This is a genomic window from Nitrosopumilus cobalaminigenes, from assembly GCF_013407145.1.
Classification (GTDB): Archaea; Thermoproteota; Nitrososphaeria; order Nitrososphaerales; family Nitrosopumilaceae; genus Nitrosopumilus; species Nitrosopumilus cobalaminigenes.
Window position 1 is genome coordinate 1,469,536 of sequence record NZ_CP026993.1, and the last position, 53,327, is coordinate 1,522,862.

Sequence of the window (53,327 nt, forward strand, 5' to 3'; positions counted from 1 at the left end):
GAGATTTTAGATGCTTTTTTGAAATTCTCTAAGCAAGAAAAAGATGAGGCATTGAAATTTCTAAATAGAATTATTCCAGATGAGCAATAATATCGCCAAACATTAAAATCGGTTACTCATCATGTTTTTTTAATGGGTAAGAATGTCTACGCATCTGTAAAATCATACAGTCAAAGAGGAAAATTGCTTAAAAAGGCTGATTTGCAGACTTTGGCAGAATCAAGAGATCTTGAAGAATTAATGACCCGAATCAAAAATACAATTTATGGAGATGCAATTTCTGATGTCCAAAAACCATATACTTCTCAAAGTATTGAATCTGGTTTAAGAGGTCATTTAGCAGGAGTGCATTATTCAATTGCAAAAACTGCAGGAGATTCAGATATTCTAGACGCATATTATATGAAATTCATCATTTCAAATTTAAAACAAATTCTCAAAGGCAAAGTATTAGGTAAATCTCAAGAAGAGATTGAAACTCACATTAATCTACGTGCAGAAGAATTAATCAAACAAAGAGATGTAATTATCAAAGCATTAGTTTCAAAAGACTTGGAGGAAACAGTTGCAAGCCTAAACTCAGTTCAATTTGGTGATGAAATTTCAAAAGCAGCTTCTTTGTATAATGAAACTAAAAATATTCAAATTTTTGATACATATTTTGATAAAATTTTGTATCAACAATTAGGACGTGCTTTAAAAAATACTAGAGATAGAGAAGTGATAAAAATAGTTGGAATGGATGTTGACTTTTACAATCTTCTCAGTGTAATTAGAGGAAAGTTTTGGGGATTAGATGATTCACAGATTGAAGACTTGATAGTTTCACAAACTCCATCAGTTCCAAAAGAATTACTTCAAAGAATGATGGCAGCAGCAACAATTAGAGATGCATTTGCTGAATTGTCAAATACAAAATACAAGAATTTAATTCCTGATGTTGAAAATGAATTAGACGCTGTAGCTCAATTTGAAAGATCATTTGAGATGGAACTTTACAATTCATCAGCAAGATCATTTACCAAAATGTTTAGTTTCGCTACAATCATAGGAATTACAAAATTGACATCTTTTGAGGTAAGAAATTTGGCAGCTATTGCTTATGCAGTTGAGCAAAAAATTGGCACAGATATCACCATGGCAAAACTAATTGTGAAAGAATAGTTTTCAAAATGATCAAATTTCCAAAGAAAAAACAGAATATTTCTACAGAGACATTAATCAATACTATCTGGGTTAGCACGTTTTTAGCAATGATTTTTTCAATACCTCCACTAGCCATATTTTTAGGAATATATTTTGGAACAGGGAATCTTGCTGTAGGCGCAGTGCTAGGATTTTCCATGCATTTTGTCATTTTAGCATTTTCAGGTAAAATTTCAAAATATTTGACTCAAATTATGAGCTAAACTATAAGTGATCATAGTAATGAAATGATTTATCATGATGGGAGATAGAGATTTTCGAGGTATTGTTGAAAATGCATTAAACTCTATTGGAAAAGAGTTAGAAATCGACATTGATTCAGCAAACATTCAAACTATACATCTTCATGAAGCAGTTCAATGCCTAAGACGTTCATACTATAATAGAATCGATCCTAAAGAGGTTCAAAGAAGAGGGTTCAATGAGCTTCTTTCAGGATTACTTAGGAAATTACAATATGGAAGCGACCCAAAAGAATTCGATATTGAAGATATCAAGTTGAAAGGTCAAGTTGACATGCTTATTGATGATTCAATTTTCATATTCAGAGGAGCAACAAATGAGTTAGAAAATCCTCTAGCAAATGATGTTCTTTATCTTAATGCTTGTATGTGGATTTATGACAAGCCAGATGGAATTATTGTTTACATTACTGGAGATAGAAAAGAAACAACATTTTCAATCTCACGAAACAAGAAAATGTTTGAAGAAGTAATAAGACGAGTTCGAGTTCTAAATGATCTTCTAAAAGAGAAAAAAACACCTATCTTAGAACCATCAATTGAATGTACAGATTGTCAATACTATGAAAGATGTTTCATGAAAAAGAAGAATACTAAACAATTAGACCTAGCAGAGATGCTAGGATTTGGCGACAAGAAAGATTAGTGAAAAATTAGAAAAATATTGTAAAGGAAAAATTCCTTTGGTTAATCTAGTGGTTCTGGATGTCCTTTACCACGAAGAGCGAAACACACTACTGCGAGTGCAATTGCGACTCCTGCTGCTGCGCCAAATGCGGCCATACCTGCTTCTGCCATTTGATAAAAAACAATGAAACGGGCTTTTATAACTTTGCCAATATATTTCCTCTAAAAACATAATATCATAATTTTAAGATTTTGTGATACTATAGAGATTATTTTGTGAATTCAAAATGAAGCTCATTCTCTTGACCACTAGTCATTGAGCTTAGGTTGTAAAAGACATCACCAGATACCCTCCATGTTGGATTATCATTTTCAAAGGCTTCCCAAAGATCGGCAGTATTTCCAGTATTTTTTATTGTTTTAGAATCTTTTAGAATAATTGAATTTTCACCAAGTAAAGTATAGTAGTTTGATCCAAATTCTACCATTCCTGTAGGTCTACTACCAATTTCACCACCGGTAATTTGTTCGGTTTCAGAATAACCTGTTTCAAATAATTGATAATCCATAGTTTGTACAATCATGGCACGTGGATTTGGGTTTGATAGTTTGAATGCTATTTCAATGGTAACAGATCGTTCAGATATTTTTGCAATTGAAATATCTTCTAATTCAATTTGAAGAGGTTTTGCTTGTGGTATACTAGTTTCTGAATTACCTGCTTGATCAGTGATTTGAATTGTAGGTCCTGTTAATAGAATTCCTCCTAAAATAACAGCAAGAGCGGCAACTGCAGCACCAACAAAAATTTTAGGATTCATGAATTTTGCATTTCCTCTTGATGTCTTAAATGTTGAGATAGTTATTATACCATTCCAGAGGGAGGAAAATTATGCAGTATTTTCAAGCAGTTCAGCAAGGAAAACAAAGAGCCAGTAAATCACAGATGAAAATGTTTGATGTAGCTGGATTTGGAATGCTTACTTTGACTACAAAGAAAATTGATGGAAAATTTCATCCTGTAGGAGAAGAAGAATTTACCGCAGTAATTGAATCTCCAGATGGACATGTAGCAGTTATTGTAGATAAAGATGGTTTTACAAAGGCTCAATCCAAGGCTGTAGAAAAAGAAGAGGCCTTATCAATATACAAAAAACTTAGAGATACAGGAATTTTAGAATATCCTGAAAAACAGATTCAAATTTGGTCTGAGACTAGACCAACAATTCAAAACGACAGTTTAGAATAATTATTTTGAAGGAAGAATAATCTCAGTGCCTACATCGCCACCTTTGATTGCTTTTTCAATGATTTTTGGATCGGCCTTTAGAATTCTTGTTTTTATTTTTGAACGCTCAATAATTTTTAGAGCTACAATATCCATCAAATCATAACCACCTGCTACAGAATCTTCATGTACTAGCATATTTTTCAAATTTTTCATCTCAATTCGTTTGAATTTTTTTGCTTTTTTGAATTTGTTAGGATCCATATCATAAACACCAGCAACATCTGTAGCATTAAGAAATTGCTCAGCTTTTACTTTTTCTGCAATTAGTGCTGCAGTTCCGTTAGTACTTTGTCCGGGGTGAAGACCGCCAGCAACTACGATTAATCCATCATCAACTGCATGTTTAACTTCCTGTAAAGTGGTTGGTGGATGAGAATATGCTTTATTTTTTAGAGCATATATCAACAGTTTTGCATTTAGTCTTGAAATTTCAATTCCAAGTTCATCAAGGGTTGATTCATCAGCTCCAGAAGTTCTTGCATGAGAAATATAATGTCGGGCGATGGTTCCACCTCCAGCAATCACTATTGGTTGACAAAACTTGCTAATTTTTACTAGAAATGCAGCATATTTTTTTAGTTCTTTGACATTATCCATGCCAAAAACACGTCCAGATAATTTGATTACAATTCGTTTTTTCATTTTAAATCACCAATGATTGATTTTGCGGCAATTTCAACTTTTTTTCTGTTCTTTTGGTGAGTATAGATTCTAAGTATATTCATGAACCCAGAAATAGCCGAAACTACTGGGATTTGAGAAATTGGCATCTCTTTTGCTGATGATTTTCCACCCTCATTAGAAATCAATACTATTGATTTTGACTCATTTTTTGAGGGAGCTAGTGGGATTGATGGGGTAACAGAACTATCAATGAATATTTCATTTTCATCAACTTTTGATTTTTTGGATAGTTCAATTCTAAGTTCATCAGTTCGGGTTTTTTTCAAATTAGAAGGACTGGTAAGAATTCTCTCAAAGACGCATTTTAGCAATTTTCTATTTTGATAGTCTTCAGCAAATTGTCTTGCACGTTTTAATTTTGATGATTTTGATGTGAGTAAAGATGCTAGGACGTATTCATCAGTTAGTTTAACAAATTCATCTAGATTAAAAGATGTAAAACCAAACTCATCATCAGATAGTCTTAATGCTTCAATTAACATCACTTCAGCTGCACGGACAGTTTTATGAAAATACACTGCTTTGAACATCTGATATCTAGAATGCATCATAGATTCAAAGGAATACAAAGCTGAACGTTCCAAGGCAAGTTTTTTCTTATGTACATCAAGTGACTGTGTTATCCTTTTGTGATCAACTTTTGCATGTTCAGCTCCTGTAAAATAACCATCTCTAAGCAAATAGTCCATCATATCTGCACTCAGGGCACCTGAAACAATTTCATTTAGGTATTGGAATTTTGATTCTCCAAAAGCTATTTGTGTAATTAATTTTTTGTTGAATCCAGTTTTTGATAATATGTCACCAATTTCAGATTTCAAAATTATTTTTTTACCATAATCTTCATGTGATATTTTTTTTTCTTGTATTACTTCTTCAAACAAATGAGAGAATGGTCCATGACCAATATCATGTAACAAACTAGCAATTCGTAAAATTTGTACATCATCAGAATCGAGATATCCTTTTTCATTTAATGAAAAGCCAGCTTGGCTAGCAATGTGCATTACTCCAAGAGAGTGCTCAAATCTACTATGTTGAGCAGAAGGATATGTCAAGTGAGCCCCAGAAAGTTGTTTTATCCTCCTTAATCTTTGAAAAAGAGGACTGTCAATTATTGGAAGTTCATAATCATATACACGAATAAAATCATGAATTGGATCAATAATATCTAGATAATTTTTTTTCATAAGCCAAGTTTTTTTGAAAATGTCTTTAAAATTTCTTCATGGATTTCATCTTTAGGTTTTGAGGCATCAATAATTTTCCAATGTTTTTTCTTTGCTGTAGTTCGATAGATTTTGGATATTTTTCTTAAAAATTCTTCATTCTTTTCAAACTTGTCTCTATGGGTTTTTTGTCTACGAAATGATTCTTTTTGAGTAACGTCAAGTAATATTACAAGATCAGATTTTGGTAAACCTTGATCCAAATTCTCAAGCCATTTTTGTTTCAAGCCATTTGCTAATCCATAAATCAGATTTGAATGATAATACCTGTTCATAATCAAAACAGAATTTTTTTCTTCAGCTGCCACAATTTCATTTAGTTTTTCCCATCTATTAGCAGCTAAAAGACAATGAATTACTTGTGGAGGGAATTTACGTTTTCCATCCAAATATTTCCTAATTTCTTTACCAATGGGGGTTTCATAGTCGGGAAAATGAAATAATTTGGTCTTAATTTTTCGTTTTTTCAAGGCTTTCTCCAACATTGTAGATTGCGTAAACTTGCCTGCTTGATCTCCACCTTCAATTACAATAATCATAAGTTATCAAAACAGAGAAATTAATTGATTAAAAATCTATCAAGGTTTATAACCAAAAATTGAGCATATAACACAAAATGGGTCTTGTTAAAGAAGTAATCAAAGAGATTGGAAACAAATCAAGAGAATTCTATGAGTTTGTTTTGCCTCCAATGGACATGTATCTCAATGATGAAAATTTGAAAATTGTAATTGACATGCCTGGATTTACAAAAAAAGAAATTGAATTGTCTTTATGTGGAGATATTCTTTCTATCAATGCTAAAAAAACAATTGATGAGAAAGAATCTGAAACATTAATTTCAAATCAAAGACCAAATGTAATTGATAAAAAAATTAGACTTCCAATTGAAGTAAAGGAAGGAGAAGAAAAAATAGAATCAGCAAAATATGAAGAAGGTGTTCTTACATTAATTATTCCTGTTTCAAAAAAGGGCAAAGATATTTCTATAGAATAATTTAATATTTTCTAAAAAATCCTGATGCTGCCATAATCAAACCAGAACTAATCATTCCAACTAAGCCAAGTATCTCACTTGATTGATACAAAAATACAGATCCAATGAAAGTTGCAGATGCAAATATACTTCCACTGATCAAAATCATTGGTCTTCCTTTTTTCATGTAAACTTGAACTTCATCCATGAGTTTTTTCATTTCAGGCCCCATTTGCAATGCTGAATCAATTGATTTTGAGAAATTATCAAATGAAATCTTTAGTTCTTCAACATATGCTCTCGGGATAAGATTTTCTTCTTGGAGAATATTTTTTAAAACTTTAACAAATTTGAAATCAACATCATGTGTTTTGTATATTCCTTCAATAATTGAAGCCATTCTCATATACAAAGCTAAATTTTTTGGTAATACAAATGGAAACTTACTCATGGTTTGATTTGCAAGTTCCATTAAACTTTGAACTTCCATTTCATCAGGTTTGTTTCCATGCATTGCACGAATAGAAAGTTCAATTCCTTTTTCTATAACTTCTCTGTTGTACCCAGGAGTTAACATTGAAAGATCATTCATTGCATTAACAACTCTTGGAGGATTTCGTTCAACTAATGCAAGATAAAGTCGAATTAGTTTGAATCGAGTCTCATTATTGATTCGTCCAACCATTCCATAGTCATACAAAATGAGTTTTCCATCATCTGTAACTGAAATATTTCCAGGGTGTGGATCTGCATGAAAAACTGAATGCTTGAGAAGCATTGTAAAGAAAACTTTGTGAACATCAATGACTAATTGTTCTCTATCAATTCCTTTTTCATCTAATTCCTGAACATTTGTTACCTTAATTCCAGGCAAATACTCCATAGTGAGAACATTTTTTGACGACAAATCATCATAAACTGTCGGAACTACAACTTTGGATGAATTTTCCATATCTTTTTTGATTGTTTTAAGATTCTTTGATTCGTTGGTATAATCCATTTCTTCATGAATTGTCTCAATAAATTGAGAAAGCATAGCTTTTGCAGAATATCGCAAATTTGGATCAACAAATCGTAATGCAAATGGAAGAACTTTTTTCAAAACTTTGAGATCTTCTGCAACAACTTTTTCAATTCCTGGACGTTTTACTTTTACAACTATTTGCTGGCCAGAAACAGTACCTCGATAAACTTGACCTAGTGAAGCACCAGATATAGAATTTGGATCTATCTCATCAAATCTTTCATCAATTGGTCCAAGTTCTTTTTCAATTATTGGTTTAACCTGATCAAAAGGAGCAGAAGGAACACTATCTTGAAGTTTTGAAAGCTCTTCCAAATATGGTTGAGGCAAAATATCTGCTCTTGAAGAAAGCCATTGACCTAATTTTATGTATACAGGGCCTAGTGAAATAAAAGTATCAAGAACTTTTCTTGCATTTTTTCGAAATTGTTGAGAATCAATTTGGTTTTTATCTTGATTAATCCATTTCTTTCTGTCTTTTCGTAATGCAAGAATAGATGGTAGTAGTTTAAAGAGCACTTGAATTGTTCTAACAGTAGACATTATTTTACTCCAAAATTGTTTTAATTTTTTTCGTTGCCAAATATCCCATATATCCAGAAATTATTGAAGAAAATAAACCAGAAGTAACAGATAATTTTTTTGAATTATTGTTAAAAACTTTTTTCGCAATTTGTGAACCTCCAAAAATAGCACATGTAATTCCAATCAAAACTTCAGGTGCATCATAAACTAAATGTCCTATCGGATCTTTTCTTGGATCAATTTTGTCATTATGAACTAAAAATTTATCATGATATTCTCTAATGTGTAAATTTCCATAACGATATTGTTTCTCAGCACCGTTTTTTTGTCCAAGGAATGTTTCTTCTGCTTCTTCAAGCATGAATTCTCTTAATTCCTTTGGGACTTCAATTTCATCCCCAGGCATAATCGCAAGATCTAGTAATTGCTTATAATCTTACGGTATAGAATATGAATAGCCTAAGACCAAAAACGGATTGTATTTTGGTGACGACTAGATAAAATATTTCAAAATAGTATTTAGATCTCACTGATAATTTCTACGAGTATGTTTTATTCAAATAAAATTGAGAGTATTCAAATAGATAGGATGAAGGCTTTTTTCACAAATGACCTTACACCATCTATTGCATTTTAAAATTAAGAGGATTTCAATTGATTTTTTGTAAACATTACAAAACTAATTGAGAATGCTACCAACATCAATATTCCAGTAACATATGCATAGTTAAAGCCAACACCAGGATGAGTATCTTGATGATAGTAATTAATCAAAAATGTCACTGCCAGTAAAATTGCTCCAATAATTGTTAATTTTTGATGTATTTCCAACATTGGTTAAATTAGGAATAACTATATGAATTTAGAAAATTATTATGTTTACAAAAGTGGTGTCGTAATAAAACCCACTATACTACCAGCTAGAAATAGAAACAAGCCCTTTGCCATACCCAATATTACTTACCTAAGATATGATATAATTATGATCTAAATTTCCCATTAATGGAAATTAGTTATATCTATGGATTAGATTCCATTTGAGACAATTTTATAATTACTTGTTCCAATTCTGCCTTGTTTTCTTCAATTACTCGTTTAATCACTTTGATCTCTTCATTAATTTGATCAAGATGAATATCATCAGAATTTTTGATTTGGTTTTCTAAATCTTCTAAAACATCTTGGTTATGCTGATTAATTTTTTCTAATTCATTTTTGTATTTTTCTAATTTATCATATTGACTAGAGATTTCAGGAACATCAAGATACTCAGGTGTAGATAGATAGCCTAAAGCAATCACGATGCTGCCAATTGCCAAGACTGCAATGAGAATGATGAATGTTAATCTCAATTTAATATCCTTATTTCTCCATTTTAGATTTAAAATTATGTCCTCAACTAGTTTGGATTGAAGCCTTTTTACGCCTACGAATGATGTAAAATGCAGCTGCCAATACCAAAATGATTGGAATAATTATCATTGTTGGGTCAGTACCATTCTCATCTCCATTTGATGGTTCAGTTACAGTAATTGTTTGATCATGAGTTAAAAAGATCTCATCTCTAGTACTATCTTTGTATCGTACAGTTATAGTGATATCATGTTCGCCATACTTTGGTTCGCCATCAAATTCAATTGGAACATTAAATGGTACTGGTGCATCTATTTCAATTTCATCAATAAACTGAGTGGCAGATTTAATATTCGAGTCACCTTTAGATTCAATAGAAACAAATCCAAACAAACCATCTTCGTTTCCTTCATTAATTATTTCTCCAATAACCATTTGTGTTCCAGACAATTCAATTACATCTACATTGAAAATTGTTAAATCAATTAATCCCTTAATGTAAAAATCTACAATTTTTGAAATTTCGTGTAAATCTCCATGTGCATTATAATATTGAATTGATAGTGGAATTCTTAATGTGTCACCTTTTAGTGACTCAGGAACATATACAGTTGCAGTAAGATATCTTGCTGATTTTGCATCAATGTTTCCAACATCCCAACTAGATTCTAAAATTACAACATTTTCAACATTGGTAGTTGATGATGATGTAGATGCAAGTTCTGTAGATGTATTTGTAGCAACAATATCTACCCCAGAAATTGGGGCAGTTCCATCATTAGCTATTTCAATTACAACATTGTTGGTCCTTAAAGATGTAAGAAAAGGTTCTTGTGCTTTTACATTAATGACACTATCGCCTGTAACCTTAAAATCAAAATCTGCAAATGCTGTTCTAACACCAGATTCTCTTAATCTTGAATAATCTACTTTCACAGTTCCAGGATATTGCTGAATTTGTGAATTTTCATTGATATTTACAAAAAACGTTAGATGGAAATTCTCTCCTGCCAGTGAATTAGAATCACTATCAGCGTGAATTACTGAGCCTGGACCATCAGATGGAGAAAAGTTAAACGGTAATGACAATTGTCCTCGGATTCCAGTGATATCTTGAGTACCAACATTTGCAAACACAACTGTAAATGGCACATTACTATCGCCTGCTTCAACTTCAATTTTGTCATTTAGAGTACCAAAATATGCATCCAAGAACTTTACATCACCAAAATCTCTTTCAAATGGAGACTGACCAAATCCGCCAGAAGTTATTTGTGCATAAGAATTATCAAACATGATTGGGAATAATCCAATTACAAATAATAATAAAATAATTTTAAAATTCATTTGGCAATAATCTCCATTTGCGAAGGTTGATCACCCTCAAAAGCTTTACCATCCTTTATCGTAATTACTCTATCAACATCACCAAAATGTTCTCTATCATGTGTTACGATAATGAATGTTTGATTTAGTTTTTTAGCCATTGATTTCATTAGTTGAACTATAGTTCCTGAAGTAACAGAATCAAGATTACCTGTTGGTTCATCTGCCAATACAATTGATGGTTTATTGATCAAACCTCTTGCAATAGCTACTCTTTGAGCTTGTCCACCAGATATTTTATTGGCACGTTTATGGATTTGATCTTCTAGTCCTACTGCCCTTAGTAAATCGATAGCATCTTTCTCTGATGTGTTATTTCCTGCAATTTGTAGAGGTAACAAAACATTTTCTAAAACTGAAAGATCAGTAAGCAAATTTGAAAATTGGAAGATAAATCCTAGTTTTTTATTTCTGAATGAAGAAATTTTGTCATCATTAAGTGTTGTAGTATCAATTCCATCAATTGCAATTTTACCATTTGTAGGATGATCTAATAATCCAATCATATTTAGTAATGTGGATTTACCTGACCCAGAACTTCCAACAATTAAAACAAATTCGCCTTGTTTAATTGAAAATGAAACATCATCAAGAGCTTTTACTCGGTTATCTGCTTCACCATAAATTTTGCTCATATTATTAATTTCAAGTACACTAGACAGTTCTCATAGCCTCCACAGGTAGTAATTTTGTAGCTCTATACGAGGGATACAAGGATGCAATCATAGCCAAAATAAAAGAAGTCAAGGCTGTCTGAATAATTTTTTCCCAGTTGTAACTTACTTCTAAAGGAAGACTACCATTAAATGACATTTTAGTTTCCTTTGCATATACAGTATAACCTAATCCTGCTGCAGTACCTACACCAGCACCAATAGCTCCAATTATCATTCCTTGAAAGATAAAAATTATCAAAATATCTTTTCGTTTAGCTCCAATTGATCTCATAACACCAATTTGTCTTGTTTTTCCATTTACTAACATCATTTGAATTGTAACAATTGCAAATGCAGATGCCCCCATTCCAAAATATCCAATCATGTTAATCATAGCAATGCCAGATCTAAAACCTTGTAATTGTGCTTCTGATGCTTCCTCTGTTGTTTCTGCAAGAAAATCTTGATTTGGAAATGAACGTAAAAAGAATTCTTTTACTTCGAGAGCTTTGGAACTATCATAAAGTTTTACCATAAATGAACCAGTATCACCAGGTCTACTCATCATATCTCTTAATGTATCAATGTGAATAACTCCAGAATAATCAAATCCTTGACCTCCTGGAGAATTTGCAATTCCAGTAACTGTAAATCTTCTTATTTGATCTTCACCCCATCTATCGACAACCAGAACTTTAACACTATCACCAACTTGAGCTCCTCCAAGATCTCTTGCAACGTTGGATCCTAATACAATTGCATTTCTTGCAAAAACATAACTTCCTTCAGTAACTGTTTCATGTACAGTAGATGCTCTAACATCATTAAATGGATCAACACCAACTAATGAAATTCTAGTTTCTTCAATTAGCTTTCCATTTTTAGTCATGTTCATTTCTGAAGTGGTAGAAAGCCGCGGTGTCGCGGCTTGAACAACTGGAATTCGTTCAAACCATCGAACCAAAGATTGATCAGATTTATCAATAAAATCAAATTCATCAGTTACTATAACATCGCCAGTGTTGTAATCACTAATGTCTCTAACAATGGCATCATACAATCCCTGAAAAATTACAAAGTTTACATGAATTACTAAAATTCCAACTGTAACTGCTAAAACAGCTCCAATCAAACTGCCTTTCTGATTGAATAGCATTCTTTTTGCAAGTTTAACCCTATAATCCACGAAAGAAGTAAAATAGTCTAATATTTAATGTCTATGATACATAGTGCTAACAGTATAGACAATTTTATATCATATTAGTTATTTCTATACTTCATGGAGTCTCTTTAAGTGATATAATGGACAATTTAGATATGAAAATCTTGAATAGATTATTGAACAACTGTAGAGAATCTGATAGGCAAATAGGCATAGAATTAGGAATTTCAGGAGGTGCAGTTAGAGCCAGAATTCGAAAGATGCAGGCAAATAAGATCATTGAGGATTTCTTCATCAAAGTTGAGCCTCCAGTATTGGGATATGGTATATTGTACTTTGTAGTGACAGGAGAGAATATTTCAGAAATTTTAGAACAAGCAAGCCTTGTGGGTGAACCATATTTTGTTGTACCATGTGTAGGAGGAATAACAGTTTGTGGGATTTCTATTAAAGAAAACATGAATCAAAAAATTGAACTTGCAAAAAAATTGATGAAAGATGTTAGGGTTCTAAGTATTTTTGAGGCAGAAAATCCCGGATTCAGTTCAAATTTAACAAAAACAGATTTGGAGATTTTAGAAGAACTAATCAAAAATCCTAGACAAAAAATTGAACAAATTGCAAAGAATACAAAAATGTCAACTAAAACAATTACCAGATGTATAGAAAAACTTCATGATAATGATGGAATTCAATTTACCTTAGTTTATGATCCAAAGAAAATTGAAACTTTTATTCCTCATGCTATACTAACATGGATTGAAGGAGATTTAAAAGAAACATTAGAAACTTTGAATGATTCATTTTCAGAATCATATTTACAAATTCCTTTTATAGCAAAAAACCAAATTGTTTTGTTTATGTATAGTGATAGTATTTTTAAAATGGATGAACTAACACAAAAAGTTAGAAATATTAAAAATGTAAAATCAGCAGATTTGTTCATTCCAAAAAAGATTTCATTTTACATTAAATGGATTGAAAAAGCTATTAATGATTTCAAAAAATCACCTAAACTACATTTATCTTATCAAACAAATTAAATAAGAATGATATTTCATATTCAATATGAAAGAAACAAAGATCTATGAAGGAAAAATTTTAGGTCTTAGTGTTTATGATGGAAAAATAGAAGGTAGAAAAGTCAAACGTGAAGTTATTAAACATAGGGGAGCTGCAGCAATGCTTGCTTTTGACGAAAACAAAAAAATTATTCTAGTTAAACAACATAGATTTCCACATGGGTATGTTCTAGAAATTCCTGCTGGAACACTAGAAAAAAAAGAAGAGCCAATAAAATGTGCATTTAGAGAATTAGAAGAAGAAACAGGATATAGGGCGAAAAAGATGACTCCTTTGATTACGTATTATCCGTCAATTGGTTATAATGCAGAGATAATTCATTGTTTTGTAGCCTCAGGATTAAAGAAAATTTCAGATTTGAAACTAGATGAGGATGAGATTTTATCAGTTGTAAAAATGGATTTCAAAAAGGTACTATCTATGATTAAAACAGGTAAAATTCAGGATTCAAAAACAATTTGTGCAATTTTGACTTATGCTGCAAAGAAAAAATTGTATTAATTATTCATTGTAAATAGGCTGTACTAGATCAGCTACATCAGCCCAAGATTGTGCAATTCTTTCAAACATGTATACTAAATCAAGAAAATCCAATGGGATTTGTTTTTTAGTACCCAAGCTGGTTCTGAGCAAACTAAGTTTATCTTCGTATTGTTTATGCATAGAAATAGCTTCAATAGCTAAAAATCTATCAGGTTTTGTAAATGCATCAATAGATTTTTCTGCAAGTTTATTAAAATCTCTAACTACATCATAGATTTTCTTTGAATATTCTTTTGATAGAGAAAAATTGAAAATAAAATTTGATAATTCAACAATTGAATCTCCTGCATTTTCCAAAACATTAGCAGCAACTCTGTAATCTAACACATCTATATTTTCTAAATTAAATACATTAGCTAACCTCTTATCAACAAGAGTACTTCGAATTAAACGAACAAGTAAGAAATACTGTCTGTTTACTTCAACATCCCGATTTGATAAAGTTTGCAAATTTGATTTGTCATCAGAAATTAATCCAGTTAATACATCATCATACATACCAAGTGCAATAGAACTCATTCGTTTGAGAATTTTTGCAGGATTAAGAGTTGTGGCATCTAAAAGGAATTGCATGTTAATATGAGATGCATCCTCTTCAATTATTTCCATACCAACTAAACGTCTCATTGAATTACGTATTTCTTCTCTATCTTTTCCAGGAATAATTGATTTTGAATTAATTTCTATTACATCATATCCTAACAAATAAGCTCCTGTAATGTTTGCAACAATATTTTCTTCTTTAGGTAATGGATAAGAAATCACAAGTTCTTTTGTAGGTCTAGTTTCTTTATTTGCAGAAATAGAAATACTATCTTGACCAGTTTCAAGTTCTACTTGGCTACTTTTATCAAGATTATTTGCATCAACCCATTCTTTAGGTAATGACACTAAGATACTACTTCCAATTCTTTGTAGGCGTCGAACAAATTTAGTCAATTTATACTAGTTTAATTAATTTAAGCCATATTCTTATATTTTGTGTAAAATTTAAACTCAGATCAATGGAGGCAAAAGCATTTTGTCCAGCACATATCACAGGTTTTTTCAAAGCCCATTTAGATGGTAATCAAAATAATTTAGAAAATTTAGGCTCTATGGGGGCAGGTTTTTCAATAAAACAAGGTGTTACTACAAGAGTAAAAATTCAAAATAGAAAAGATCAAAAAACTAATTTTAAAATTACAACAAATGGGTATCAATCAGATAAAACGGATGTTTCTGAATTTGTATTAAATGAATTTTTAAAACTAGGAGAATTTTCAAACAACTTTTTTGAAATAGAGCATAACATATCAGTTCCAGTAGGATATGGTTTAGGTTCTAGTGGAGCTGTTGCATTATCATTATCATATGCATTAGATGAAGCTCTCCAAACTAAATTAGAAAAAACAGTAATTGGAAAAATAGCGCATAACGCAGAAGTTAATTGTAAAACAGGTCTAGGAGATGTTTTAGCATCATATCATGGAGGATTTGAAATTCGTGTTAAACCAGGAGCTCCAGGTATAGGTCATGTTGAAAAAATATCAACAGAAAAAATATCAATCATCATGATTTGTTTTTCTCCAATTTCTACAAATAAATTCATCAAAGAACAATTATCTCAAATTAATGGATTAGGAGGAAAAATGGTAAATCGATTATTAGAATCAAAAAATTATGAAAATTTTCAAGATATGTCATTAGAATTTGCAGAATATGTCAACGTAATGACTCCAAGAATGCAAAAAGTGGTAGAAGAGTTATCAAATAAAAATATTAAATGTGGTATAGCTCTTTTTGGTGAAACCATTTTTTCAATGGTACCACAAAAAGAAGAAGCCAATGTAGTAGAAATTTTACAAAAATATTCTGATGGAATAATAATCCAATCAGAATTAGATGATAACGGAGCAAGAGTTCTCAATAATTAATAATCATGCCATTAATTCCAAAATCTCATCCAAGAGTAAAATCATTATTAATTCGTGAAAAATTAGTTAATGGATTTGATAAAGGATTAGTAGCTAAAGAAGGACTTTTGGCTCAAGGCAGAGGTGAAGCTTTTGATTATCTACTGGGAGAAAAAACAAACAAATCTGCATCACATGCAATCAAGGCTGCTGCAGCACAATTGCTTGTAGCAGAAATGCCTGTAATTTCAGTCAATGGAAATATTGCGGCACTGTGTCCAAAACAAATTGTCAAACTATCAAATCAGATTAAAGCCAATCTAGAGGTGAATCTATTCTACACTAATGAAAAAAGAAAACAGGCAATTGTTAAAATTCTCAAAAAAAACGGTGCAAATAAAATTTTAGGTACAAAAAGTACTTCATCTAAAAAACTACCAGGAATTGATTCAGCAAGACGAATTGTAGATAAAGATGGAATTTTTGTAGCAGATGTTGTAGTGGTTCCATTAGAAGATGGGGACAGAACTATGGCCCTTAGAAAAGCAGGAAAAACAGTTATCACAATTGATCTAAATCCACTTTCAAGAACCTCACAGACTGCAAATATTACAATTGTGGATAATGTAACAAGAGCAATTGATTTGTTAATTAATGAATCAAAAAAACTTTCAAAAAAGAATCAAAAAAGTCTTTTAAAAATTATTAATGAATTTGATAATAAGAAAAATCTTAGAGAGAATGTAATTCAAATAAAAAATAATTTAACAAGGAGAGCAAAAATTGCATAAAACTGTTCAGGATATAATTAAAATGAAAAAAGAAAAGAAGAAAATTTCAGTTATAACAAGTTATGATTACACTTTAGCTTCATTATGTGATAAAGCAGGTATTGATGTACTGTTAGTAGGAGATAGTGCTGGAATGGTAATGCTAGGATATGAAAATACAGTTCCTGTAACTATGGATCAAATGTGCATGTTTACAGAAGCTGTTAGTAGAGCAAGAAAAGATTCCTTACTTGTCTCAGATTTACCTTTCATGTCATATCAAGCAAGTATTGAAGATGCCATAAATAATTCTGGTAGATTAATCAAAGCTGGTGCAGATGCAGTAAAACTTGAGGGAGGATCAATAATGGCTGAAACAATTAGTGCTATTGTAGATATAGGAATTCCAGTTATGGGGCATATTGGATTACAGCCTCAAACTACAATGTTATCAGAAGGTTACAAAGTTCAAGGTAAAACAAAAGACTCTGCAATGAAGTTAATTGAAGATGCAAAAGAGCTTGAAGATGCAGGAGTTTTCAGTATTGCTTTAGAAATGGTTAGTCATGAAGTCGCTCAAATAATTTCTGAAACAGTTAGTGTACCAGTTATAGGAATTGGTTCAGGAGTAAATTGTGATGGTCAGGTACTTGTCGTTCAAGATTTACTAGGTATGTATGACAAAATAAAACCAAAATTTGCAAAAAGATACATGAATTTGTCTGAAGATATTGTAAAATCACTTGAAAATTATCGAAGTGATGTAGAGTCTGGTAAATTTCCAACTAAAGAAAATTCATTTTCAATGAATGAGGAAGAACTAAAGAAATTACGTGAACAACTTGGTAGCTAAAAAGAAAATTAACAAGAAAGACCATCCATCTTTGGATATAGTTAGCTCACATGGGGTTGAATTATCTGGGAAAAAAATTGTACTTTGTGTTGCAGGTAGTGTTGCAGCATACAAAGCAATAGAACTTGCAAGATTACTAATGAGACATGGTGCAGATGTCAAATGTGTAACAAGTAACGCAGCTACAAAATTAATTCAGCCAGAATATTTCAAATGGGCTACAGGAAATGAAGTGATCACAAAACTAACTGGTGAATTAGAACACATTAGATTAGCAGACTATAATCAATCAGATCTAGTAATAGTGTATCCTGCAACTGCAAATACATTAGGAAAATTAGCAAATGGGATTGATGATACACCTGTATCAACAGTATTAACAGTGGGTTTTGGTTCAAAAATTCCAATTTTGATGTGTCTTGCTATGCATGCATCAATGTATGAAAATTCAGCAGTCAAAAAAAATATTAAATTTTTAGAAAATAAAATTGAATTTCTTTCCCCTAAAATGATAGAAGGTAAGGCAAAATCACCAGAACCTGAAGATGTTTTAGAAAACGTATTAAAGAAATTTGGATTTTCATCTAAATTAAAAAATAAAAAAGTGTTAATGACTGCAGGACCTACAATAGAATACATTGATCCTGTTAGAGTGATTACAAATTTGAGTTCTGGAAAAACAGGATCACTTTTAGCATCAGAATTAATCTCTGCAGGAGCTAAAGTAACTCTAATTTATGGTCCTGCAAATGAAGAACCACCAATGGGTGCTAAGATAATCAATGTTACAACAAACAAAGAGATGCTTGATGAAACAAAAAAAGAACTAAAGAAAAAATACGATATTGTAATTATGGCAGCAGCTGCTTCAGACTATACTCCACAAAAAACATCAAAAACGAAGATAAAAAGTGACAAAGAATCACTTGTAATTAGGCTCAAAAAAGCCCCAAAAATCATTGATCAAGTAAAAAAACTGCAAAAAGATGCCCTTCTAATTGGATTCAAAGCAGAGACGAATCTAACCAAAAATGCATTAATCAAATCTGCACAAAAAAAGATCAAAGACTCTGGTGCAGATATTATTATTGCAAATGACATTGGTAAAAAATACCAAAATAATACAGATTATAATCAAGTATTTTTTGTAGATGATAAAAAAATAACTACATCTGGTTGGAAGAAAAAAGAAAAAATTGTGAAATTTATTAGAAAAGAAATTGAAAAGAAAATAAAATGAAAAACTCTGATATTAAAAAATTAATCTCACAATATAAAGAAACTATCATGAAACAAAGAAAGAAAAATACAGACAGTTTTAGATTATCTGAAAAACTCAAAGAGATAGAACACAGATATTATCATGAAACAGGAAGAACATTAAAATCAGATTTGGGAGATTTTAAAGAAAATTGAAGCAATCTGAATATAAAAAACGAAACATGACAATCTGGAATGAAGTTGCACCAAGATATCATAAAAGATGGGCATCTGAAGATAAAGGGCCTTTTGCAAGTACCAAAAAGTTAGTAGATTTAGTTGATATCAAAAAAGGAAACAAAATACTTGATGTTGCATGTGGGACAGGTGTTGTTACAAAAAAATTAACTCAAAAAGTTGGTAAAACTGGATATGTAATTGGTGCAGACACTTCAGTTTCTGCAATAAAGATTGCAAAAAAATGGAATAGTAAAACATCCAATCTACTTTTTGTAAATGCTGATGCTGAGAATTTATCATTTAAAGAAAAATTTGATATTATTACATGTCAATATGCTTTGTTTTTTTTTCCAAATGCCTCAAAGGCTCTAAAAAATATGAGAAAAAGTCTCAAAGAATCAGGCAAACTAGGCATGTCTGTACATGGTCATAGAGATAGAGTGCCATATTTTGGAAATATTTTAGATGCTGTTACTCAGTTTATTCCAGAGTATATTCCGCCAGGAACTCCAGACTTGGATAGATATGGCACAAAAAAATCATTTAGAGATGAGGTGAAAAAAGCAGGATTTTCAAACATTATAGTAAAAGATTTTACTTTCAAGTATAGTCCAGGGAATTTTGATGATTATTGGAAAAATTATCTCAGATATGTTGCAAAACCAATTAAAGAAAAATTAAACTCACTTGATAAATCAAAAAGAAAAGAACTCAAAGAAATGATTAGAGAAAATACAAAACCACACACAAAAAGAAATGGAATTATACAATTTCCTTGGGAAGTTTTAATTTTAACAGCAAAATACTAAAAATTAAGAGAAATGGCCAAAGACAAGAAAAAGAAAGAAGAAGAAAAACCAAAAAAGAATGATTTCAAGTCATTTTTGAAAAAGAGAGCCCCAATCTATCTTGCTTTGATCGCAATGTTAGTAGTATTTGTAATTCCTGAATATACCAAAGGAACACTAGAGAAGAGTTTTCCAGAATTTTCAGCTGAAGAACAACAAGTAATAGATATTTTGATGAAATATGATGGTCCAAATAATGATGGATTGACAGTCTTAGAAGCATTGGAAAATAAAATAGAAGAAGAATATCCTAATGAAAAAATCTATGATCATAAAAAGACAGTGGTTGATTTAGTTGTGACAAATGTAGATTCTGAAGAATACAAAGTGAATTTTAATTTTAAATCACATAATGGTGAAATGAATTATGATTGGAATGTAAATGTGATTTCTGAGGAAATTTCTTCAAACAATCCAGATGCAAAATACATAATTGATTTAGTTAACTATTACGACTGAGAAATAGTTGTTTATATTAATAATTTAGACATATTTTTATTATATACACATATGTGGATATTATGAGTGTTAGAAGAAATTATGTAATAAACAAAAAACTAGATAAAAAATTCAGAGACATAGTAAACAAAAATTATACTAAAGGAAAATACAGTGAATCTATAGAACAAGCAATACGATTATGGTTACAAGTACAGAAAAATAGAAAATAAATTCGACAGATCTATTAAGGAGTAAAATGGATGTATAGGATCCATGCAGAGGGTAATTTCATTTGAAGATATAAAAAAATGGCATTATGAAGGACAACAATTAGAATTAGAATTAAATGAAAATGATTGGGAATATAGAAAGAAAATTTGTACTAAGTGTACTATTGAAGAACAAAAAAAGCTACATTGCCTTAAGGTAAATAATTTCAAAGATGGAATTCAAGAAACACATTGTGATAAACTGATTCACGCTAGAACTCAAAAAAATAAAAAAAAGATAGAAGGGTATATTGAATCGCATCCATTAAGACAAGGAACTTAGCTTAAGAATTCTCTCAAACCTTTTCTTCTAGGAATATATTTTGTGTAAAATGTTCCTGCAAGAATATGTTCTCGTGCTCTTTTCCATTCTAAATGCAATAGTTTTGTAGATATAGTTCTGCTTTCTTCGTATGTAGAACCATTTGCATCTAATTGGAAATAATGTGTTTTTGGATTCAATGTGTGTGACTCGGCATTGGGAGTTCCCCCCCATGCAACACCCATGGATACTGTATGTGCTCCATATAGAAATGAAGTTGAAACTCTAGATAGTTTATTTAGTCTACTAGGCCATCTAGATGTTATTCCAACAATATTACACCAAATATTTTTGCCATAAATTGTTCTAGACAATGCATTCCAATTGTTTATATTCTCAAGAGGTGATCTATAGATCACATTAACTTTGTCAAAGTTGTTAGCCATAACTTTATCAAGTTTCTTTTTAAATAATCCAATTGGTCTGATTCCTAAATCAATTGTTGGTACAATAATTGAATTTGGATTATCATTTCTTAGAGTTAGAATATCAATTTCAAACAAGTTTTCATCTTGATTACGATCTGTTTCATAATCAGAAATGAATTTTGATTTCAATTTTCTTTGTAACTCATGAATTATTGCTCTATCGTTTTGTGTTAAGATATTTTCTTGTGGATATTGAATATACAAATCAATTAACGCCGAAGGATATTTCATTTGTAATGAATTGCCATCTTTGATTATCTTATTTTGCACAGATGTTTTTCTGATATACTCTATGTTGTTTAATCTAACAACATTTTGAATCAGTTGAGGATTTAGTGAGTTGTGTGCATTTTCAGCGTATAACAGTTCTACTCTATTTGGAACCGTCATAGGTAATTGAATAATTTTATCCATTATCTTAACATCAATAGCATTAACACCACTAATGCCTAAACTAGGTTCTAGTTCCCTTGCAATATTTCTAACATTGATTTTCATGTCTTTTAGAAATCAATGTTTCCACGAAATACGGCAGTGAGTACAATAATTATTGATAATTATTAACTTTGAACCACATTGAGGACAATTCGGTGCCGTCAACTGAGCAAGTAATCCTACGATTGCTACGCCAAGTCCAAGTGCACTTAATGTTTCTGATTTACTCATATTTTCACCTCCTTGTACAATCTACCAGCAAATCTAGAGAATATTGGAACTGAAGAGTAAGCGTGTTAGGTATGCTCTCGACCATTTCAATGGGCTTCAATTGAGTATGGATTTCCTTATTCATTGATTTTACCTTATAAAGGGGTCACATTTTGTCATATTTAAGTATATTTCTTTCCGGTAAAACATTATATTTCCTACAAATAATTAATTATTATGGCAAATAAAACAACCGATCTAGTAAAATCTAGCAGATATCATACAACTTCTTTTGCGATAGAGAATGTGTGTTCAGATGAACAGTGAAGACATAATAACTGTCAAAGAAGGCGAAATAGTATGAGCACATTACTACAAAGTCCGGAAATGCTCAAGAGGATTAGCTTCGTAACTCATCCAAAAAGAATCCAAATTCTGAAAGAGATAGAAAATGCAGGTAGAGCAATGTACATTGCAGAAATTGCAAAAGCAATCAATGAAGAAACCCCACGAAATACATCATTCCACCTAATTGGATTATCAAAATTAGGCATAGTCGAATCTAAACTTCAAGAAATCCCAAATACAGAAAGAGCAGCTAAATTTTACAACATAACAGAAAAGGGTAAAGAACTATTGAAGAATATTGGAGAAATCCAAATTAACATCTAACCCTTTCTTTTGTTTTTATTATGACTAAACCAAGTAAAAGTACTACATACCTGTTGATCGGAATTGCAATTATCTTTGTTTTGTGGGGTTATTTTGTATTGTATGATATAGCCGATCCGTATAAAGCAAAAACAATAAAAAAAATTTCTGAACCTTATGAAGATCCTGTATATTTGATCTTTAATTGGGAAACTGAAGATCAGATTCAAGTAGGCAAGAAAATTTATTTACAAATTGAAGCAATAGGATTACCATATAACAATACTACATTACCACCTATTGAAATCACTATTGATGAAACATATTTGAATTATTGGAATGATGAAAACACAGAAAACCATGAGATCATGGATGATCCTAAATTTAGATTGGATAATTGGGAAAATGACTCTCTAAGATCTAAAGTTATTCCCTTAAGATTCATTGTTCCTGCAGATATTCCAATTGAATATTGTGATTATGATTTAAGTTCAAATTGTATTACGATTCAAAATATCATTCATCCAGCTCCGTTTGATTTAGCAGATGAGATTAAGAATTCTAGAATTTCAATTACTGCTTCTTTAGTAATTGTGGGATTGTCAAGTATTGTGGTATGGTCCAGATTTAGAAATAATTAGAAATTTGTGCCTAAAAAAAGAAAAAATGATAGATGATTAAATTTCATCGTATCTTATTTTGATTTTTAGAGGTGTCTCTAGACCTACCGGTTTTTCTTCAGCTTTTAGGGTAAATCCAATTTCTCTTGTCTCATCAGGACCTACAGGTCTATTTTCTAAGGTAATTCTAGTTTCAGTTAGTCTTTTTACTGGAATTTCTTTTGAATTTTTTTCTGTCATAATACAGATTAGACTTCATTGCTTAATAGCATATTTTCTAAAATATATTCAAATACTAGTATCAGTTTATCTGAAAATCAATTTAGAATTTAATTTCTTAATCTATGAACATGATTTTCAGGTAGTTGTCTATTGCATATGATACAGATGTACCCCATATTCATAATTGGTTTTCATATTATTTAAGAATGAAAAGTGTCAGTATTACCAAAATATTACTAGAGTATTACTCCAGGGTACAATATACACATATGTGTATATCAAAAAATGATCCCTAAATGGAATTTAATGGTACAAATTTTAGAGAGTTAATAACTCGAGTTATTAAGTCTGAGTTTAATACAACTAAAACGTAGTTATTGTATGTCAAATGGAAGACCAACTGCACAACAGCAAATAACATTACAAAATAAATTACGCAGTTATTATGAAAAAGGAATTTCAGCTACGCAAGCAGCAAGACATTGTAATATAAATCCAAAAACTGCCTGTAAATACTTTAGAGAATGGTCTAATGAAATTAATCAAACAGAATCAAAAGAGTTTGAAAATAAAATTACTGAAATGCGTTTACAACATCTAACTGTATTAGACAGACAATTAGCTGAACTAAATTATATGTTTGAGTCAGTTTATCATGGTAGAACTTTTCAAGACAAGCTAAACATTGTTAAAATGATTCTTCAAATAATGGATAGAAAAGAAAAACTATTCAAAGATATCAAAAATACGCCTAAAATTTTAAAAAAGAAGTCTAGAGAGTAACTAAATCTTTAGTAAATTTATGCATAACAATTGGTCTTTCTTTTACAATCAATGAATCTTCTATTCTTATTCCAAATTTATTTTGAATGTAAATTCCTGGCTCTACAGTTATTGCCATATTTTCTTTTAGTTTTGTATTACTTCTGTAAGAAACAGTTGGTAGTTCATGTACTTCTAATCCAATACCATGACCTGTTGAATGAATAAAGTATTGCCCATAATTTTTTTCTTCAATGTATTTTCTACATGCAGAATCAACATCTTTGCAATCAATATTTGGTTTTACAGATTTTAGACCCAGCCTTTGCGATTCTTTAACAATTTCATATGCTTCATTTGCTTGTGAAGAAATTTTTCCAAGTGCAAAGGTTCTAGTTGCATCAGAAACATATCCTTTGTATCTTAATGTGAGATCAGTTACCACAAGATCACCTTTCTTGAATTTTCTGTTTGTTACTTGTGCATGTGGAAGTGCACCATTAGGACCTCCTGCAATTATTAGTGGATTTAGTGTGGATTTGTAACCAGTGTCAAACATTTCTTGTTCCATTGCATATGTCATCAAAATTGTTTGTAATTCGGATTCTTTTTGGCCAACTTTCATCTTTTTTGAACAAATTTGGAACATTTCATCAATGATTTTGGAAGCTTTTTTGAGAATTTGGATTTCTTTTTCATCTTTGATGATACGGGCATTGTAAAATGGTTCAGTTGATGATTTTATTTTTGGTATTGATTTTTTTAATGACATCATAATAGAGTGATTTTGGCAATCAGTACAAACACTATTTTTCTTTATTTTTTTAATTACAGATGCGATCAGACCTTCTCCACGTTCAGCCGTAATTACTTCACAATCTTCAGATTCTTCTATTGCTCTTCCAACTTCTAACTCAGGTGCAATAATGGTAGTTTTTCCATTTTTTTCAAGCAATCCAATTGCTTCACCCCAAAACCCAGTCATGTAAAATAGATTTTCAGGCTCAAATGTTACCAAAGTATCACAATCGATCTTTTTGGCATATTTTAGAAGATTCTTTCTACGTTGCTTCATACAGTATATTCTTCAATTCTCAATTTATGTATGATGTAAAGTTTGTATATGGAAAATTGAACCAGATCGCAATGGCTGAAGAGAAAGAGAAGAAGAAAGTTGTTGCTTTACTATCTGGAGGATTAGACAGTCAACTAGCTGTAAGAATGATGCAAGAACAAGGATTTGATGTTTCAGCTGTTGCAATTAAAACTCCATTTTGTGATTTTGATTGTGGAAGAGGGTGTGGATTTGAAATTAGAGAAAGGGCAGATGATCTTAATGTGAATTTAAAAACAGTGTATCTTGGTGATGAATACATTGAGATGTTAAAGAATCCTAAACACGGAATTGGTGCTGGATTTAATCCATGTGTAGATTGTAGAACAATGATGTTTGATGCAGCAAAAAAACACATGGAAGATATTGGTGCAGAATTTATTATTTCAGGTGAAGTATTAGGTCAACGTCCAATGAGTCAACATGCACCATCATTACATATTATTGAAAATGAATCAAACTTGAAAGGAAAAATTGTTAGACCATTATCAGCTGGATTACTACCACCATCAGATGCTGAAAAAGATGGTTTGATTAAAAGAGAAAATCTTGGAATGATTAAAGGAAGACAAAGAAAAATTCAAATGAAAATGGCCAAAGAATATGGAATTGAAAATCCACCAAATGCAGGTGGCGGTTGTTTGTTAACAGAGCCACAGTTTGGAATTAAAGCTAAAGATTTGTTTGATCACATTGAAACTCCTACAATTAATGAAATTGATTTACTAAAAATTGGAAGGCACTTTAGATTAGATGAAAAAACAAAATTTGTTGTTGGAAGAAATAAAGATGAAAATGAAATGATTAAAGCATTAGCATTACCAGGAGATATTTTACTTGAGGCCAAAGATTATGTTGGACCAGTTTCAATCTTACGTGGTAAGAATGCAAAATCACATGTAGAATTTGCATCTAAAGTGACTTTAAGATATTCAGATGCACCAAAAACTGAACACAGTGTTGTTTCTGTTAAAAATGGAGATTTATCGGAAGAAATTAGTACAGAATGTGCAGAAGAAGAATCATACATTAAATTTAGAATGTAGGCGTGAAATTTTTAAAAAATTAGTTAAAACTAAGGAAGAGTTTTTGAGGAAGTAGATCTCATTTTCATCAAGGATGCAAAAACAAGAAAATCCCACATATTTGAAAGCCATCACTATTAGAGATATCAGTGATGTACATTCAATCAAAGAAGATATCAAAAAAGATATGATTTTGATTCTAAGAGTCACACCCTTAGCACAAAAAGATGTGGAGCAACTACGTAAAGTAGTAGAAGAGTTGTATTCAATTGCAAAAGCTGAAGATGCTGAAATTGCAAGATTAGGAGAGGAACGAATTATTGTTGCTCCATCCAGTATAAAGATCTGGAAACCTGAATACGATCTAAAATAATTTTATTGCTTCTTGAACTTGTGGATAATGAGCAGGTACTTTGTACATTCGTCTAATATTCATTGCAAGGTTTTCTGATTTACTACGTTCTCCGTGATTAACTAATACACGACGAAGTTTTGGTCTTAGTCTTTGTACAAATGACATTAATTGATTATAATCACTGTGTCCACTGAAACCATCTAGTTTTTCAACTCCACAGTTAATTGAAACGACTTCTACTTTGCCTTCTTTACCTAACATAGTGGCTTGTTTTGAACCATCAAGTACTCTTCTTCCCAAGGTTCCATTTACTTGATATGAAACAAACAATACTTTGTTCTTTTTATCAGGTGCAATATTTTTAAAATATTCCAAAACTGGTCCACCCTCTAACATTCCAGAGGTTGCCAAGATTATACATGGTGAATTATCTCTCATTGGTTCTTCCCTAGCATCTGCATGCTCAATGTTGGTAAAGTATTCTGAATCAAATGGATTATCATCAGTTTCTAGAATTTTTTGTTTAAGTTCTCTTGCAAGATATTCAGGGTATGACTCATGTATTGCTGATGCTTCAGATATCATACCTTCTGTAAATACAGGAGCTTCAACCATTTCTCCTGATTTCATGTAATGATCAATTACCATCATAATTTCTTGTGCACGACCAACTGCAGGTATTGGAATCAAAACTTTGCCTCCATCTGCTAAAGTATTGTTTACAGCATTAATGAAAGCAGATTCTACTTCTTGTCTAGATGGTTGAATATCAGTTTTCAAACCATACGTACTTTCAATCAATAATGTTTCTACTCTTGGGAAATTCCAACTAGCAGCTTCAAACAAAATACTTTTTCCAAATTTAATATCACCAGAATAAACAAAGTTATGATCACCATTTCCAATATGAAAGTGACATAATGCAGAACCTAGAATATGACCTGCATTTGCAAGTACAAGTTTGATGTCAGGTGAAATATCAGTTACAGTTCCATATGGCAAAGTAATTGTTTGTCGCATAAGCTGTTTTACATCCCGTTCTGCATAGATTGGAGTTCTACCTTGTGCAGCAGCTACTTTGATTGCATCTAATTGAATTAAATTCATCATTGGAAGTGTAGGTTCAGTACAATAGATAGGACCTTTGTATCCATATTTGCACAATGTTGGCAAAAATCCAGTATGATCCAAATGTGCATGGCCAATTACTATAGCATCAAGTTCATCAAGAGTAATGTTAAGAGAATCTAATCTTGGAAATGCATCCATAGGAGAACGAGCTCCAGGATTTATTCCACAATCAATGAGGATTTTACTTTCAGGAGTAGATAATAATAGAGAAGATCGTCCTACCTGACCAAATCCTCCAAGGGTGTAAAGAGAAACTTCTGTTCTTTGAGTTAGTCTGGGTCTGAATATTTCATCACCAACTTGTTTGAGTTGTTTACTTCGTTCAGATGATGACTGTTTTAGAGTTGCATTAATTGTTTGAATAGTACGTGAAGGGATAGTGGTTGCTTTTCTTACTCGTAATCTCCAACCTATTTTTTCAGTTACTTCAGCATGATTGAATTCTTTTGCATTTCTTTGTAGTAACCATGGTCTTTTTGCTTCAACTGATACTTCTCCAGTTGCTGTATCAAAAATAGTTCCTTGAAGATTTGCTTCTTTTGGAACACATTCTGCTAAAATTTTTCTAGCTTCTGCTTCAGGTTTTCTAATTGATTCATCAGTTCTGACAACAATTCTTTTTTTAATTATGTTAACTAGATTAGAAATTGTATCATTGTTTTCCATCAAGTAACGTGGAGAATTTGTATAAAGAGCAATTCTTGGTCCTTCGTATTCAATTTTTGTAACACTTGCCTCCTTGGGTATACTTTGCAGTATGGTGGCCATTATATTCTGGCTACTAGGAGGTAACTCTTTTTCTTGATATTTTCTTTGCATTAAATCACTAAAGTTCGATGACGGCTTTCTTTTGCTCATCGGTTAATAGACGGAAACCGTCTTTGTCCATAATTGCGACATTAATTCCATCGCCTGTACCAATGTTTCTAACTATTGCGGCTTTAACAGCTCTTAGAGCTACTTGTTTTGCTTCTTCAACTGTAAGATCTTCTCTATACTCTTCTTCAAGTAAACCATAGGCTACTGGAGAACCGCTACCAGTTGTAACATATGATTTCTCTTCAACTGAACCAAACATGTCAACATTAAACAATGAAGGACCACTTGAATCATATCCACCAAGTAAGATATCAGCCATGAATGGATATCCTCTATTTTGATGAAATATCAATGAACATAATCTTGCAAGTGAATGAATAGAAATATCACCTTGTTTTTCAACTCTGTGAAGATTAGAATGATAACGTAAGATATCTACAATATTTTGTGCATCAGCAACACCACCAGCTAAAGTGAGACCTGCGTGTTGATCAATTTGTTGAATTTTCATAGTATTGTTATTTGCAATAAAATAGCCTGCACTTGCTCTCATATCAGCACATAATACAACACCGTCTTTAGCCTTGATACCTACAGTGGTAGTCCCATGCAAAATTTTTTCTTCAACATTATTCGACAAAAAATACACCTATGATTATAAAATAAGTGGCATCTCACCCTTTTAAATAACTTTTTGATCCCTTGAAATCATAAATAATGATAAAAAATCAAGATCGCATGCAATCACACAGAATGGAATTACCTAGGCTCATTGAGATTGGAGAAAGAAACATCAATGATTTTGGAAAATTTCTAATTTCATTAAACAAACCAAAAAAAGTATCTTTAATTGCAGGAACAAATGTTCAAAAAATTTTAAAGAAGAAAATTGAAAATTCATTAAAAACAAAAAAAATTCAATTTATTTGGCATACATCAATAGATAATCAAATAAAATCATTAAATCAAATCCAAAAAGACGTTAAAAAAGATAATTCTGATTTAATTGCAGGTATTGGTGGAGGTCGTTCTGTAGACACTGCTAAATTGATTTCTTATAATTTAGGTAAACCGTTTGTTAGTCTTCCAACTGCTGCATCTCATGACGGAATGGCTAGTCCATTTGTATCAGTAAAAAGTGATAAGCCGCATTCTATTGTAGCAACTGCTCCTATGGGAGTTTTTGTAGATATTGATATTATTAAAAAGGCCCCAGCAAAGTTGCTGGCAAGTGGTTGTGGAGATCTTATTGCCAATATTACAGCAGTAAAAGATTGGCAATTAGGTCATAAGAAGAAAAAAGAGTACTATGGCAGATATGCAGCAGATTTAGCCTTGATGAGTGCAGAAATTGTTATGGAAAATTCTTCTGAATTTGCTAAAAAAGGATTAGATGCAAGAGTGATTGTAGAAGGTTTGATCAGTGCAGGTGTAGCATCATGTATTGCTGGAAGTAGTAGACCATGTTCTGGTGCAGAGCACCTAGTTTCTCATGCACTTGACAAACTTGCTCCGGGAATAGGACTGCATGGAGAAAAATGTGGATTAGGATCTATAATGATTGCTAAGCTACAAGGAAAAGATTGGAAAAAAATTGTAAAGACATTAAAAAATGTAGGAGCACCAACTACTGCAAAACAAATAGGTCTTAAACCAGATGTAATAGTTGAAGCTTTAATGATTGCACAAGATCTTAGACCAGAAAGATATACAATTTTAAAAGAAATTAAAATGACTGAGAAAATAGCAAAAAATCTTGCAAAGAGTACTAGTGTAATTTAAGCGGTTTTTTGTTCAGGAGCTTTTTCTTTTGCTTCAGGTTTCTTTTCCTGAGCTTGTTTGTTGACATGTGTTTCAACAAAACTCACTTTTTCTAAAGTAGGAACAAATTTGAAAATATCAAGTTGGATAAAATGTTTCATGATTTGTAAACCATCAGCACGTAAAATTTCTTCAGGAATTATGACACTTGCTTCTTTATCTTTCAAATCAAATGCTATCTTTGTATCTTCTACAGGTAATCTATTTTTTAGAATTCCATCTACTTTATCACTTGGAGAATCTAGTGATTTGAGAACATTAACATCAAACAAAATTGTTTTTCCTGCATATCTATGATTATAATCTACTTGTACTCTACCAGATCCAATAAAACGAATAATTCCTCTTTTATTATCAACTTCAATTGTATCACCTACTGAAACTTTCTCTGCATCTTCTCCTAATTTTCTAATAGGAATCATTCTGACTTTTCCAGAATCTCTTTCACCAAAACCTTTGTCTGGTGTTACTTCAACTGTGAGTTTATCACCAACTGCAGTTTTTGCAAGTGCTTCATCAAGTCCTTTTAGAACAGGATAAGAAACTTCACCTATAGAAACTAGTTTTGGTTGATACTTGACATTTTGTTCATGAATAGAATGTTTTTTTGCATCTTCTTCAATTGTAGTATCAAAAATTTCTTCAGTATCTTTTACCTTTGCAGTATAATCTACTAGAATTAATGATCCTTTATCAAATGTCAATGTGATCGGTCTCGAATTTCCTTATATTAAGTTAACAGGGTTTAGAGAGCTTTGAGTTTTTCTTCTGCAGTTTTAAGACCTGCTTGAGCATCAACTTCATATCCCATCATTGATAGTGTAGCTGAGATTGCTGAAATAGTTCTCATTACATGATATGGACTAACTTCTCCCATACATCCAACTCTGAATACTTTTCCTTTAAGATTTCCAAATCCGCCAGCAACTAGTACTTTGAATTTGTCAGCTAGTGTACTTCTAAAAGTTTTGTCTTCAAGTCCATCCAAGTAATTTAATGCAACAATAGAGATTGAACGATCTTCTTCTTTTGCAAATGGAGAAAGACCCATTGCACTTAGTCCAGCGTATAATGAATCAGAACAAACTTTATGACGTTTAAAGACATTTTGTAGTCCTTCTTCTAACATTACAGATAATGCTTCTCTATATGCATACATCAATGGCAATGCTGGTGTGAAAGGAGTATGTTTTTCCTCATCATAATATTTGAAATATCTTGCTAAATTGAAGTAATGCGTTGGTGGAGGATTTTCAATCATGTATTTTTTAGCTTTTGCACTAACAGACACTGGAGAAATTCCAGGAGGTGCTGCAATTGCTTTTTGAGAACCAGTTAAACATACGTCAATATTCCATTTATCAACTTGAAGGTCAGCACCGCCAAGTAATGAAACTGAATCTACTACATAGAATGCATCATTTCTGGAAGTCAAGTCAGATACTTTATCAAGATAATTTACCATTGTTCCTGTAGAAGTTTCATTGTGAACAACATAGAATGCTTTTACATCTTTATTGTTATCAAATGCTTCTTTAATTTGATCAAAAGTTGCATTTTCTCCAGGCGGAGTTTGAAGTTTGATTACATTTGCACCTTGACCTTCAATTAATTGTGATAATCTAGTACTAAATTCACCATTTACGGGAATGATTACTTTGTCACCTTTCTTAACTACATTAACTACTCCTGCTTCAACAGCACCTGTTCCTGATGCAGATAATGCTACAATATCATTTTGTGTTTGAAATACTTGCTGAGTTTTATCAACAACATCAGTGTATAATTGAACAAAATCATCACTTCTGTGATTGATAATTGGTGCTAACATTGCCCTCATTACTCTATTTGGTACATTTGTTGGACCAGGAAGCATTGAAAGATATTCCATGTGTTATCTAACACCAGTTATTTCGGGGTTTATTTATAATTAGAGATTTTTCAAATGTTGTTTGGCATTAGTCTTTTCTAAAAAATTTCTTGTTCCATTAGGTACTAGATCATCCCATTTTTGATCGCGAATTATCAGATCGCGAATATTGGTTCCAGATAGAGATTCTCTATTTAGAAAAGGAATTGCAAGGACTTGGATATTTCTTTTAGAATACAGATGTTTTGTCAAATCATCATTTGAAAAAATAATGTCAAATTTTGGTACAATAGTATCTATTTTTTCAATCCATCGAATATGATTATCTACATCTGGAATAAAATAAATTGAAATTTTCTCTTTCATCGAATCATCAATAGAAGATAGAATCATTTCTTTTCGTTGTTCTGCAGTAAATGGATTTTCTTTTTCTACAGGTTTGTTTGAACTACCCAAGCCTACCCATAATTTATCAACTTTAGATAATGCAAATTGTAATGCTTCAAGATGACCCAAGTGAAAGGGCTGAAATCTTCCTATCAAAAGACCATTCATACCAACTATAGAAAATTTCTTTTTAAAAAACTATCATAAAGAGTAGTAATTAGAAGAAAATATGGATTTTCTAAAAATTAATGGAGGTCATGGAGAAGGAGGCGGGCAGATAATTCGTTCTGCAATTGTAACTTCTTGTATTACAAAAAAACCAATTCATTTAGAAAATATTAGAAAGAATAGAAAAATTTCAGGATTAAGACCACAACATCTTACTGCTATTACTATTCTTCAAAAAGTTGCAAATGCTAAAGTAATTGGAGCAGAAATAGGATCAACTGAAATAAAATTTATTCCAGGTACAATTGAAAATTTAGATTTAATTGAAGATGTAGGAACAGCTGGAAGTATTCCTTTAATTTTACAAGTTTTAGTTCCCGTAGTTGCAATATCAAAAAAACAACTTAATTTAAAAATTAAAGGTGGAACAGATGTACTTTGGAGCCCAACTATAGACTATACTCAACATGTACTAAAAAATGCATATTCGAAAATGGGAATTAATTTTTCACTTGAATTAATTAAACGCGGTTATTATCCTAAGGGCGGTGGTGAAATTACATTAAAAGTAATTCCATCAGATGTTAAATCGATAACATTTTCTAAAAGAAAAACAAATAATGTAAAATTAATTTGTTCATATTCAAAATTAGCAAAACAAGAAATTGAAAATGGAATAAAGAAAATTGTCAAAAAATTATCTGATGCAAATTTTATTGTGAATACAGAAATAAAATTAGAAAATGCAGATGATTCAGGAGCATCCTTACTAATTTACAGTATTGATGAAAACTCCATAATAGGAATTGATGCTTTGTATAATAAAAAAACACAAAAATTTGATTTAGAAGTTGAAAAATTTATTCAGAGTTATTCTATTGATGAGAATTTAGCAGACATGCTTGTAGTTCCTGCTAGTTTAGGTTCAGGAAAAACAATTTTCCAAGTGAAAGAAATTACAAAACATTTAGAAACCAATTTGTTTGTTACATCAAAAATTACTGGTTGCAAATATGGAATTGGTAAGACAAGTTATGGTTTTGATGTAATTATAGATGGCATATCAAACACCAGCGTCAAGTAAAGATGCAAAAAATAGAATGGCAATAGATAGAACAACAGTAATTTCTCCAAGAATGATAATTTTTTTCCTTAATTTTTGGATTTCAGGTTCTGGCATTTGATTAGACATGATTTTTTCTTCAACATCTTTACGAATAACTCTAACATGAATAGCATATGTAACAATTAATGCAATCACAAGAACAATTTTGATAATTAAAAATGTCCCGTAACTAGTAGATACTAAAAGATCAGGTTTGCTGAGTAGAGCATGTGAAGTATACAAACCTGTTACCATTAAAATTATCAATGACGGTACAGCAATTTTGTTAAATCTCTTACCAACACGAATCATTATTTGCATTCGTTCTTCAATAGAGCTTGTCATTGTTTTCAAAAGTGGAGAAAATACAATTCCAATGAATAATGAACCACCAACCCAAATTGCAGCTGCAACAAGATGAATCCAAGTGATAATTGCCTGTTCTATAGCAGCCATAGTTTATGATATTTTAAATCAAATATTATGTATTTGGATCTTACCAACCTTTTTTAGTTGTACAAATATGGAATTATTGAAATGGCACTTCAAAGTAAATTGATAGTTTATCTGGCAATAGTTGGAGTTTTAGCATTAATGGGAGGAATTATTTTCTATGCTAGTCTTGATAATGATGAACTTGCTTTAATTGAAGTTGAACTAACAAATGTGAAATTATTAGATGTAAACACAGTAGATAATCAAGCAAAGTTTGAAGTTACATTTTTGATAACAAACCCAAGTGATAAAACATTAACAGTTTCACAAATAGATTTTCAACTATATGGTAATGATGAATTGTTAGGTACTGGAATATATTCTACAGCAGACATAGCATTACCTGGTAGAGCATTATTTGTTTCAGGTGCAGAAATTCCATTGAAAAATATATTTGTTCTAAGTAAATCTGAAATAAACTCAGAAGTTTATGAGGATGCAATAAATGAAAGATTAACAAGTTTTTCTGCTGAAGGAAAAATTATCACTCAAACTTCCTGGAGTGAAACTGAGAAAGACTTCAAGACAGGTTATTAATTAAAAAGTGGGCCTAATGAGATTCGAACTCATGATCACCGCCATGTCGAGGCGGTATCCTAACCAGCTAGACTACAGGCCCATTGAAAAATAAATCAAATAATTGACATTATTAACGTTTAACAAAAGAAAGAATTGAGGTACAAAAGAGATGACAGAAGATTTTACTGAAGAAGAAAAAAGAGGTTTCTATAAGGCAATTTATTCAAGAAGGGATGTAAGATCTCATTTTACCTCAAGACCAATAGAAGATGGGATTTTATCAAAAATTCTTAACGCAGCACATCATGCACCATCTGTAGGATTTTCTCAACCATGGAATTTTATTTTAATTAAAGATCAAGATACTAAAAAGAAAATAAAAGAATCTTTTGAGGAGGAAAAAAATCGTTCATCGCAATTAGTGGAAGAACCAAAGAAATCAAAATATCTTTCATTCAAACTAGAAGGCATTTTAGAATCACCAGTAAATCTTTGTGTAACATATGATCCTACAAAATTTGGACCATTTGTAATTGGTCGTTCCAGTATTCCTGAAGCTGGGCTTTACAGTGTTTGTTGTGCAATTCAGAATCTATGGTTATCAGCTAGAACAGAAGGAGTTGGTCTAGGGTGGGTAAGTATTCTATCTAATGACACATTAAAAGAAACTTTAGATTTACCAGAACATGTAATCCCTGTCGCCTACTTGTGTTTAGGATATGTAGATGAATTTGCAGAAAAACCAGATCTTGAAACTAAAGGATGGTTACCAAGACTAGAATTGAAAGATGTAGTTTACTTTGAAAAATGGAATGATAAAGAAAATAAAAACTGGGAGAAAATCCAAAACATGATTAAAGATAATCTTGACTACGCTTAAATAATTAAGAATGTTTTTTTTGCTGGGCTTGTAGCGCAGAGTCAATTTGACGCGCAACATGGATAGCGCAGTAGCCTCCTAAGTTACAGGTCGAGGGATCGAAGCCCTCCAAGCCCGTTTAATTTTTGATTCATGGAAATTTAAATACAAAGACAAATGGTTGAAGTTATGAAAATTGTTGTAATATCTGGTAGTCCAAGAAAAAATGCAAATACGCAAATTATAATGAAATATGTTTATGAATATGCTAAATTAAAAAATCAAGATATAAAATTTATCAATCTTTCAGAGGATGATATTGAATGTTATAAAGGATATGATGTAGAATACAATGAAGCTACTAAGACGGCTGCCAAAGAAATTATGGATGCAGATGTTTGGCTAATAGGAACACCAATCTATAATTCATTTTTTAGTTCGGCGTTAAAAAATTTGTTTGAATATGTAGATTATAAAAAAACTGCAGGAAAAGTAGCAGGAATGATAATTTTAGCTGCAGGAGACATTGGTTTTATCAATGTCCAAAATCTAGTAACACAATTGTTGTCATATTTCAGAGTAATAACAAATCCAAAGGCAGTATTTTTAACTACAAAATCACTCACTGAAAATTCTATTACAGATGAAGATGTGCAAATTAGATTAAAAGAAATGGTAGATGAGACTCTAGAACTTGCTACTAAATTGCACCAAGATTAGTGTCTAGATAAACTATGTAGATTTTTACTGTATAGTGACCCTCAAAATTGGCCTCAATATCACTATGATTATAATTTGAAACTCTAAATCTGTATTAGTAAGAGTCATCTTCATTTACATTAGTTTGAGCAAAGTGTGTTGTTTCTTGATTATTTCCTGATACAGATTATGATTATCAAATATTTAGATTATTACAGGGTTAATCAAAACATGATTTTCTATTGTTTCTTCAATAAAATCCCATGAAAAATTATTCTTATGTGAAATATTCATTTGGATTATTGATTTTTGGATTCCTATAGAATTGTTTATGAGAATGATTTTATTTTCTAAATCAATTGATGTTGCAAATGAATTAGAATTTGAAAAGTTTCCAATTAACAATATAATAGCAATGATACTAGCAAATACGATATCATTGACATTAGATTAAAATTCTAATTTTTGAATAAATTTTTTATTCCAAATCTATATTATCAAACTGCAAAAGTCAAATATTATCACATTCTAGTAGTAATACTGTTGACTGTAAAACAAGATCCTACCGAATTATGTTCATGTAAATGTCATTTTGGTGGTGCAGTGAGTTGTCCTGGATGTAAAGAAAATCATGGCGAAATATGTTGCCATTGTGATGATTAAGATCTATTTACTCTTAGTTGTTCTTTTAGAAGCTAGCATTTTGAGATTAGCTAGTTCAGTTTTTAGTGATTCAATTTGAACAAGAGTTTCTAGATTTGAAATTTCTTGGTTTAATCTTTCAATTTCACTGTCTTTTAGCTTAACAGTTTCTTTCACATTACTTAGTTCAAGAGATAATTCATTTTGAATTTGTTTTATTTCTGAAAGACTTACTTGAGAACCTGAAGTTGTAGTTTGAATTGTTTGTGTATTACTCAAGCTTTTTTTTTCAGCATGTGTTGGTGCGTGATTATGCATGTAATCAGTACTTCTTTGAGATATCCAACATGTGAAAGTCAAGAACCATGTGATTGGAACTGCCATAATGAACACGAAATTTAGGATTGGTGCAAAGTCAACAAAGTAAGGCCAAAGTCCAGTCAATACTGCTGCAAAAACTCCAGTTACTAATGTGGCTAAATGGTTACCAACGTATCCCATAATTATTTGAAAATTTCATTATTTATAATAGTAATGCTAAAAATCACAAAATAATAGAATTAAAAAGAAAAAAGAGCCGAATTTATTCGTCTTCTTCAGTGGTAGCAACAGTTGCTTTTGGCATATCTGATTGTAAGATTTGGATTTTTTGCAATAGTTCAGTTCTTAGATCTCTTGCAACTCTTCTTACAGTTGGTCTTGGAACTCCAAGTTCATCAACTACTTTGGTGTAGATATCCTGCTTGTCGGTTACCCCTTTGTCAAGATAAGAATTAATCGCTTCTTTAATTATCGTGCTTTGGTTTGTACGATTCAACGAATACTGAATTTTATTTGTTCTATATAAGACTATAACTTTTGGAATTTCAAAATTGTCTTATTGAATAAATTCACATTGTATTATGAATTATAAAAATAAAATTTACAAAGTCTACAACAATTAATTTTCTAACGAAAAACGTACTGATCGTTATGGATTTTTCAATATTGTGAAAATATCTAGAGAATTTTTCTAAGTCATTTTCGCAAAAGACTATTAAGATGTATTTGTAGATTCATCCTATTGGCTACAGTAAATATTGAAACCAATTTAGGAAAAATTTCATTTAATCTTCTACCTGAATTAGCTCCAGAGACTGTAAGAAATTTTGAAAAATTAGCAAAAGATGGATTTTATGATGGAACTCTTTTCCACAGAGTCATTCCTGGATTTATGATTCAAGGTGGGGATCCAAATACAAAAACTGACAATAAAGGTTCATGGGGAATGGGTGGACCAGGATATAATATCAAAGCTGAGTTTAATTCCAGATCTCATCTTAGAGGCATAGTTTCTATGGCTAGATCACAGGATCCAGATAGTGCAGGTTCACAATTTTTCATTGTTACCTCAGATAGTGCATTTTTAGATAGACAATATACAGTATTTGGTGAAGTTACAGAAGGAATGGATGTTGCAGATAAGATTGTAAATCTTGACAGAGATGGCAATGACTGTCCATTAGAAAAAACACAAATGATTCGTGTAACTGTGGAATAAATGAACTCAAAAATTATTACTAGTTTTCTAATATTGTCAGTAATTCTAATCATACCACAAGTATACGCACAATCAGAACCAATTCCCGAAGTTAATCAAAAATCAGTACAAGTAACAATTGAAAGTGATGGAAATGTTAGTGTATTACATCAAATTAGAGATACAAATGATTCAAGAGAACTAAAATTTGTTGATGGAACAGTCTCTAATGTAGAATTCATAGATAAATTGGGAAGATATGAAGCAGTTGAAATTACACCAGGTGCAAAATCAATTGTTATCTTACCAAATCAAGGAGAAATGTTTGTAAAATATGATCTTGATGATGCATTAATTCTAAAAAACAATATTTGGTCGTTAGATTTTAGATATCTAGAAACAACAACGTTTGTGGTTCCAGAGGAAGTGAAATTATTATTTGCAAATGAAAGACCTGTTTTTTTAGAAAGTAAAAATGCGTTTACATGTCATGGATGTCAGATGCTTTTAGAATATTCAATTAATGAACCAATAAAAATTCAAACCGTGGAATGGGAAAATCAAAAATTTGTAGTTGAAATGATTACATTTGCAGAAATAGAAAACTTTCAATTTAGTCAACCTACAAAAGAAATTAGTTTCAATGTAAATCAAAGTGATCAATTTGTCACTACAGTAATTCCACTAGAATTATTGTGGGGACCATATGCAGTTTTTCTAAATGATGAAAAAACATTTTTCCATGAATATGTCAATAATGGAACTCATGTTTGGGTAAACATGAAACCTGATACTACAGGTAAAATTTCAATTATTGGTACCACTGTTGTACCTGAATTTCCAATTATTGCACCATTAGCTATAGGATTTTTGATAATTATGATGGTTCCCTTAATAAGAAAATTTAATCTCCGCTAGACCCACAAGAGCAAAAACCATATTCATCTATTCTAACATTACAAACTGCACATTTTTCTCCATAGTCTACTTCCCAAGGTTCCTTTCCAAAAAGTTTGAAATGATCATCAATTTCTATCGGAATTTCTCTTTTCTTTTCCAATGATTTGTATAGTCATTTCAACTATACATACATTATCGGAGAATAGTCATGAAAATTGAATGTGGTTGTCATTGTATAAAATGCAAAAGTACAGATCTAGAATCAAATCGAATTGGACAAATTGAAAAAGATGGATATTTTGACATGCATCATACATGTAATCAATGCAAGACACATTTTGATCATCTAGATGGACAAGTATTTTCAAAATGTGAAAAGTGCAGTTATTTTTCTAGTTAGCAATTAATTCTTCTTGAACAAAATAATGAGTTCTATTTTCTTCAGAATTTTTCATAATTTCTTTGTTTGATGCCATTTTTGCTAATGCTTTTGATACATCTAATGGACTGGCTGCCCAACCATATTCTCTAAGTTGTTGAACAGTTTCAGTTACTGTTCTTGGAGAATCAAAAAACTTGCTTGTTTCTAAAATTCTTAATTTTGATTTAATTTCATGAGATGTGATGTATTTTGGTTCATTGAATTCTGGTTCATATGCTTCTGCATCATCTAAATATTCTAATCCAAATTGTGCTGGTTGCTCAACTTGAGATGGTTTTTGGATACTTTCAGATTCATAAACTATTTTTGCTTGATTTTCAGGTAAATGATTTGATAAGTTATCAATGATTTCGCCTAATGTTTGATTATCCACATAGAAATCTCTAGAGTCAACCTCAATTTCATTTTCACCTATTTTGAGTTTAATTCTAGCCATTGACAAATAATCATTTAATTTTGATTTATTCTGTTAGCTCTAAGGAGCTTTAAGATTAGATCAAAACTTTTACACAATTTATTGGGATTTTTTTCTCTTCAGGTTAAATGTAAATTTGTAAAAACTAGTCATGGAATCATCTAAGAAAGCAGGCGTAATTGTTCTGTTTATACTTGGGATGAGTATTTTTGGATATTCACAGTACGCCTCTGCATCTCAAATTGGAGTGAGTATTAGTCAAAGTGAATTATTAGATGAAAATGATGTAGGTTCAAACTATAATGTAGAATTACAATTTGATAACCCCTCATTACTATTTCTTTCAGCAGGTGAAACTGAATTTTTTGTAATTTCTAATGATGAAATTATTGGAAAAGGTAACTTGGAATCATTTACTTTACAACCATTAGATAGTAGTTTTGTCAAAGGTACTTTCCATACCGATGTTAATTCAGATGAAGCACAATCGGTAAAAATTTCAGGTGTAACAAAATATGATATGTTAATTACATCTATTGATGTTCCATTTGTATACTATCCAACAGAAGAACAAGCAAGAGAATTTATACATCAAAATTAATTTCTCATCAAATGCTTACTGTTTTTGGTTCTACAGCACTAGATACAATTAGAACTCCAAAAAAAACATTAAAGAATGTTCTAGGAGGAGCTGCTACATTTGCAGCAATTTCAGCTAGTAATTTTGTAGATACTGGATTAATTGCAGTGGTTGGGAAAGATTTTCCAAAACCACATCATAGTACATTATCAAAATATCTTGATTTACAAGGATTGACAATCAAAGATGGGAAAACATTTCGTTATGATGGAAAATATGATAATACACTCAGTACAAGATCTACATTAAAAACTGAATTAAATGTTCTTGAAGATTTTAAAGCAACTGTTCCTGAAGCTTATAAAAAATCTCAGTTTGTATATCTGGCAAATAATGATCCAGAACAAAATACGTCATTGATTAAAGAGTTTGATAAAGTAAAATTTTCTATGTGTGATACAATAGACTTTTGGATTTCTACAAAACGTGAGGCAGTAATTAAAATGATCAAAGCAGTTGATGCAGTTGTAATTAATGATGAAGAGGCTAAACTTCTAACTAAAGAATTCAATTTGATAAAATGTGCAAAAAAAATGATGCAATGGGGTGCAAAATACGTTATAATCAAAAAAGGTGAACATGGTTCATTGATGTTTTATGATGATGTAATTTTTCCTACTGCAGGATTTTCACTAGAAGATGTCGTGGATCCTACTGGGGCAGGAGATTCATTTGCAGGAGCAATGATAGGATATCTTGCAAGTAAAAAATCTACTAAAATCTCAGATATTAAAAAAGCAGTTGTTTATGGAAATGTCTTAGGATCATTTGCAGTTGAGAGATATGGGTTAGATGGTTTACTAAAAATAAAAAATGGCGACATTGCAAAACGTGTAAAAATATATGAAAAAATGATTCGTTTCTAAAAAGACTTAAGTTTAATAATTTTCCAAAATAATTCATCATTGTCACAAGAAACATCTGAAAAAGATCGATTAGATACAATATTCAAACTTCAACAAGGTCTATCAGACATGATGAAATTAGATAGATACCCAAAAGATACTGAAGGAAGAGTTTCTGCATTATGTACAGCAATAATGCACGAAGCAGTTGAACTACAAAGAACAACCAACTGGAAATGGTGGAAAACTCCAGTTGAGTTTAACGAAGCTGAAGCTAGAGAGGAATTAATTGATATTTGGCATTTTGTTGTACAAGCATCTTTGGAACTAAAACTTACGCCTGATGATATTTTAGATGAATATAAAAAGAAAAATGAGATAAATCGTGAAAGACAGAGAACTGGATATTAAAAAATCTAAATTTGCTCTAAAATTAATTTAAAATCAGTTTGATTTATCATGTTTACAAGTTTTATATTTTCTTGAAAATATTTTATTTCTGATTTAGATACTGTAAGATAAGGATCTGGACTAGTGGAATTAATTATTTTATTATTTTGATCAACACCATTTTTGTGTAATTCAAATAAAGAATGACCAGATTTATGCCCCCAAACCTCTTTTCCACAAACAATGATTGAATTAACTTGGGGATTTTTATTTACATATTTGATAATAGAATCAATTCCTTTATTTTCTGACAATAGACGTCCTACAATTGATATTTCATTAAGAATTTTAGAATTTGCAAAATTTTTCAATAAATCTATGCTTGAAAGTGTACAGATTGCCACTGAAGATTTTGAATTACCAAGGTAAAATTCTTCATTGATAGGTAAAATGGCCTTACATAATTCACCAATAGCCTCACCTATTGCATTCATAATATTTCATGCATTGTTTTAGCAATAAATTCAATATTTTTTTGAGTTACACCTGGATGAATCGGTAAAGAGAGCACATGAGTAGATGCCCAATCAGTAACAGGAAGTTTTGTTTTTAATTTGTAAAATGGAGTTTTATGAATTGGTGTTGGATAGTATGCTGCTGCACCAATTCCTTTTTCATTTAATTTTTTTAATAATTTATTGCGTTTATCTGACGAAACTGTATAAAGATACCAATTTACATTTTCATTTTTTCTTTCAATAGGTAATTCAACTTTAAGATCAGAAATTAATTTTGTTAAAAATTTGGCATTGTTCCTTCTAGATTTTAAAAATTTGGGAAGTTTTTTCATCTGTACGGTTGCAATTGCAGCATTAATTTCTGGTAATCGTAAATTCAAACCAAATATTCTAGTATCATATCCATGTACCATTCCATGATTTCTAATCATCAATAGTTTATCACGAAGATTTTTGTTATTAGTTACAATAAAACCTCCTTCACCTGCAGTCATGACCTTAGCAGGATACATACTATAACATCCCATCTCAAAGAAAGTTCCAGTGTGTTTTCCTTTGTAAGTCGAACCCAAAGATTGAGCAGAATCTTCAATTATAGGAATATTATATTTTTTAGAAATTTCAGATAATCTTTCAATAATTGCAACATTTCCATAAAGATGAACTGGGATTATAGCACGAGTTTTTTTAGTAATTTTTTTTTCCAAATCTTCAGGATCAATAGTAAAATTTTCTTTTAAGATATCAACAAAAATTGGTTTTGCTCCAGTTGAAACAACCGCATTTGCAGTTGCTACAAATGTAAAAGAAGGAACTAAAACTTCATCACCCTTGTGGATATCAAGAGCATAAAGGGCTGCTTGTAAAGCTGCAGTGCCAGAATTCACTGCAATAGTATATTTCGAGTTTACAAAAGATGCTGCAGATCTTTCAAAATCTTGGACATGTTTTCCTCCTAAATTGGCAGATGATGTTAATGCACCATTTTTTAGAATAGATGTGACTGCAGATATCTCCTCCTTGCCTACAAGAGGAATGTTAATTGCAATTTTCAACATTATTCCTGTTTATAACTAGTCTATAAATCTCAGCAAAGAAACATGAATTTTTATATTTCAAAATTTGGCAAACGGCATCATGAAGCCGCGTCATTTAGAAAAATCAGATTCAGGCTACAAAGTCTATCTATACATTTTCTATATTTGCGGTTTCATAATGGCAGCATCATTAGTTTTTGGTGTATATGTTACTATGATAGAATGGTTAGAAAATGGAACTTATGTTATGGGTGAAGCTATTCATAATACAACAATTCCATTTGAAAATTTTGCTAGAGTATCAACTTGGATATTTTTCTCAACAATAATTGGTTGGTATTGTGTTACTAGAATAGGATGGAAAAGAACTGCAGGTGATAAAATTATTGGTACAAGAATGGCATTACTTCAATTGATGTTACTAAGTTTTTCAATTATTACACTCTATGAAGTATTATACAATTTTACTGTGTTAAATGCACAAATGACCGCAGGGATAATAGATGGAATGGTTCCAGATATTGATAAATTATCAGTGGCGTATCCAGATCCAGATAGACCATGGAATTTAGTTTTTGCAACCAAAGTATTTCTTGCAGCATTTATCATTAGTACTCATGCATTTTATCTCAGTATAAAACCTAGAAAAAGTCTTGATGAATAATAGATTTTAAAAAAACTATTTCTACTTTGTTTGATTTACAGTACTATGGGCTTATTTGGTTCTAACAAAAACGAATTAAAATGTAAAAAATGTGGAACAGTTCTACCTGATTCTGATAGATTAAAAAAACATCAAGAAAAAGCCCATAACAAGAAAAAGGAAAAATGCAGAGCTTGTGGTGCTGAATTTGATTATTCTGAAGATCTAAGAAAACATAAGAAGAATTGTAAATAAAATTTATTCAGATAATCCAGATTCATATTTTGGTTGTCTTCTCAGAGCTTTTTCAATTGAATCTAAATTTTTAATCTCATTTTTTGAATTCAATGATAAAGTTTGTATCATTTCTGAGCCTAATTGAACTGATTGTTCAGGTAATGTTTCAAGAAATTTTTCAAGGCCTTTTTTATAATTTGCAATTAATTCTAATCCCTCTTCAAGAGTCATAAACAATCTATAGATATCTAGTATTCAAACCTTCTATGTTCAAAAGAAAATTTTGAATAACTTTATACGTTTACTTCTCAAAAGTTGTTTTGATTTGGATATTACAGAAAAAGTAGATTTGATTATGAAACCACCAACTGAGGAAGTAGTAACACAAGAAGAATTAATAGAATTATTCAAAACAAATTCATCACCAAATCACTATATTGGTTTAGAGATTTCTGGATTCCTACATCTTGGCAGTCTGATAAGTACAGGTTTTAAAATTAATGATTTTGTAAAAGCAGGAGTAAAATGTAAAATATTTCTTGCAGATTGGCACACTCTGATTAATGATAAGCTAGGTGGAGATTGGGAAACAATTGAAAAAGTTTCAAAATATTATCAAGATGCTTTCAAATTAGTTTGTCCTGATGCTGAAATAATTCTTGGATCAAAATTATATGAAGAAAAAACTGAATACTGGTCTGAACTTGTTAAATTCACAAAACATATGTCAATTGCTAGAACTATGAGAACTCTAACAATTATGGGAAGATCAGAAGATGATAAAAAAATTGATGTTGCAAAGTTACTTTATCCTGCAATGCAAGCAGTTGATATTCATTCTTTAGATGTAGATATTGCGCATGCTGGAATGGATCAAAGAAAAATTCACATGCTTGTCAGAGAAATATTCCCAAAAATGAAATGGAAAGTTCCTGTTGCAGTTCATCATAAACTTTTACCAGGATTATCAAAGCCTGCAGATTCAAATAATGACAAAATAGTAGGAAAAATGAGTAAGTCAGATCCAAATTCAGGTGTGTTTATTCACAATACTGATGATGAAATTAAGAAAAAAATAAGCAAAGCATGGTGTGAAGAAGCTAATATAGAAAGTAATCCTCTACTTGAAATCTCAAGATCTGTAATCTTTCATGAATTTAATGAAATGAAAGTAGAAAGACCTGAAAAATTTGGTGGAAATGTATCCTATACTGATTATAATCAACTGGAAAAAGATTTTGCAGGAAAAAAACTACATCCAGGGGATTTGAAACAAACAGTCGGAAATTACTTGGTGGAAATAGTTTCTCCAATTAGAAATAAAATAAATCTTAGTGATGAATTGAGTGAGTCCATTAAGAAAAGTTTCTAAACTTTAAGATTAGGATTAGTTTGTTCTTCTAAATTATATTTTGATTTGTAACCTCTTGGATTAATCATCAAATCTTTGTAAGTATATGTAGATGAGTTTCCAACAATTACAGTACTAACCATGCCTAATTGTTCGGAATGATTAGGTAAATTTTCTAAATCAGTCATTACAATAGATTCAGATTCTCTAAATGCACCTTTAATGATTGCAACAGGTGTAGTTGGTTTTCTGTATTTTAAAAGAATTTTTCTTGTATCTTGTAATTGATGAGTTCTTTTTTGACTTGCAGGATTGTATATGACAAGTACAAAATCACCTTGTGCAGCTGCTTCAACTCTCTTTGAAATAACTTCCCATGGAACCAATAAATCACTCATACTTACAACTGCAAAATCACTCATCAGTGGTGAACCAATTATTGATGCACATGAATTAAGTGCTGATACGCCAGGAACAATTTCAACTTGTAAATCATCTTTAGGATTCCATCCAGATTCAGCAAGTGTTTCATAGATCAATCCTGCCATTCCATAAATTCCAGGATCACCACTTGAAACAAGTGAAACTATTTTTCCAGATTTAGCAAGATCAATACACTGGTGAGCTCTTTCAACTTCTTGAGTCATAGCATAACGATGAACAGTTTTACCTGCAATTAGATCTTGAACCAAATTAACATAAGTTTCATAACCTACAATTGTATCACTTTCGCCAATCACTTCTTTTGCTCGAAATGTCATATGATCATGATGGCCAGGTCCTACACCAACAATGTTTAGTTTACCAGTCAATTTTAAAAGAAATTTTTTTTCAAGTAATTTATCCGTTTAGTGAGATCTTATTGGAATGGATCTATAAAGGGACAATTCACTATATGATCACTGTTTGTTGGTCGTGCAATGCTTACTGATAGCATATCATCTGCTCGAAATGAATCAATATCAGATTTTGTTTCAAGAATTTTTGCAGATTCAGTATCATTCCATTCAACTAGATAAATTCTCCACATTGGACTATAGTTTTTGTCGCCAAGTGCAGCTGCAGCAATTCCGGGTTGAAATCCTAATGGACCAGAACCAATAATTCCATTTTTGAATTGGAATAAATCAACTGCTCCAGAATTAGCAATAAGATTAGCAGAACTTGGGGATGATACAACTCCCATTGATTCTGCAGGACCTGTAGGTGTTGCATCAGTAACGATATAGTAAATTGTTCTACCATCTGGACCCCATCCTCTATGAGCTACAAATGTTACAGTCATTTCTTCCTCATTAATTTCAGTTATTTGGCCACCACTGTATGACATTTCATCTGAAATTTCTTTATCAGAACGAACTATCATTTGTCCATCTGGCCAACTTATTTGAGGAGCGTTTAGTATTATTCCTGTTTCGTTGAATTCAATTCTACCACCTTCTTCAGCGACAATTACATCGTCAGCAGATGTAAATTCAATTTCTTTTTGTCCAACTTTCCATGTAACTTCAATTACAGAACTTAGTGCACTATATTCTGATTCTTGTGATGGTGTATTGGAAATAACTTCATTTTGAAATCCAAAAATTCCATCACCTTTGATTCCATTTTTAAAAATAAATAATTTTTGTAAAGTGTTTTCTGGAACATTTGCAAGTAATGGAGCAACTTCTACTTTCCATTCTTGTTTATCAGACATTATTTTTGCATAATCTTCATCACTACTATCAGTGATAATGTATAGAACTTGATTGCCTTCATAGATTCCTTTATGCATTGGAATTGTAGCTGGTACATTTGTTTTTGATAATAACGATGATGGTTCCTCTTTTTCTAATTCAATTTTTTGCATAATTACTTCTGTCGGTTGTCCTCTAATCCATCCATCAACACTTACAGTTGTAGTAAATTGTTTAGAATTAGGAGAATGCAATGCTACAGCAGCTCCTGTAAATTCAAATGATCCTGAATTTTTCTGTAGATCAATTAATGACAAACCATAAATTGTTTTTCCATCTACTGTCCAGGTAGGTTGACCTTTTGATTCTTGAGAACTAATTTCGTGTAAAACTACAATTTGTACAGGTTCACTAGAGGTAAATGTCATTGAGCCATCATATATTGTTCCTTCATTAGGAGATAGAATTAGTGCCAGTTGATGATTTTCATGTCCTTGACCTGGATCTTGAGAAGAAGTTATAGTTTCAGTAAAGTGTATTTTTTTTCTTGAACCTGCATCAACTAATTGATCAGATGTTGAAGATACAAAAATTATACCAATTGTAAAAATTCCAATTATTAACAAAGCTGGAAGTTTTTTCAATAAGTAATCTTGAGATTATTCCCTTAAATGATTTTGTCTAGTGCAAATTCATTATGTAATGCACGTACAGCTGCATTGGTATCAGAATTTTTTACAACAAATGCTAGATTAAGTTCAGAAGAACCTTGTGTAATCATTGATACATTTACTTTATTTTTCTCAATTGCACCAAAAACTTTCGAAGCAACACCCACAGTTCCTCTCATTCCTGATCCAATTAGTGCAATGATTGCAACATTTGTGGTAATATCTAATTTTTTGATAATCTTACCCAGTAATTCTAATTCTAATGCACTAACAGCTTTGTCAAGATCAGTGTTTTTGACTACAATTGTAATACTTGATTCAGATGGATTTTGTGAGATCATCATTACATTGATTCCAGCTTTTGCTAAAGTTGCAAATATTTTTGCTGCAGTTCCAGGAGTTCCAACCATACTACCTCCTTGGACATCAATTAATCCATTATTTCGTACATTACTGACACACTTTACAGTATTTTTTACAGCTGAGGATGTTGATGCTGAAACTAGAGTTCCTTCATTTTTGATATTGAAAGAATTTCTAATTTTCATTGGAATTTTCTTTGTGATTAGAGGCTCAAATGTTCGTGGATGTATTTGCTTTGCACCAAATAGAGCCATTTCAATTGCTTCAATGTATGATACTTCTTTGAGTAATTTTGCATTTTTTACAATTTTAGGATCTGCTGTCATCAATCCATCTACATCACTCATTAACCAAATCTCATCTGCTTTGATGCAAGAACCTACAATTGTTGCAGAATAATCTGAACCACCTCTACCAAAAGTAGTTACATGTCCATGTTGATCAGCACCTACAAATCCCCCTACAACAGGAATTGTTTTCTTTGAGAATAGAGCATCTACAGTTTTCGATACTCTTAATCTAGTTGTATCTATGAGTGGTTTTGATTCACCAAAGTTTGAATCAGTTACAATTCCTACTTCCTTTCCTGTAAGAGGAATTGATTTTTTTCCAGAGTCTGCAATTGCTGATGAAACTAATTTTATTGACAGCCTTTCTCCAAATGAAAATAAATAATCCATCGTTCTAGGAGTTACTTCGCCTAACAACACCATTCCATCAATTAGTGCAACAAGTTCATCAAAATCCTCATCGAATTTTGAAAGTAATTTTTTTCTTATGTCAGGTTTTTTGATTGTCTGTTTAGCTAATTGTTTATGTCTATTGGTAATTTTTGATGCAAGTTGTTCTGCTTTAGATTTGTTTTCTTTTTTTATTGATTCTGAAATTTCTATTAAATCATCTGTAGTACCACTAGTTGCAGAACATACTACAACAATTTGATGTTTCTTTGATAAATCATTGAGATGTTTAGCTACTGCTTGAATGTCTTTTGTGGCAGAAATTGATGTTCCACCATATTTTATTACAAGTCTCAATTCAAAATACCTGAACTAGTTAATCTTTAAATGCTTTAACTTTCTACGCGTGGAGCCAAGTAAAAGTGAATTCTGCCAATATTTGCGACTTTGAATTCGATTCTGAGAGGTTTTGCACTTGAAAATTCACAAGTAATTGAGCCTGCGTTTGAGCCTACAGCTTTTACTACAGGATTAAGATATTCAAGACTGTAAGTACCTTCACTGTCTTCTTTGGAAGAAATTTCTTCAATTTCTTTATCATCTTTATCTAAATCAATGACAACTTCGCCTGAATCACCTTTTCCTGAAAAATCTCCTTTTGAGTCAGATGTTTGAATAGTAAGATAATCAGATACAACTTGTACATCTCCAAGAATTTTATCAAACTTTGAAGAAGTTAAAACGATTTTTGAATCATATGGAATTTTTGGTAGTGGGGTATCAGTTGCAGAACTTTCAATTAAACGCATTTTGTATTTTTTATTTTTTCCAACTGTTACAAGCAACATATTTTGTTCAGAGATACTAATCTCTATGCTATCTTTTTTATCAGCTCTCTTGATCAGTTTTGAAAATTCGTCAATTCTTACACCGAATTTAATATCGCTATCACATTCATATTTTTCAAATGCAGAGTTTGGCCAAGAAATATCAATTAAAGCAACGTGAGAAGGATCCATTCCTCTAAAAGTAATTCCTTCTGCTGTAGCTACAAAAGTTGCTTCTTCAACCAAAGTAGAGATTGCAGATATTATAGCTTTAAGATCATCTGATCCACTAGTTTTTGCTCCAAAAGTCAAATCAATTTTCTTCTCTTTATGTACAAGTTAAACGTTATGTGTAATCACGCCAAGTGTATTTACATTTCTGACATCGATAGAATCTAGTTGTAGGTTCATCTGCACTTCTGGTTTGGAACATCCAACCTACTGCTTCATCATGACCACATTTTTCACAGTCAATTTTGACTGTTGGATTTGTGTCTTCTCCTTCATCTCCCTCAAAAGCTAACAAGGAAAAATCTGGTTCTTCTTCAGCAGGAATTTTTTTTGTGGGTTTTGATTCTCCGCCTTCAGTATATCCACATTTAGAACATTGGAGGCCTGAACCACTATTTTTTAATTTGACCTCACATTTGGGGCAAAACTTCAATCTAATTTACCTTAATTTTAGAATGGAATAGTTGGTTGAATTCTTGAGCCATTTTGATTGCTGAATCTGTTGCTTTTTTAATTTCACCGAGTGGTTTTGAACTAGAATTAACTCTCATCCAACATTCATTGGTAAGAGGATGTTTTACAATTACACCTGCAAAATCTGTACTTGATGCTTGTAGCAGCTCATGCTGAATAATGTATAAAATTCCGATATCAGTTTCGGTGATTGAAAGGCTGATTTCTTTAGGTTCAGAACTGATCACTTGTGCGTTCATGTATTCAGAAAAAGCACTTATTGCGGATATAAATCATTATGAGCGGGAACATGGCAGAAAGCAAGATTTCAGCGATCGAATTAGTAAAATCAAAGGATACCTACTCATCTGATGAAAATGTCGAGATAAATGTCCAATTTTCAGTCGAAGGTGACCTTAGAAATGCCTTCAATGAGGCTAATTGGACCAAAGCCTACAACAACAATGATGTTTCATTCAAATTGAAATTTGGTATTAAATTAACTACTGGCGGATTAAGAAAGAAGGAATTGGGAAGGACAATTGATACTTATCGAAAGGCATCAATTTTTTGGACAAGAAATCCTAAACTAGTCAATCCAATGAAAGATAGACGAATTTGGGTACAGGTAGCCAAAAACTTTGAGCCATTTATCAGACTATCAGAGGAAGAAGTTAGACAGGAATTATTTGATTTTAATGAAAAATTTGTCTTCAAAGCATCCGATTTAGGAAAAGGAACTCATAAGATAAGTGCAGAAGCTTTTGCTTCTTGGCAAAAACACGATTTTACAGAAACTGGGAGTATCAAAAATAGCTCAAGTGATTTTGAGATCACAATCAATTAGGGATATAAGGAACTTTTTTGGTGAATTAATATGGCAAAATACGATGGTCTGCTAGGACAACCACTTCTTGAAATAGAAGATCCTGATAAAGAAGGTGGAATTACTTTCATTATGAAAGATAATAGATTTTTGTTCATTAAAGTAGCAGATGGGAAAATTGAGACGGTGTCAATTCCAGAATAGGTGAAAATGAATGATAGATGTTGAAGAATTCAAAATGAAAGAAATTGTAAAAATTGAAGAGTCTGATTCAAATGACGAATTAACAGTAACTTTTACAGATAGTAAAACTATGAAAATCAAAATAGTTGATGGTAAACTAGTTTCAGAGTCTGTTTAAACTAATTTCTTACATGTTTTTCATAAAATCCGATAGCTAATTCTTGTACTTCAGATTGAATTGAACCAGGTCTTTCATCTCGGATTTTTTTAATAGCATTATCTGCAGAAAATTTTTCGTATTTGATAAAATAACATGCAAGAATTGTTCCAGCTCTTCCCATTCCTGCCGCACAGTGAACCATTACTGCTTGTTCATTTTTAATTTGTTCATGAATAAAATCTACTGCAGAATCTATTCTATCCATATCAGGAGCTGTCAAATCAGGAGTTGGTACATGAAGATATCCAATGTGTTTAACCCAATCATCAGGCAATGCTTGCTCAGTCATGGTAACAATTGATTTTACTCCCTGATTCATGAGCCAATCAAATTCATCATAACTAGTTGGAATACCTGAGCCTGCTAATTTTTCTTCAATTAGCCACGAAAAGTTAGTTGGTTTTTTAGCGATTTTTCCATGAACTTTTCTCCAGATATTTCCAGGTTTACTCATGATATGATTAGATTAATTCTGTATTTTTAGTATTGCTAAATGACAATCATGATGCAACTGCACGAACAGGTGAACCTGTAGCATCTTTTAGTTTTAATGGAAGAATTGTAAAGGTAAATCCAATTGATTTGATTTTATTCATGTTTGTCAAATTTTCAACTATCAAAATATTATTTTTTGATAAAATATGATGAACACTAAATGATTCATCTTTTCCAATATCGATACTGGGTGAATCAATTCCAACTAGGTTAATTTTTTTTGAAACAAAATATTTTGCAGCTGATGCATCTAATCCAGGATTTTCGGTGAAATAATTTTGTTTTTTTAGATTTTTTTGCCATCCAGTATAGAAAAACAACGATGAATGATCGGGAATCTCACCATTCTTTTTTTCAAATGATATAATATCAGATTTTGTGATAGATGAATTTCTTGATTTTTTGAGTTTAATGAGAATACCTTTTCCAATTAATCTCTCAAGTGGAATTTGATTAATTTTTGGTCCTTTTTTATCAAAATGATATGGTGCATCAAGGTGTGTACCAGTATGTGAACTCAGAAATAATAATTCTAGATTGTATCCATCTGATTTGATATCTGACCAATCAATGAATTGTGGAGTAGGAGATCCAGGAAAA

75 protein-coding genes and 2 tRNA genes (2 of these 77 only partly in view) are annotated in these 53,327 nt (G+C 31.3%); 40 read left to right on the plus strand and 37 right to left on the minus strand.

All coding sequences use genetic code 11. From position 1 onward, the window contains the following. The 4 genes in view from C5F47_RS09010 to C5F47_RS09025 are tightly spaced (at most 42 nt apart) and all read left to right on the plus strand, a layout consistent with a single transcriptional unit that may run on beyond the window. Nucleotides 1-90 carry the 3' end of a hypothetical protein gene (locus C5F47_RS09010; RefSeq protein WP_179360733.1) on the plus strand. Its footprint begins 591 nt before the window's first position, so 90 of the gene's 681 nt are visible here — the last part of the coding sequence; its start codon lies off the left edge, out of view; the stop codon is at nt 88-90. A 42-nt stretch (nt 91-132) separates the two neighbouring features. Beyond that, nucleotides 133-1,164: a V0D/AC39 family V-type ATPase subunit gene (locus C5F47_RS09015; protein WP_179360734.1), complete on the plus strand. Its 1,032-nt coding sequence runs from the start codon at nt 133-135 to the stop codon at nt 1,162-1,164. Nucleotides 1,165-1,172: 8 nt separating this feature from the next. Then, nucleotides 1,173-1,409 (plus strand): hypothetical protein, encoded by a 237-nt coding sequence (locus tag C5F47_RS09020; protein WP_179360735.1) that lies wholly within the window; start codon nt 1,173-1,175, stop codon nt 1,407-1,409. 34 nt (nt 1,410-1,443) lie between these two features. Then, complete coding sequence (locus C5F47_RS09025; protein WP_179360736.1) at nt 1,444-2,094, plus strand: hypothetical protein; 651 nt, start codon at nt 1,444-1,446, stop codon at nt 2,092-2,094. 250 nt (nt 2,095-2,344) lie between these two features. On the opposite strand, the gene C5F47_RS09030 is transcribed toward C5F47_RS09025, so the two are convergent. Beyond that, the gene (locus C5F47_RS09030) at nt 2,345-2,896 is read right to left on the minus strand and encodes a hypothetical protein (RefSeq protein WP_179360737.1); all 552 of its coding nucleotides are present in this window, start codon (nt 2,894-2,896) and stop codon (nt 2,345-2,347) included. A gap of 71 nt (nt 2,897-2,967) precedes the next feature. On the opposite strand from C5F47_RS09030, the gene C5F47_RS09035 reads away from it, so the two are divergent. Then, the gene (locus tag C5F47_RS09035) at nt 2,968-3,324 is read left to right on the plus strand and encodes a hypothetical protein (protein WP_179360738.1); all 357 of its coding nucleotides are present in this window, start codon (nt 2,968-2,970) and stop codon (nt 3,322-3,324) included. On the opposite strand, the gene pyrH is transcribed toward C5F47_RS09035, so the two are convergent. Genes pyrH through tmk form a run of 3 tightly spaced genes read right to left on the minus strand, consistent with a single transcriptional unit; the run spans nt 3,325 to nt 5,818 of the window. Then, nucleotides 3,325-4,008 (minus strand): UMP kinase, encoded by a 684-nt coding sequence (pyrH, locus tag C5F47_RS09040; protein WP_179360739.1) that lies wholly within the window; start codon nt 4,006-4,008, stop codon nt 3,325-3,327. Beyond that, the gene (locus C5F47_RS09045; RefSeq protein WP_179360740.1) at nt 4,005-5,240 is read right to left on the minus strand and encodes an HD domain-containing protein; all 1,236 of its coding nucleotides are present in this window, start codon (nt 5,238-5,240) and stop codon (nt 4,005-4,007) included. Before C5F47_RS09045 ends, pyrH begins: the two co-directional genes overlap by 4 nt. Beyond that, nucleotides 5,237-5,818: a dTMP kinase gene (tmk, locus tag C5F47_RS09050; RefSeq protein ID WP_179360741.1), complete on the minus strand. Its 582-nt coding sequence runs from the start codon at nt 5,816-5,818 to the stop codon at nt 5,237-5,239. Before tmk ends, C5F47_RS09045 begins: the two co-directional genes overlap by 4 nt. Nucleotides 5,819-5,895: 77 nt before the next feature. Here tmk and hsp14 point away from each other — a divergent pair, with 77 nt between their 5' ends. After that, nucleotides 5,896-6,276, plus strand: a complete 381-nt coding sequence (gene hsp14 / locus C5F47_RS09055) for an archaeal heat shock protein Hsp14 (RefSeq protein ID WP_179360742.1) — start codon at nt 5,896-5,898, stop codon at nt 6,274-6,276. A gap of 1 nt (nt 6,277) precedes the next feature. Here the strand turns inward: hsp14 and C5F47_RS09060 are convergent, their stop codons facing one another. The 7 genes from C5F47_RS09060 to C5F47_RS09090 form a co-directional block, all read right to left on the minus strand. Further along, on the minus strand, nt 6,278-7,822 hold the full coding sequence (locus C5F47_RS09060; RefSeq protein WP_179360743.1) for an ABC1 kinase family protein: 1,545 nt from the start codon (nt 7,820-7,822) through the stop codon (nt 6,278-6,280). Between the two features lie 4 nt (nt 7,823-7,826). Further along, a complete protein-coding gene (locus tag C5F47_RS09065) occupies nt 7,827-8,210 on the minus strand; it encodes a hypothetical protein (protein WP_179360744.1) in 384 nt (127 codons plus the stop codon). 233 nt (nt 8,211-8,443) lie between these two features. After that, the gene (locus tag C5F47_RS09070; protein WP_179360745.1) at nt 8,444-8,638 is read right to left on the minus strand and encodes a hypothetical protein; all 195 of its coding nucleotides are present in this window, start codon (nt 8,636-8,638) and stop codon (nt 8,444-8,446) included. A 185-nt stretch (nt 8,639-8,823) separates the two neighbouring features. Next, the gene (locus C5F47_RS09075; protein WP_179360746.1) at nt 8,824-9,156 is read right to left on the minus strand and encodes a hypothetical protein; all 333 of its coding nucleotides are present in this window, start codon (nt 9,154-9,156) and stop codon (nt 8,824-8,826) included. A gap of 43 nt (nt 9,157-9,199) precedes the next feature. Then, nucleotides 9,200-10,504: a COG1361 S-layer family protein gene (locus C5F47_RS09080; RefSeq protein ID WP_179360747.1), complete on the minus strand. Its 1,305-nt coding sequence runs from the start codon at nt 10,502-10,504 to the stop codon at nt 9,200-9,202. After that, nucleotides 10,501-11,178 (minus strand): ABC transporter ATP-binding protein, encoded by a 678-nt coding sequence (locus tag C5F47_RS09085; protein WP_179360748.1) that lies wholly within the window; start codon nt 11,176-11,178, stop codon nt 10,501-10,503. Before C5F47_RS09085 ends, C5F47_RS09080 begins: the two co-directional genes overlap by 4 nt. 19 nt (nt 11,179-11,197) lie before the next feature. Next, complete coding sequence (locus tag C5F47_RS09090) at nt 11,198-12,355, minus strand: ABC transporter permease (RefSeq protein ID WP_179361839.1); 1,158 nt, start codon at nt 12,353-12,355, stop codon at nt 11,198-11,200. 146 nt (nt 12,356-12,501) lie between these two features. Between C5F47_RS09090 and C5F47_RS09095 the strand changes: the two genes are divergently transcribed. After that, nucleotides 12,502-13,404 carry an AsnC family transcriptional regulator gene (locus C5F47_RS09095; protein WP_179360749.1) on the plus strand — a complete coding sequence of 301 codons (903 nt, stop codon included), beginning with the start codon at nt 12,502-12,504 and terminating at the stop codon, nt 13,402-13,404. A gap of 25 nt (nt 13,405-13,429) precedes the next feature. Further along, nucleotides 13,430-13,945, plus strand: a complete 516-nt coding sequence (locus C5F47_RS09100) for an NUDIX hydrolase (RefSeq protein WP_179360750.1) — start codon at nt 13,430-13,432, stop codon at nt 13,943-13,945. On the opposite strand, the gene C5F47_RS09105 is transcribed toward C5F47_RS09100, so the two are convergent. Further along, entirely contained in the window at nt 13,946-14,926 is a 981-nt protein-coding gene (locus C5F47_RS09105; protein ID WP_179360751.1) for a phosphate signaling complex PhoU family protein, read from the minus strand. 65 nt (nt 14,927-14,991) lie between these two features. Between C5F47_RS09105 and C5F47_RS09110 the strand changes: the two genes are divergently transcribed. The 9 genes from C5F47_RS09110 to C5F47_RS09150 all read left to right on the plus strand — a co-directional run bounded on the left by C5F47_RS09110 (nt 14,992) and on the right by C5F47_RS09150 (nt 20,786). Beyond that, nucleotides 14,992-15,903, plus strand: coding sequence for a pantoate kinase (locus tag C5F47_RS09110; RefSeq protein WP_179360752.1), 912 nt, complete (start codon nt 14,992-14,994; stop codon nt 15,901-15,903). 5 nt (nt 15,904-15,908) lie between these two features. Beyond that, nucleotides 15,909-16,673, plus strand: a complete 765-nt coding sequence (locus C5F47_RS09115) for a 4-phosphopantoate--beta-alanine ligase (protein WP_179360753.1) — start codon at nt 15,909-15,911, stop codon at nt 16,671-16,673. Next, complete coding sequence (gene panB, locus C5F47_RS09120; RefSeq protein WP_179360754.1) at nt 16,666-17,505, plus strand: 3-methyl-2-oxobutanoate hydroxymethyltransferase; 840 nt, start codon at nt 16,666-16,668, stop codon at nt 17,503-17,505. Before C5F47_RS09115 ends, panB begins: the two co-directional genes overlap by 8 nt. Then, nucleotides 17,495-18,745, plus strand: coding sequence for a bifunctional phosphopantothenoylcysteine decarboxylase/phosphopantothenate--cysteine ligase CoaBC (coaBC, locus tag C5F47_RS09125; protein WP_179361840.1), 1,251 nt, complete (start codon nt 17,495-17,497; stop codon nt 18,743-18,745). Before panB ends, coaBC begins: the two co-directional genes overlap by 11 nt. Nucleotides 18,746-18,792: 47 nt before the next feature. After that, nucleotides 18,793-18,921: a hypothetical protein gene (locus tag C5F47_RS09835; protein ID WP_281361081.1), complete on the plus strand. Its 129-nt coding sequence runs from the start codon at nt 18,793-18,795 to the stop codon at nt 18,919-18,921. Between the two features lie 26 nt (nt 18,922-18,947). Further along, complete coding sequence (locus tag C5F47_RS09135) at nt 18,948-19,754, plus strand: methyltransferase domain-containing protein (protein WP_179360756.1); 807 nt, start codon at nt 18,948-18,950, stop codon at nt 19,752-19,754. Between the two features lie 12 nt (nt 19,755-19,766). Next, entirely contained in the window at nt 19,767-20,252 is a 486-nt protein-coding gene (locus tag C5F47_RS09140) for a hypothetical protein (protein WP_179360757.1), read from the plus strand. 62 nt (nt 20,253-20,314) lie between these two features. Then, on the plus strand, nt 20,315-20,464 hold the full coding sequence (locus C5F47_RS09145; RefSeq protein ID WP_179360758.1) for a hypothetical protein: 150 nt from the start codon (nt 20,315-20,317) through the stop codon (nt 20,462-20,464). Between the two features lie 43 nt (nt 20,465-20,507). Further along, complete coding sequence (locus tag C5F47_RS09150; protein WP_179360759.1) at nt 20,508-20,786, plus strand: hypothetical protein; 279 nt, start codon at nt 20,508-20,510, stop codon at nt 20,784-20,786. On the opposite strand, the gene C5F47_RS09155 is transcribed toward C5F47_RS09150, so the two are convergent. Beyond that, nucleotides 20,783-21,751, minus strand: a complete 969-nt coding sequence (locus C5F47_RS09155; RefSeq protein WP_179360760.1) for a hypothetical protein — start codon at nt 21,749-21,751, stop codon at nt 20,783-20,785. The genes C5F47_RS09150 and C5F47_RS09155 overlap by 4 nt on opposite strands. Before the next feature lie 507 nt (nt 21,752-22,258). Between C5F47_RS09155 and C5F47_RS09160 the strand changes: the two genes are divergently transcribed. Together C5F47_RS09160 and C5F47_RS09165 are read left to right on the plus strand one after the other, a co-directional pair. Continuing rightward, a complete protein-coding gene (locus C5F47_RS09160; protein ID WP_179360761.1) occupies nt 22,259-22,570 on the plus strand; it encodes a hypothetical protein in 312 nt (103 codons plus the stop codon). Nucleotides 22,571-22,590: 20 nt separating this feature from the next. Beyond that, a complete protein-coding gene (locus tag C5F47_RS09165; protein WP_179360762.1) occupies nt 22,591-23,190 on the plus strand; it encodes a hypothetical protein in 600 nt (199 codons plus the stop codon). Between the two features lie 36 nt (nt 23,191-23,226). On the opposite strand, the gene C5F47_RS09170 is transcribed toward C5F47_RS09165, so the two are convergent. Then, nucleotides 23,227-23,409, minus strand: coding sequence for a hypothetical protein (locus C5F47_RS09170; protein WP_179360763.1), 183 nt, complete (start codon nt 23,407-23,409; stop codon nt 23,227-23,229). A gap of 363 nt (nt 23,410-23,772) precedes the next feature. Between C5F47_RS09170 and C5F47_RS09175 the strand changes: the two genes are divergently transcribed. After that, nucleotides 23,773-24,174, plus strand: coding sequence for a hypothetical protein (locus C5F47_RS09175; protein WP_179360764.1), 402 nt, complete (start codon nt 23,773-23,775; stop codon nt 24,172-24,174). Here the strand turns inward: C5F47_RS09175 and C5F47_RS09180 are convergent. Next, complete coding sequence (locus tag C5F47_RS09180) at nt 24,164-25,228, minus strand: M24 family metallopeptidase (RefSeq protein WP_179360765.1); 1,065 nt, start codon at nt 25,226-25,228, stop codon at nt 24,164-24,166. The two genes, C5F47_RS09175 and C5F47_RS09180, sit on opposite strands and share 11 nt — an antisense overlap. A gap of 71 nt (nt 25,229-25,299) precedes the next feature. Here C5F47_RS09180 and C5F47_RS09185 point away from each other — a divergent pair, with 71 nt between their 5' ends. Together C5F47_RS09185 and sepF are read left to right on the plus strand one after the other, a co-directional pair. After that, nucleotides 25,300-26,313, plus strand: a complete 1,014-nt coding sequence (locus tag C5F47_RS09185) for a tRNA (5-methylaminomethyl-2-thiouridylate)-methyltransferase (RefSeq protein WP_179360766.1) — start codon at nt 25,300-25,302, stop codon at nt 26,311-26,313. A gap of 73 nt (nt 26,314-26,386) precedes the next feature. Next, nucleotides 26,387-26,665, plus strand: coding sequence for a cell division protein SepF (sepF, locus tag C5F47_RS09190; protein ID WP_179360767.1), 279 nt, complete (start codon nt 26,387-26,389; stop codon nt 26,663-26,665). On the opposite strand, the gene C5F47_RS09195 is transcribed toward sepF, so the two are convergent. Continuing rightward, on the minus strand, nt 26,657-28,597 hold the full coding sequence (locus C5F47_RS09195; RefSeq protein ID WP_179360768.1) for a beta-CASP ribonuclease aCPSF1: 1,941 nt from the start codon (nt 28,595-28,597) through the stop codon (nt 26,657-26,659). The two genes, sepF and C5F47_RS09195, sit on opposite strands and share 9 nt — an antisense overlap. Before the next feature lie 7 nt (nt 28,598-28,604). Then, entirely contained in the window at nt 28,605-29,237 is a 633-nt protein-coding gene (psmB, locus tag C5F47_RS09200; protein ID WP_179360769.1) for an archaeal proteasome endopeptidase complex subunit beta, read from the minus strand. Between the two features lie 77 nt (nt 29,238-29,314). Here psmB and C5F47_RS09205 point away from each other — a divergent pair, with 77 nt between their 5' ends. Then, entirely contained in the window at nt 29,315-30,379 is a 1,065-nt protein-coding gene (locus C5F47_RS09205) for a sn-glycerol-1-phosphate dehydrogenase (protein WP_179360770.1), read from the plus strand. On the opposite strand, the gene C5F47_RS09210 is transcribed toward C5F47_RS09205, so the two are convergent. The 3 genes from C5F47_RS09210 to C5F47_RS09220 are packed head-to-tail and all read right to left on the minus strand — an operon-like array spanning nt 30,376 to nt 32,843. Next, on the minus strand, nt 30,376-31,122 hold the full coding sequence (locus tag C5F47_RS09210; RefSeq protein WP_179360771.1) for a peptidylprolyl isomerase: 747 nt from the start codon (nt 31,120-31,122) through the stop codon (nt 30,376-30,378). The genes C5F47_RS09205 and C5F47_RS09210 overlap by 4 nt on opposite strands. Nucleotides 31,123-31,163: 41 nt before the next feature. Continuing rightward, a complete protein-coding gene (locus tag C5F47_RS09215; RefSeq protein WP_179360772.1) occupies nt 31,164-32,309 on the minus strand; it encodes a pyridoxal-phosphate-dependent aminotransferase family protein in 1,146 nt (381 codons plus the stop codon). A 39-nt stretch (nt 32,310-32,348) separates the two neighbouring features. After that, complete coding sequence (locus tag C5F47_RS09220) at nt 32,349-32,843, minus strand: nicotinamide-nucleotide adenylyltransferase (protein WP_179360773.1); 495 nt, start codon at nt 32,841-32,843, stop codon at nt 32,349-32,351. Nucleotides 32,844-32,904: 61 nt separating this feature from the next. Between C5F47_RS09220 and rtcA the strand changes: the two genes are divergently transcribed. Beyond that, entirely contained in the window at nt 32,905-33,927 is a 1,023-nt protein-coding gene (rtcA, locus tag C5F47_RS09225; protein ID WP_179360774.1) for an RNA 3'-terminal phosphate cyclase, read from the plus strand. On the opposite strand, the gene C5F47_RS09230 is transcribed toward rtcA, so the two are convergent. Then, nucleotides 33,907-34,404 carry a CopD family protein gene (locus C5F47_RS09230; protein WP_179360775.1) on the minus strand — a complete coding sequence of 166 codons (498 nt, stop codon included), beginning with the start codon at nt 34,402-34,404 and terminating at the stop codon, nt 33,907-33,909. The two genes, rtcA and C5F47_RS09230, sit on opposite strands and share 21 nt — an antisense overlap. 81 nt (nt 34,405-34,485) lie before the next feature. Here C5F47_RS09230 and C5F47_RS09235 point away from each other — a divergent pair, with 81 nt between their 5' ends. After that, entirely contained in the window at nt 34,486-34,980 is a 495-nt protein-coding gene (locus C5F47_RS09235; RefSeq protein WP_179360776.1) for a hypothetical protein, read from the plus strand. An 8-nt stretch (nt 34,981-34,988) separates the two neighbouring features. On the opposite strand, the gene C5F47_RS09240 is transcribed toward C5F47_RS09235, so the two are convergent. Further along, nucleotides 34,989-35,062, minus strand: a tRNA-Val gene (locus tag C5F47_RS09240). A gap of 69 nt (nt 35,063-35,131) precedes the next feature. On the opposite strand from C5F47_RS09240, the gene bluB reads away from it, so the two are divergent. The 3 genes from bluB to C5F47_RS09255 all read left to right on the plus strand — a co-directional run bounded on the left by bluB (nt 35,132) and on the right by C5F47_RS09255 (nt 36,541). Then, a complete protein-coding gene (gene bluB / locus C5F47_RS09245; RefSeq protein WP_179360777.1) occupies nt 35,132-35,842 on the plus strand; it encodes a 5,6-dimethylbenzimidazole synthase in 711 nt (236 codons plus the stop codon). A 24-nt stretch (nt 35,843-35,866) separates the two neighbouring features. Continuing rightward, a tRNA-Arg gene (locus tag C5F47_RS09250) sits at nt 35,867-35,959 on the plus strand. 51 nt (nt 35,960-36,010) lie between these two features. Then, the gene (locus C5F47_RS09255) at nt 36,011-36,541 is read left to right on the plus strand and encodes an NADPH-dependent FMN reductase (RefSeq protein ID WP_179360778.1); all 531 of its coding nucleotides are present in this window, start codon (nt 36,011-36,013) and stop codon (nt 36,539-36,541) included. A gap of 645 nt (nt 36,542-37,186) precedes the next feature. On the opposite strand, the gene C5F47_RS09260 is transcribed toward C5F47_RS09255, so the two are convergent. Beyond that, the gene (locus tag C5F47_RS09260; protein ID WP_179360779.1) at nt 37,187-37,663 is read right to left on the minus strand and encodes a coiled-coil domain-containing protein; all 477 of its coding nucleotides are present in this window, start codon (nt 37,661-37,663) and stop codon (nt 37,187-37,189) included. Between the two features lie 82 nt (nt 37,664-37,745). After that, nucleotides 37,746-37,979 carry a hypothetical protein gene (locus C5F47_RS09265; protein ID WP_179360780.1) on the minus strand — a complete coding sequence of 78 codons (234 nt, stop codon included), beginning with the start codon at nt 37,977-37,979 and terminating at the stop codon, nt 37,746-37,748. Nucleotides 37,980-38,225: 246 nt separating this feature from the next. On the opposite strand from C5F47_RS09265, the gene C5F47_RS09270 reads away from it, so the two are divergent. Beyond that, nucleotides 38,226-38,702, plus strand: a complete 477-nt coding sequence (locus C5F47_RS09270; RefSeq protein WP_179360781.1) for a peptidylprolyl isomerase — start codon at nt 38,226-38,228, stop codon at nt 38,700-38,702. Continuing rightward, entirely contained in the window at nt 38,703-39,599 is an 897-nt protein-coding gene (locus tag C5F47_RS09275; RefSeq protein ID WP_179360782.1) for a hypothetical protein, read from the plus strand. On the opposite strand, the gene C5F47_RS09280 is transcribed toward C5F47_RS09275, so the two are convergent. Then, nucleotides 39,586-39,741 carry a hypothetical protein gene (locus tag C5F47_RS09280; protein ID WP_179360783.1) on the minus strand — a complete coding sequence of 52 codons (156 nt, stop codon included), beginning with the start codon at nt 39,739-39,741 and terminating at the stop codon, nt 39,586-39,588. The two genes, C5F47_RS09275 and C5F47_RS09280, sit on opposite strands and share 14 nt — an antisense overlap. Nucleotides 39,742-39,789: 48 nt before the next feature. On the opposite strand from C5F47_RS09280, the gene C5F47_RS09285 reads away from it, so the two are divergent. Further along, entirely contained in the window at nt 39,790-39,981 is a 192-nt protein-coding gene (locus tag C5F47_RS09285) for a hypothetical protein (RefSeq protein WP_179360784.1), read from the plus strand. Here the strand turns inward: C5F47_RS09285 and C5F47_RS09290 are convergent. Continuing rightward, nucleotides 39,974-40,459 (minus strand): hypothetical protein, encoded by a 486-nt coding sequence (locus C5F47_RS09290; RefSeq protein ID WP_179360785.1) that lies wholly within the window; start codon nt 40,457-40,459, stop codon nt 39,974-39,976. The genes C5F47_RS09285 and C5F47_RS09290 overlap by 8 nt on opposite strands. 130 nt (nt 40,460-40,589) lie before the next feature. Here C5F47_RS09290 and C5F47_RS09295 point away from each other — a divergent pair, with 130 nt between their 5' ends. Genes C5F47_RS09295 through C5F47_RS09305 form a run of 3 tightly spaced genes read left to right on the plus strand, consistent with a single transcriptional unit; the run spans nt 40,590 to nt 42,334 of the window. Further along, nucleotides 40,590-41,039, plus strand: a complete 450-nt coding sequence (locus C5F47_RS09295) for a hypothetical protein (RefSeq protein WP_179360786.1) — start codon at nt 40,590-40,592, stop codon at nt 41,037-41,039. An 11-nt stretch (nt 41,040-41,050) separates the two neighbouring features. Beyond that, complete coding sequence (locus C5F47_RS09300; RefSeq protein WP_179360787.1) at nt 41,051-41,944, plus strand: PfkB family carbohydrate kinase; 894 nt, start codon at nt 41,051-41,053, stop codon at nt 41,942-41,944. Between the two features lie 39 nt (nt 41,945-41,983). Beyond that, a complete protein-coding gene (locus C5F47_RS09305; protein ID WP_179360788.1) occupies nt 41,984-42,334 on the plus strand; it encodes a dUTPase in 351 nt (116 codons plus the stop codon). A gap of 5 nt (nt 42,335-42,339) precedes the next feature. On the opposite strand, the gene C5F47_RS09310 is transcribed toward C5F47_RS09305, so the two are convergent. Beyond that, entirely contained in the window at nt 42,340-42,807 is a 468-nt protein-coding gene (locus C5F47_RS09310) for a tetrahydromethanopterin S-methyltransferase subunit A (protein WP_179360789.1), read from the minus strand. After that, nucleotides 42,804-43,889: a DegT/DnrJ/EryC1/StrS family aminotransferase gene (locus C5F47_RS09315; protein WP_179360790.1), complete on the minus strand. Its 1,086-nt coding sequence runs from the start codon at nt 43,887-43,889 to the stop codon at nt 42,804-42,806. The genes C5F47_RS09310 and C5F47_RS09315 overlap by 4 nt, the downstream gene beginning before the upstream one ends. Nucleotides 43,890-43,968: 79 nt before the next feature. Here C5F47_RS09315 and C5F47_RS09320 point away from each other — a divergent pair, with 79 nt between their 5' ends. After that, nucleotides 43,969-44,532 carry a hypothetical protein gene (locus C5F47_RS09320; protein ID WP_179360791.1) on the plus strand — a complete coding sequence of 188 codons (564 nt, stop codon included), beginning with the start codon at nt 43,969-43,971 and terminating at the stop codon, nt 44,530-44,532. Between the two features lie 45 nt (nt 44,533-44,577). After that, nucleotides 44,578-44,766, plus strand: coding sequence for a C2H2-type zinc finger protein (locus C5F47_RS09325; RefSeq protein ID WP_179360792.1), 189 nt, complete (start codon nt 44,578-44,580; stop codon nt 44,764-44,766). Between the two features lie 3 nt (nt 44,767-44,769). Here the strand turns inward: C5F47_RS09325 and C5F47_RS09330 are convergent, their stop codons facing one another. After that, entirely contained in the window at nt 44,770-44,979 is a 210-nt protein-coding gene (locus C5F47_RS09330) for a hypothetical protein (protein WP_179360793.1), read from the minus strand. A 94-nt stretch (nt 44,980-45,073) separates the two neighbouring features. On the opposite strand from C5F47_RS09330, the gene C5F47_RS09335 reads away from it, so the two are divergent. Continuing rightward, nucleotides 45,074-46,120, plus strand: a complete 1,047-nt coding sequence (locus C5F47_RS09335; RefSeq protein WP_179360794.1) for a tyrosine--tRNA ligase — start codon at nt 45,074-45,076, stop codon at nt 46,118-46,120. Here C5F47_RS09335 and cobJ read toward each other — a convergent pair. Genes cobJ through C5F47_RS09365 form a run of 6 tightly spaced genes read right to left on the minus strand, consistent with a single transcriptional unit; the run spans nt 46,117 to nt 51,263 of the window. After that, nucleotides 46,117-46,911, minus strand: coding sequence for a precorrin-3B C(17)-methyltransferase (gene cobJ / locus C5F47_RS09340; protein WP_179360795.1), 795 nt, complete (start codon nt 46,909-46,911; stop codon nt 46,117-46,119). The two genes, C5F47_RS09335 and cobJ, sit on opposite strands and share 4 nt — an antisense overlap. Nucleotides 46,912-46,958: 47 nt before the next feature. Further along, nucleotides 46,959-48,422, minus strand: a complete 1,464-nt coding sequence (locus C5F47_RS09345) for a DUF7482 domain-containing protein (RefSeq protein WP_179360796.1) — start codon at nt 48,420-48,422, stop codon at nt 46,959-46,961. 23 nt (nt 48,423-48,445) lie between these two features. After that, nucleotides 48,446-49,849, minus strand: coding sequence for an aspartate kinase (locus C5F47_RS09350; RefSeq protein ID WP_179360797.1), 1,404 nt, complete (start codon nt 49,847-49,849; stop codon nt 48,446-48,448). A gap of 35 nt (nt 49,850-49,884) precedes the next feature. Beyond that, on the minus strand, nt 49,885-50,631 hold the full coding sequence (pcn, locus tag C5F47_RS09355; RefSeq protein WP_179360798.1) for a proliferating cell nuclear antigen (pcna): 747 nt from the start codon (nt 50,629-50,631) through the stop codon (nt 49,885-49,887). A 34-nt stretch (nt 50,632-50,665) separates the two neighbouring features. Beyond that, nucleotides 50,666-50,983 carry a transcription factor S gene (locus tag C5F47_RS09360; RefSeq protein WP_179360799.1) on the minus strand — a complete coding sequence of 106 codons (318 nt, stop codon included), beginning with the start codon at nt 50,981-50,983 and terminating at the stop codon, nt 50,666-50,668. Nucleotide 50,984: 1 nt separating this feature from the next. Next, entirely contained in the window at nt 50,985-51,263 is a 279-nt protein-coding gene (locus C5F47_RS09365) for an RpoL/Rpb11 RNA polymerase subunit family protein (RefSeq protein ID WP_179360800.1), read from the minus strand. 50 nt (nt 51,264-51,313) lie between these two features. Between C5F47_RS09365 and C5F47_RS09370 the strand changes: the two genes are divergently transcribed. The 3 genes from C5F47_RS09370 to C5F47_RS09380 are packed head-to-tail and all read left to right on the plus strand — an operon-like array spanning nt 51,314 to nt 52,190. After that, nucleotides 51,314-51,850: a hypothetical protein gene (locus tag C5F47_RS09370; protein ID WP_179360801.1), complete on the plus strand. Its 537-nt coding sequence runs from the start codon at nt 51,314-51,316 to the stop codon at nt 51,848-51,850. Nucleotides 51,851-51,880: 30 nt separating this feature from the next. Continuing rightward, complete coding sequence (locus C5F47_RS09375; RefSeq protein WP_179360802.1) at nt 51,881-52,033, plus strand: hypothetical protein; 153 nt, start codon at nt 51,881-51,883, stop codon at nt 52,031-52,033. Nucleotides 52,034-52,043: 10 nt separating this feature from the next. Beyond that, nucleotides 52,044-52,190: a hypothetical protein gene (locus tag C5F47_RS09380; protein ID WP_179360803.1), complete on the plus strand. Its 147-nt coding sequence runs from the start codon at nt 52,044-52,046 to the stop codon at nt 52,188-52,190. A 1-nt stretch (nt 52,191) separates the two neighbouring features. Here the strand turns inward: C5F47_RS09380 and C5F47_RS09385 are convergent, their stop codons facing one another. Continuing rightward, nucleotides 52,192-52,686 (minus strand): dual specificity protein phosphatase 23, encoded by a 495-nt coding sequence (locus C5F47_RS09385; protein ID WP_179360804.1) that lies wholly within the window; start codon nt 52,684-52,686, stop codon nt 52,192-52,194. A 46-nt stretch (nt 52,687-52,732) separates the two neighbouring features. Further along, nucleotides 52,733-53,327, minus strand: partial view of a cyclase family protein gene (locus tag C5F47_RS09390; protein WP_179361841.1) — the 3' portion only. It continues 47 nt past the right edge of the window; only the last 595 of its 642 coding nucleotides appear in the window; the start codon falls outside the window, past its right edge — the gene reads right to left on this strand; the stop codon is at nt 52,733-52,735.

What these genes read in the sequence shown, in the direction of transcription:
- C5F47_RS09015 (WP_179360734.1), top strand. Translation starts at nt 133, where the DNA reads ATGGGTAAGAATGTCTACGCATCTGTAAAATCATACAGTCAAAGAGGA.
- C5F47_RS09020 (WP_179360735.1), top strand. Translation starts at nt 1,173, where the DNA reads ATGATCAAATTTCCAAAGAAAAAACAGAATATTTCTACAGAGACATTA.
- C5F47_RS09025 (WP_179360736.1), top strand. Translation starts at nt 1,444, where the DNA reads ATGATGGGAGATAGAGATTTTCGAGGTATTGTTGAAAATGCATTAAAC.
- C5F47_RS09030 (WP_179360737.1), bottom strand. Translation starts at nt 2,896, where the DNA reads ATGAATCCTAAAATTTTTGTTGGTGCTGCAGTTGCCGCTCTTGCTGTT.
- C5F47_RS09035 (WP_179360738.1), top strand. Translation starts at nt 2,968, where the DNA reads ATGCAGTATTTTCAAGCAGTTCAGCAAGGAAAACAAAGAGCCAGTAAA.
- pyrH (WP_179360739.1), bottom strand. Translation starts at nt 4,008, where the DNA reads ATGAAAAAACGAATTGTAATCAAATTATCTGGACGTGTTTTTGGCATG.
- C5F47_RS09045 (WP_179360740.1), bottom strand. Translation starts at nt 5,240, where the DNA reads ATGAAAAAAAATTATCTAGATATTATTGATCCAATTCATGATTTTATT.
- tmk (WP_179360741.1), bottom strand. Translation starts at nt 5,818, where the DNA reads ATGATTATTGTAATTGAAGGTGGAGATCAAGCAGGCAAGTTTACGCAA.
- hsp14 (WP_179360742.1), top strand. Translation starts at nt 5,896, where the DNA reads ATGGGTCTTGTTAAAGAAGTAATCAAAGAGATTGGAAACAAATCAAGA.
- C5F47_RS09060 (WP_179360743.1), bottom strand. Translation starts at nt 7,822, where the DNA reads ATGTCTACTGTTAGAACAATTCAAGTGCTCTTTAAACTACTACCATCT.
- C5F47_RS09065 (WP_179360744.1), bottom strand. Translation starts at nt 8,210, where the DNA reads ATGCCTGGGGATGAAATTGAAGTCCCAAAGGAATTAAGAGAATTCATG.
- C5F47_RS09070 (WP_179360745.1), bottom strand. Translation starts at nt 8,638, where the DNA reads ATGTTGGAAATACATCAAAAATTAACAATTATTGGAGCAATTTTACTG.
- C5F47_RS09080 (WP_179360747.1), bottom strand. Translation starts at nt 10,504, where the DNA reads ATGAATTTTAAAATTATTTTATTATTATTTGTAATTGGATTATTCCCA.
- C5F47_RS09085 (WP_179360748.1), bottom strand. Translation starts at nt 11,178, where the DNA reads ATGAGCAAAATTTATGGTGAAGCAGATAACCGAGTAAAAGCTCTTGAT.
- C5F47_RS09090 (WP_179361839.1), bottom strand. Translation starts at nt 12,355, where the DNA reads ATGCTATTCAATCAGAAAGGCAGTTTGATTGGAGCTGTTTTAGCAGTT.
- C5F47_RS09095 (WP_179360749.1), top strand. Translation starts at nt 12,502, where the DNA reads ATGGACAATTTAGATATGAAAATCTTGAATAGATTATTGAACAACTGT.
- C5F47_RS09100 (WP_179360750.1), top strand. Translation starts at nt 13,430, where the DNA reads ATGAAAGAAACAAAGATCTATGAAGGAAAAATTTTAGGTCTTAGTGTT.
- C5F47_RS09110 (WP_179360752.1), top strand. Translation starts at nt 14,992, where the DNA reads ATGGAGGCAAAAGCATTTTGTCCAGCACATATCACAGGTTTTTTCAAA.
- C5F47_RS09115 (WP_179360753.1), top strand. Translation starts at nt 15,909, where the DNA reads ATGCCATTAATTCCAAAATCTCATCCAAGAGTAAAATCATTATTAATT.
- C5F47_RS09835 (WP_281361081.1), top strand. Translation starts at nt 18,793, where the DNA reads ATGAAACAAAGAAAGAAAAATACAGACAGTTTTAGATTATCTGAAAAA.
- C5F47_RS09135 (WP_179360756.1), top strand. Translation starts at nt 18,948, where the DNA reads ATGACAATCTGGAATGAAGTTGCACCAAGATATCATAAAAGATGGGCA.
- C5F47_RS09140 (WP_179360757.1), top strand. Translation starts at nt 19,767, where the DNA reads ATGGCCAAAGACAAGAAAAAGAAAGAAGAAGAAAAACCAAAAAAGAAT.
- C5F47_RS09145 (WP_179360758.1), top strand. Translation starts at nt 20,315, where the DNA reads ATGAGTGTTAGAAGAAATTATGTAATAAACAAAAAACTAGATAAAAAA.
- C5F47_RS09150 (WP_179360759.1), top strand. Translation starts at nt 20,508, where the DNA reads ATGCAGAGGGTAATTTCATTTGAAGATATAAAAAAATGGCATTATGAA.
- C5F47_RS09155 (WP_179360760.1), bottom strand. Translation starts at nt 21,751, where the DNA reads ATGAAAATCAATGTTAGAAATATTGCAAGGGAACTAGAACCTAGTTTA.
- C5F47_RS09160 (WP_179360761.1), top strand. Translation starts at nt 22,259, where the DNA reads ATGAGCACATTACTACAAAGTCCGGAAATGCTCAAGAGGATTAGCTTC.
- C5F47_RS09165 (WP_179360762.1), top strand. Translation starts at nt 22,591, where the DNA reads ATGACTAAACCAAGTAAAAGTACTACATACCTGTTGATCGGAATTGCA.
- C5F47_RS09170 (WP_179360763.1), bottom strand. Translation starts at nt 23,409, where the DNA reads ATGACAGAAAAAAATTCAAAAGAAATTCCAGTAAAAAGACTAACTGAA.
- C5F47_RS09175 (WP_179360764.1), top strand. Translation starts at nt 23,773, where the DNA reads ATGTCAAATGGAAGACCAACTGCACAACAGCAAATAACATTACAAAAT.
- C5F47_RS09180 (WP_179360765.1), bottom strand. Translation starts at nt 25,228, where the DNA reads ATGAAGCAACGTAGAAAGAATCTTCTAAAATATGCCAAAAAGATCGAT.
- C5F47_RS09185 (WP_179360766.1), top strand. Translation starts at nt 25,300, where the DNA reads ATGGCTGAAGAGAAAGAGAAGAAGAAAGTTGTTGCTTTACTATCTGGA.
- sepF (WP_179360767.1), top strand. Translation starts at nt 26,387, where the DNA reads ATGCAAAAACAAGAAAATCCCACATATTTGAAAGCCATCACTATTAGA.
- C5F47_RS09195 (WP_179360768.1), bottom strand. Translation starts at nt 28,597, where the DNA reads ATGCAAAGAAAATATCAAGAAAAAGAGTTACCTCCTAGTAGCCAGAAT.
- C5F47_RS09205 (WP_179360770.1), top strand. Translation starts at nt 29,315, where the DNA reads ATGATAAAAAATCAAGATCGCATGCAATCACACAGAATGGAATTACCT.
- C5F47_RS09215 (WP_179360772.1), bottom strand. Translation starts at nt 32,309, where the DNA reads ATGGAATATCTTTCAATGCTTCCTGGTCCAACAAATGTACCAAATAGA.
- C5F47_RS09220 (WP_179360773.1), bottom strand. Translation starts at nt 32,843, where the DNA reads ATGAATGGTCTTTTGATAGGAAGATTTCAGCCCTTTCACTTGGGTCAT.
- rtcA (WP_179360774.1), top strand. Translation starts at nt 32,905, where the DNA reads ATGGATTTTCTAAAAATTAATGGAGGTCATGGAGAAGGAGGCGGGCAG.
- C5F47_RS09230 (WP_179360775.1), bottom strand. Translation starts at nt 34,404, where the DNA reads ATGGCTGCTATAGAACAGGCAATTATCACTTGGATTCATCTTGTTGCA.
- C5F47_RS09235 (WP_179360776.1), top strand. Translation starts at nt 34,486, where the DNA reads ATGGCACTTCAAAGTAAATTGATAGTTTATCTGGCAATAGTTGGAGTT.
- bluB (WP_179360777.1), top strand. Translation starts at nt 35,132, where the DNA reads ATGACAGAAGATTTTACTGAAGAAGAAAAAAGAGGTTTCTATAAGGCA.
- C5F47_RS09255 (WP_179360778.1), top strand. Translation starts at nt 36,011, where the DNA reads ATGAAAATTGTTGTAATATCTGGTAGTCCAAGAAAAAATGCAAATACG.
- C5F47_RS09260 (WP_179360779.1), bottom strand. Translation starts at nt 37,663, where the DNA reads ATGGGATACGTTGGTAACCATTTAGCCACATTAGTAACTGGAGTTTTT.
- C5F47_RS09275 (WP_179360782.1), top strand. Translation starts at nt 38,703, where the DNA reads ATGAACTCAAAAATTATTACTAGTTTTCTAATATTGTCAGTAATTCTA.
- C5F47_RS09285 (WP_179360784.1), top strand. Translation starts at nt 39,790, where the DNA reads ATGAAAATTGAATGTGGTTGTCATTGTATAAAATGCAAAAGTACAGAT.
- C5F47_RS09290 (WP_179360785.1), bottom strand. Translation starts at nt 40,459, where the DNA reads ATGGCTAGAATTAAACTCAAAATAGGTGAAAATGAAATTGAGGTTGAC.
- C5F47_RS09295 (WP_179360786.1), top strand. Translation starts at nt 40,590, where the DNA reads ATGGAATCATCTAAGAAAGCAGGCGTAATTGTTCTGTTTATACTTGGG.
- C5F47_RS09300 (WP_179360787.1), top strand. Translation starts at nt 41,051, where the DNA reads ATGCTTACTGTTTTTGGTTCTACAGCACTAGATACAATTAGAACTCCA.
- C5F47_RS09310 (WP_179360789.1), bottom strand. Translation starts at nt 42,807, where the DNA reads ATGAATGCAATAGGTGAGGCTATTGGTGAATTATGTAAGGCCATTTTA.
- C5F47_RS09315 (WP_179360790.1), bottom strand. Translation starts at nt 43,889, where the DNA reads ATGTTGAAAATTGCAATTAACATTCCTCTTGTAGGCAAGGAGGAGATA.
- C5F47_RS09320 (WP_179360791.1), top strand. Translation starts at nt 43,969, where the DNA reads ATGAAGCCGCGTCATTTAGAAAAATCAGATTCAGGCTACAAAGTCTAT.
- C5F47_RS09325 (WP_179360792.1), top strand. Translation starts at nt 44,578, where the DNA reads ATGGGCTTATTTGGTTCTAACAAAAACGAATTAAAATGTAAAAAATGT.
- C5F47_RS09330 (WP_179360793.1), bottom strand. Translation starts at nt 44,979, where the DNA reads ATGACTCTTGAAGAGGGATTAGAATTAATTGCAAATTATAAAAAAGGC.
- C5F47_RS09365 (WP_179360800.1), bottom strand. Translation starts at nt 51,263, where the DNA reads ATGAACGCACAAGTGATCAGTTCTGAACCTAAAGAAATCAGCCTTTCA.
- C5F47_RS09370 (WP_179360801.1), top strand. Translation starts at nt 51,314, where the DNA reads ATGGCAGAAAGCAAGATTTCAGCGATCGAATTAGTAAAATCAAAGGAT.
- C5F47_RS09375 (WP_179360802.1), top strand. Translation starts at nt 51,881, where the DNA reads ATGGCAAAATACGATGGTCTGCTAGGACAACCACTTCTTGAAATAGAA.
- C5F47_RS09380 (WP_179360803.1), top strand. Translation starts at nt 52,044, where the DNA reads ATGATAGATGTTGAAGAATTCAAAATGAAAGAAATTGTAAAAATTGAA.
- C5F47_RS09385 (WP_179360804.1), bottom strand. Translation starts at nt 52,686, where the DNA reads ATGAGTAAACCTGGAAATATCTGGAGAAAAGTTCATGGAAAAATCGCT.